The sequence below is a fragment of the Mycobacterium sp. 852002-30065_SCH5024008 genome (assembly GCF_001665645.1).
Taxonomy (GTDB): Bacteria; Actinomycetota; Actinomycetes; order Mycobacteriales; family Mycobacteriaceae; genus Mycobacterium; species Mycobacterium paraffinicum.
This window is the reverse complement of record NZ_LZSZ01000063.1, coordinates 115,344-158,813: the sequence shown is the minus strand read 5'-3', so window position 1 is coordinate 158,813 and position 43,470 is coordinate 115,344. Positions and strand designations below refer to the sequence as shown.

Here is a 43,470-nt window from a genome sequence, read left to right as displayed (position 1 = left end):
CAAGCCGGCGCCCGGCCCGCCGCCGCCGGCACCCGCGGGCTTCGACCCCAACCTGCCGCCGCCTCCGGGCCCGGAGGCGCCGCCGCCTCCGCCGGTCCACGCGTACAGCGTGAACTGGGACGCCATCGCGCAGTGCGAGTCGGGTGGCAACTGGGCGATCAGCACCGGTAACGGCTTCTCCGGCGGCCTGCAGTTCACCCCGAGCACCTGGCACGCCAACGGCGGGTCGGGTTCCCCCTCCGGCGCGAGCCGTGAGGAGCAGATCCGGGTGGCCGAGAACGTGCTGCACTCGCAGGGCATCGGCGCGTGGCCGGTCTGCGGGCGTCGCGGCTGACGATCTACAACGCAGTATTAAGTAGTGCCGGGCCACAGGCCCGGCACTACTTATCTGCGGGTCGGGTAGCGTCGGGCCCGTGACCGCAACGCCGCGCGAATTCGACATCGTGTTGTACGGGGCGACCGGCTTCGTCGGGAAGTTGACCGCCGAATACCTGGCCCGGTCCGCGCCTGGCACGCGGGTGGCGCTGGCCGGCAGATCCACCGACCGCTTGCGGGCCGTCCGCGACACGCTGGGTGAGTCCGCTCAGGCCTGGCCGCTTGTCGCCGCCGACGCATCGTCGCCGTCGACGTTGAATGAGATGGCGGCCCGCACCCAGGTCGTCATCACCACGGTCGGCCCCTATACGCGCTATGGGCTGCCGCTGGTGGCCGCGTGCGCGGCGGCGGGCACCGACTACGCCGACCTGACCGGCGAGGCGATGTTCGTCCGCGAGAGCATCGACCTGTACCACAAACAGGCCGCCGACACCGGCGCCCGCATCGTGCATGCCTGCGGATTCGATTCCGTCCCTTCGGACCTCAGTGTCTATGCGCTGTACCGGGCGGCGCGAGACGACGGCGCCGGAGAGCTCGTCGACACCGACCTCGTGGTCCGGTCCTTCTCGGGTGGGGTATCCGGCGGAACCGTCGCGTCGATGTTGGAGGTGCTGGACACGGCGTCCCGCGATCCTGACGCCCGCCGCCAACTCGCCGACCCGTACACGCTGAGTACCGACCGCAGCGCCGAACCGGAGATCGGGCTCCAGCCCGACCTGCCGTGGCGGCGTGGTCGCCAGATCGCGCCGGAACTGACGGGCCTGTGGACGTCGGGGTTCGTGATGGCCCCCTACAACACCCGTATCGTGCGGCGCAGCAACGCATTACTTGACTGGGCATATGGCCGCCGGTTCCGCTACACCGAGAGCATGAGCCTGGGGTCGTCGCCGCTGGCCCCGCTGGCATCGGCCGCGGTGGGCGGCGTCGCCAACGCCACCTTCGGATTGGGCAGCCGCTATTTTCGGCTGCTGCCCCGCCGGCTGGTGGAGCGCATCGTCCCCAAACCCGGGACCGGCCCCAGCGCGGCGGCGCGCGAGCGTGGCTACTACAAGATCGAGACCTACGCCACCACGACCACCGGCGCCCGCTACGTGGCGCGCATGGAGCAGCGCGGAGACCCCGGCTACAAGGCGACTTCGGTGCTGTTGGGGGAGTGCGCCCTTGCGCTCGCACTCGACCGCGACAAGCTGCCGAACCTGCACGGCGTCCTCACCCCCGCGGCCGCGATGGGTGACGCGCTGCTGGCCAGGTTTCCCGCCGCCGGTGTGACGTTGCAGGTCGACCCGCTCTCCGAGTGACCCGGCTCACCTGCGATTTGGGTACTTACAGCGGGGTAAACGGCGCTCCCTAGAATTGACGGGTGACCGCCAGCCGCAGCCCCGCCACCGACCTGCCCAAGTCGTGGGATCCCGCTGCCGCCGAAAGCGCGATCTACCAGAAGTGGCTCGATGCGGGCTACTTCGAGGCCGACCCGACGAGCGCCAAACCCGGATACTCGATCGTGCTGCCGCCGCCGAACGTAACCGGCAGCCTGCACATGGGCCACGCGCTGGAACACACCATGATGGATGCCCTGACTCGTCGCAAACGGATGCAGGGCTATGAGGTGCTGTGGCAGCCGGGCATGGACCACGCCGGCATCGCGACGCAGAGCGTGGTCGAAAAGCAGCTTGCGATCGACGGCAAGACCAAAGAGGACTTCGGCCGCGAGCTGTTCGTCGAAAAGGTCTGGGACTGGAAGCGCGAGTCCGGCGGTGCGATCAGCGGCCAGATGCGCCGGCTCGGCGACGGGGTGGCCTGGAGCCGCGACCGGTTCACCATGGACGAGGGCCTGTCGCGGGCGGTGCGCACCATCTTCAAGCGGCTCTACGACGCCGGCCTGATCTACCGCGCCGAGCGGCTGGTCAACTGGTCGCCCGTGCTCGAAACCGCGCTCTCCGACATCGAAGTCAACTACGAAGACGTCGAGGGCGAGCTGGTGTCGTTCCGCTACGGCTCGCTCGACGACTCCCAACCCCACATCGTGGTCGCGACAACGCGGGTCGAGACGATGCTCGGCGACACCGCCATCGCGGTTCATCCCGAGGACGAGCGGTACCGCTATCTGGTCGGCACCACCCTGCCGCACCCCTTCGTCGACCGGCAGCTCCTCATTGTCGCCGACGAACACGTGGACCCCGAATTCGGCACTGGCGCGGTCAAAGTCACGCCCGCCCACGATCCGAACGACTTCGAAATCGGCCTGCGGCACCAACTGCCGATGCTCTCGATCATGGACACCAAGGGCCGGATCGCCGACACCGGAACGCAATTCGACGGCATGGACCGATTCGAGGCCCGGGTCGCGGTGCGCGAGGCGCTGGCCGCCGAAGGCCGTGTCGTCGCGGAGAAGCGCCCATACCTGCACAGCGTCGGGCATTCGGAACGCAGTGGTGAGCCGATCGAGCCTCGGCTGTCGCTGCAATGGTGGGTCCGGGTGGAATCGCTGGCCAAGGCCGCCGGCGATGCGGTTCGCAACGGGGACACCGTGATTCACCCCGCCAGCCTGGAGCCACGCTGGTTCGCCTGGGTCGACGACATGCACGACTGGTGCATCTCGCGGCAGCTGTGGTGGGGCCATCGCATCCCGATCTGGTACGGCCCCAACGGGGAGCAGGTGTGCGTCGGCGCCGACGAGACGGCGCCGGAGGGCTGGGAGCAAGACCCCGACGTGCTGGACACGTGGTTCTCCTCGGCCCTGTGGCCGTTCTCCACGCTGGGCTGGCCGGAGCAGACCCCCGAGCTGGAAAAGTTCTATCCGACAAGCGTCTTGGTCACCGGATACGACATCCTGTTCTTCTGGGTGGCCCGCATGATGATGTTCGGCACCTTCGTCGGCGGCGACGACACCATCACGCTCGACGGTCGCCGCGGCCCACAGGTGCCGTTCACCGATGTGTTCCTGCATGGGCTGATCCGTGACGAATTCGGCCGCAAGATGAGTAAGTCCAAGGGCAACGTCATCGACCCGCTGGACTGGCTGGACACGTTCGGGGCCGACGCGCTGAGGTTCACCCTGGCCCGCGGCGCCAGCCCCGGCGGCGACCTGGCTGTCGGCGAGGACGCCGTCCGAGCGTCGCGGAATTTCTGTACCAAGCTGTTCAACGCCACCCGCTACGCGTTGCTCAATGGGGCGCAAGTAGCACCGTTGCCTGCGCAGGACGAGCTGACCGATGCCGACCGCTGGATCCTGGGACGGCTGGAAGAGGTTCGCGCCGAAGTCGATTCGGCCCTCGACGGGTACGAGTTCAGCCGCGCCTGCGAGGCGCTCTACCACTTCGCGTGGGACGAATTCTGCGACTGGTACGTCGAATTGGCCAAAACCCAGCTGGCCGAGGGGAACGCACACACCACCGCCGTGCTGGCCGCCGTGCTGGACACTCTGCTGCGGTTGCTGCACCCCGTCATCCCGTTCCTCACCGAGGCGTTGTGGCAGGCCCTGACCAACCAGGAGTCGCTGGTGATCGCCGACTGGCCGGAATCGTCGGGGATCGACCTGGATCCGGTTGCCACCCAACGGATCAGCGACATGCAGAGGCTGGTCACCGAGGTTCGCCGGTTCCGCAGCGATCAAGGCCTGGCCGATCGGCAGAAAGTGCCGGCCCGGCTCAACGGGATGGACAGCGCCGATTTGAGCACCCAGGTGGCCGCGGTGACATCGCTGGCCTGGCTCACCGCGCCGGGCGATGCGTTCGAGCCGTCGGTGTCGCTGGAGGTGCGGCTCGGTCCGGGCATGAACAGCACGGTCGTCGTCGAGCTCGACACCTCGGGCACCATCGATGTCGCCGCCGAGCGGCGCCGCCTGGAGAAAGACCTCGCCGCCGCGCAAAAGGAATTGGCCTCGACGACAGCCAAATTGGCCAACGAGGACTTTCTGGCCAAGGCCCCGCAGAAGGTCGTCGACAAGATCCGCGACCGCCAGCGGGTGGCGCAGGAGGAGACCGACCGGATCAACGCGCGGCTGGCCGGGCTGTGATGAGTGTTCGATGACCGAGCCCCCCGACTGGCCCGAGCGCGGCGAAGCCACCAGCCTGGCTCCCACCCCGGACGAGATCGCCTCCCTGTTGCAGGTCGAACACCTGCTGGACCAACGTTGGCCGGAGACGAAGATCGAGCCGAGTCTGACCCGGATCAGCGCGCTGATGGACTTGCTGGGCTCACCGCAACTGGCCTATCCGTCGATCCACATCGCGGGCACCAACGGCAAGACCTCGGTGGCGCGCATGGTCGACGCGCTGGTGACCGCGCTGCACGGTCGTACCGGGCGAACCACCAGCCCGCACCTGCAGTCGGCGGTTGAGCGGATCGCGATCGACGGTCGGCCGATCAGCCCGGCGCAGTACGTCGCGACGTATCGGGAGATCGAGCCCTTCGTGCAGATGATCGACGCGCAGTCGCACGCCGCCGGCGGCCCGGCGATGAGCAAGTTCGAGGTGCTGACCGCCATGGCGTTCGCCGCGTTCGCCGACGCGCCCGTCGACGTCGCGGTCATCGAGGTCGGCATGGGCGGGCGGTGGGACGCCACCAACGTCATCAACGCCCCGGTGGCGGTCATCACCCCGGTCGGCATCGACCACGTCGAATACCTCGGTGACGACCTCGCTGGCATCGCCGCCGAGAAGGCAGGCATCATCACGAAGGCTCCAGAAGGCGCACCCGACACCGTCGCCGTCATCGCGCGCCAGGCGCCCGAAGCGATGGAAGTGCTGCTGGCCCAAACCGTGCGGGCCGACGCCGCGGTGGCCCGCGAGGATTCGGAGTTCGCGGTTTTGGAGCGTCGGGTCGCGATCGGCGGGCAGGTGCTGCAGCTGCAGGGCCTCGGCGGGGTGTATTCCGACCTCTACCTTCCGCTACACGGCGAACACCAGGCGCACAACGCGGCGGTGGCACTGGCGGCGGTGGAAGCGTTCTTCGGCGCCGGGTCGCAGCGGCAACTCGATGTCGAGGCGGTGCGGGCCGGGTTCGCCGCGGTCACCAGCCCTGGCCGGCTGGAACGCATGCGCAGCGCGCCCACCGTCTTCGTCGACGCCGCGCACAACCCGGCCGGTGCGGCCGCACTGGCGCAGGCCTTGAGCGACGAATTCGACTTCCGCTACCTGGTCGGTGTGCTCAGCGTGCTGGCCGACAAGGACGTGAACGGCATCCTCGCGGCGCTCGAGCCGGTTCTGGATGCCGTCGTCGTGACCCACAACGGGTCGCCGCGGGCACTGGACGTCGAGTCGCTGGCGCTGGCGGCGGGCGAGCGGTTCGGGCCCGATCGGGTGTTTTCCGCTGAGAACCTGCGCGACGCCATCGACGCCGCAACCGCCCTGGTCGACGACGCGACGGTGGACGGGGAACCCGAAGCCTTCTCCGGCGCGGGAATCGTTATCACCGGGTCGGTCGTCACCGCCGGGGCGGCACGGACCCTGTTCGGTCGGGATCCGGAATGACCGACCAGAACCGGGCGGACCCCTGGAAGAGCTTCGGCGCGGTGATGGCCGCCACGCTCCTCCTGGAAGCGATCGTGGTGCTGCTGGCGATTCCGGTGGTCAGCGCCGTCGGCGGTGGACTGACGCCGGTGTCGCTGGGCTATCTGATCGGTGTAGCCGCGCTGCTCATCCTGCTGGGCGGGGTGCAGCGCAAACCCTGGGCCATTTGGGTGAACCTGGGTGTCCAAGTCCTCCTGCTCGCCGGCTTTTGCGTGTACCCCGGCGTCGGGATCATCGGGGTGCTGTTCACGGGATTGTGGGCGTTGATCGCGTACTTCCGGGCCGAGGTACGGCGCCGCCAGCGGTAGGGGGCAGCCCCCAAAGGCCCCCGCCGCACTCGCCGCCCGACCGATCGTCGCCCGGTTCTGTACGCTGTGCGCCGTGACCGAACGGACCCTGGTACTGATCAAGCCGGACGGCGTCGAGCGGCAGCTGGTAGGGGAAATCATCGGCCGCATCGAGCGGAAGGGCCTGATCCTCGCTGCGCTGGAGCTCCGGCGCGTCAGCGAAGACCTGGCCGCCGAGCATTACGCCGAGCACGAGGGCAAGCCGTTCTTCGGCTCGCTGCTGGAGTTCATCACCTCGGGCCCGGTGGTGGCGGCGATCGTCGAGGGACCGCGGGCGATCGCCGCGTTTCGGCAGCTCGCGGGCGGAACTGACCCGGTGGAGAAGGCCACACCCGGCACGATCCGGGGCGATTTCGGGCTGGAGACGCAGTTCAACCTCGTGCATGGGTCCGATTCGACCGAGTCCGCAAAGCGCGAAATCGCGCTCTGGTTTCCCGACGCGTAGCCCCCGGCTAACGGAGCCGCGCCGCGCCGCTGACGGCCCGTTCGCTCACGGGTTTGTGGGACTCGCCGAGTGATGTGGGATACTGACGGAGGGTGAACGTCGCCGGACCGGCTTCGGACACCCGAATGAAGACTTAGACAAGCGCGATCATCGCCACCCGGCGTTGGTGCGCGGCATGTCAGGCCATCATTCAGCACGGCGCCGAGTGCATTCCCCGCGAACCGCTCGGGGCGAGACCATCACAAGCCCGGGGGAAGTTAGCCGGGCCCATAGCGAAGCCCTCGCGTGGCCGCGTCGCAAGGACGCGCCCGGGGGCTTGAGGAGAATACGTGGTAGACGGTGCACCATCCGCAGAGTCATCCGAAGAGCCGACCCGGCACGACGAACTGCCGGACCGCCTGAGAGTCCATTCGCTGGCCCGAACGCTGGGAACGACCAGTAAGCGGGTGCTGGATGCGCTCAGCGCCCTGGACGGACGGATACGCAGCGCGCACTCCACCGTGGACCGTGATGACGCGGTCCGGGTACGCGATCTGCTGGCCGCCCAGCCCGAGGGGGGCGCCGAGGACGCCGAAGCCGGCGGCGAGAAGGTCCAAGCCGCGGCCGAGGAACCCGAATCCCGGCTGATGTTGGAGACGGCGGTCGAGCGGCCGCATTACATGCCGCTGTTCGTCGCGCCGCAGCCGGTAAGTGCTGAGGAAGACGACGGCAACGCCGACGACGATGCCGACTCCGACGATTCCGACGCCGACGACGAAGACGACGAGCAGGCCGATCGACCGGCCAACCGGCGGCGCCGCCGGGGCCGTCGCGGGCGCGGCCGCGGCCGGGGTGAGCAGGGCGGACCCGACAACCAGAACGACTCGGGCGACGACGACGAGCCGCAACAGCGGGGCCAGAAGGCGGGAGAGGCCGACTCCTCCGACGCCGACGCCGAGGACGACGACGGCGAAGACGACGAATCCGATGAATCCGACACCGGTGACGACGGTTCGGCGGAGGGCGGCAATCGCCGCCGCCGCAGGCGCCGGCGACGCAAGTCGGGCTCGGGCGACGACGGTGATGAAAACGCATCTCCGGACGATCCGCCCAACACGGTGGTGCACGAGCGGCCGTCCCGCGGCGGGAAGAACGGCGGCAATGGCGGAAATGGCTCGTCAAACGCCGAGATCAAGGGCATCGACGGGTCCACCCGGCTGGAGGCCAAGCGACAGCGGCGCCGAGACGGCCGCGACGCCGGACGGCGTCGTCCGCCGGTACTGAGCGAGGCGGAGTTCCTGGCGCGCCGCGAGGCCGTCGAACGGATCATGGTCGTGCGCGACAGGGTCCGCACCGAGCCGCCGCATCAGGGGGCGCGCTACACCCAGATCGCCGTGCTCGAGGACGGCATCGTCGTCGAGCACTTCGTGACCTCGGCCGCGTCCGCCTCGCTGGTGGGCAACATCTACCTCGGGATCGTGCAGAACGTCCTGCCGTCGATGGAGGCGGCGTTCGTCGACATCGGCCGCGGCCGCAACGGCGTGCTCTACGCCGGCGAGGTCAACTGGGAAGCCGCCGGCCTGGGCGGGTCCGACCGCAAGATCGAACAGGCGCTCAAACCGGGCGATTACGTTGTGGTACAGGTCAGCAAGGACCCCGTCGGGCACAAGGGCGCCCGGCTGACCACCCAGGTGTCGCTGGCCGGCCGGTACCTGGTCTACGTGCCGGGCGCGTCGTCGACCGGGATCAGCCGCAAGCTGCCCGACACCGAACGGCAGCGGCTGAAAGAAATCCTGCGCGAAGTGGTGCCGTCCGATGCCGGGGTGATCATCCGTACCGCATCCGAGGGCGTCAAAGAGGACGACATCCGCAACGACGTCACCCGGCTGCAGGAGCGCTGGAAGCAAATCGAGGCCAAGGCGGCCGAGATCACCGAGAAGGCCGCCGGCGCGGCGGTGGCGCTCTATGAAGAGCCCGACGTGCTGGTCAAGGTCATCCGTGACCTGTTCAACGAGGACTTCGCCGGCCTCATCGTCTCCGGCGACGAGGCGTGGACGACGATCACCGACTATGTGAATTCCGTTGCGCCCGACCTGGTTTCAAAGCTGAACAAGTACGAACCGCCCAGCGGCGCCGACGGTCAGCCGGGGCCCGACGTCTTCGCGGTGCATCGCATCGACGAGCAACTCGCCAAGGCGATGGAGCGCAAGGTCTGGCTGCCCTCGGGCGGCACGCTGGTGATCGACCGGACCGAGGCCATGACGGTGGTCGATGTCAACACCGGCAAGTTCACCGGGTCCGGCGGCAACCTCGAGCAGACGGTCACCAAGAACAACCTGGAGGCGGCCGAGGAGATCGTCCGCCAGCTCCGGCTTCGTGACATCGGCGGCATCGTGGTCATCGACTTCATCGACATGGTCCTCGAGTCCAACCGCGACTTGGTGTTGCGGCGGCTCACCGAAGCGCTGGCCCGCGACCGCACCCGCCATCAGGTATCCGAGGTGACGTCGCTCGGCCTGGTCCAGCTGACCCGCAAGCGCTTGGGTACCGGGCTGATCGAGGCCTTCTCGACGTCGTGCACCCACTGCGGCGGCCGGGGGATCGTGCTGCACACCGACCCGGTGGACTCAGCCCCCTCGAACGGGCGCAAGTCGGAGTCCGGTGGTCGGCGCGGCAGGCGCTCCAAGAAGAAGGGGGCCGAGGAGCCGGTGGTGGCCAAGGTGCCCGCGCACGCTCCCGGCGAGCACCCGATGTTCAAGGCGATGGCCGCCGGCGGGTCCGCGCAGGGCGAGCGTGACGACGAAGAATCCGACGAGTCCGCCGAGGAAGCGACCGACGACTTCGACGAGCGGAAGCAACGGGACGTGGCCGACGAGGAGGACACCGACCAAGAGGACTTCGAGGAGTCTGACGAAGACACTGACGAAGACACCGACGACTCTGAGGACGATCTCGACGACGATGACGAGGATCTCGACGACGAGGAGGACCTTGACGAGGACGACGAGGACCTCGAGATGGACGACGACGACTTGGACGTCGAGGACGATTCCGACTCGGATGACTCCGATTCCGACGAGGATTCCGAAAGGTCCGTCAACGGCGGACCGGGCTTCGGACGTCCGCGGCGGCGCCGCGCGGCGGGCAGACCGGCGGGCCCGCCCATCAACGCGGACTGACCTGGACCAGTTTGACCCTGTAGCCGCTGGTCAAGTACCCTAGGACAGTTGTCGTCAGGCCGGGTGGACTTTGGCCGGCGACAGCGGGACTCCCGGGCAGCCGGCGCAGACCCGCAACCCAGACCCACTTAGCTTTGTCCGAGCGCACCGCCGGTGGCTCGCGCGCGAAGAGCCGAAGAAGCGGCTGAGCACAGGAAAGAAGGCAGGAGCAACGATGGCGACCTACGCAATCGTCAAGACGGGCGGCAAGCAGTACAAGGTCGCCGTCGGGGACGTGGTCAAGGTCGAGAAGCTCGACTCCGACCCGGGCGCGAACGTGTCGCTCCCCGTCACGCTGGTCGTGGACGGCGCGAAGGTGACCACCGACGCCGCCGCGCTGGCCAAGGTGGCGGTGACCGGCGAGGTGCTCGAGCACACCAAGGGCCCCAAGATCCGTATCCACAAGTTCAGGAACAAGACCGGCTACCACAAGCGTCAGGGGCACCGTCAGCAGCTGACGGTCCTGAAGGTCACCGGAATCAAGTAGCGGGAGGCGACAGACATGGCACACAAGAAGGGCGCTTCCAGCTCGCGCAACGGCCGGGATTCCGCCGCTCAGCGGCTCGGCGTGAAGCGGTTCGGCGGCCAGATCGTCAAGGCGGGCGAGATCATCGTTCGCCAGCGTGGCACGAAGTTCCATCCCGGCCTGAACGTCGGACGTGGCGGCGACGACACGTTGTTCGCCAAGGCCGCCGGAGCCGTCGAGTTCGGTATCAAGCGCGGCCGCAAAACCGTCAGCATCACGCCCCAGGTCTAGGCCTCACGAGCCGGGGGCACCGCCCCGGGCGGGGAACGTTGCGGCGGCTTCGCGAGGTATTCGCCCTGGCGTGACATTCGAAGGGCTGGTATTCGATGCCTCGATTTGTCGATCGGGTCGTCATCCATGCGCGCGCGGGTTCCGGCGGTAACGGCTGCGCGTCGGTCCATCGCGAGAAATTCAAGCCGCTGGGCGGTCCCGACGGCGGCAATGGCGGCCGCGGCGGCAGCATCGTGTTCGTCGTCGACCCGCAAGTCCACACCTTGCTGGACTTCCACTTCCATCCGCACGTCACCGCGCCGTCGGGCAAACAGGGGATGGGCAACAACCGCGACGGTGCGGCCGGCGCGGACATGGAAGTCAAAGTTCCCGACGGCACCGTGGTCTTGGACGAAAACGGCCGGCTGCTGGCAGATCTGGTGGGTGCGGGCACCCGATTCGAAGCCGCGGCCGGTGGCCGTGGCGGCCTGGGCAACGCCGCACTCGCGTCGCGTGCCCGCAAGGCCCCCGGCTTCGCGCTGCTCGGTGAGCAGGGCGAAGCGCGGGACCTGACGCTCGAGCTCAAGACCGTCGCCGACGCCGGCCTCATCGGTTTTCCGTCGGCGGGGAAATCGTCACTGGTGTCGGCGATCTCGGCAGCCAAACCGAAGATCGCGGACTATCCGTTCACCACGCTGGTGCCCAACCTCGGTGTGGTGTCGGCGGGCGAGCACACCTTCACCGTCGCCGATGTGCCGGGCCTGATTCCCGGCGCATCGCAGGGCCGTGGCCTCGGCCTTGATTTCCTTCGGCACATCGAGCGCTGCGCCGTGCTGGTGCACGTCGTCGACTGCGCCACCGCCGAGCCGGGCCGCGACCCGATGTCCGACATCGACGCGTTGGAAGCCGAACTCGCCGCATATACGCCTACCCTGCAAGGCGATTCGACCCTGGGCGATCTCGCCGAGCGGCCACGGGCGGTGGTTCTCAACAAGATCGACGTGCCCGAGGCGCGGGAACTCGCCGAATTCGTCCGCGACGACATCGCCGAACGCGGCTGGCCGGTGTTCCTGGTGTCGACGGTGTCGCGGGAAGGCCTGCAGCCGTTGATTTTCGGGCTGTGGCGAATGATCTCGGAATACAACGCCGCCCGCCCGCAGGTCGTGCCGCGTCGGCCGGTCATCCGGCCGGTTCCCGTCGACGACAGCGGCTTCACCGTCGAGCCGGACGGCGAGGGCGGCTTCGTGGTCACGGGCGCCCGGCCCCAGCGTTGGGTCCGGCAGACCAACTTCGACAACGACGAAGCCGTGGGCTACCTCGCCGACCGCCTGGCCCGGTTGGGCGTCGAGGATGAACTGCTGCGGCTGGGCGCGCAACCCGGGTGCGCCGTGACCATCGGGGACATGACATTCGACTGGGAGCCGCAAACGCCTGCGGGACAACATGTTGCGATGTCTGGGAGAGGCACCGATGTGCGGCTGGAACGCAGCGAGCGCACCGGGGCCGCGGAGCGCAAGGCCGCCCGCCGTCAGCGCCGCGAACGCGGTGACGAGTCGTGACCACGCACCGCGAAGCCATCCGGACCGCGCGCAGCCTGGTGGTCAAGGTCGGGACCAACGCGCTGACCACACCGTCCGGGGTGTTCGACGCGGGCCGGCTGGCCGGGCTGGCCGACGCCATCGAAACGCGCATGAAGGCGGGCACCGACGTCGTCATCGTCTCTTCGGGCGCCATCGCCGCCGGCATCGAACCGCTCGGATTAACCCGTCGCCCCAAGGATTTGGCGACCAAGCAGGCCGCGGCCAGCGTCGGGCAGGTCGCGCTGGTGAACGCGTGGAGTGCGGCGTTCGCGCGGTATGGCCGCACGGTGGGACAGGTGCTGCTGACCGCGCACGATATCTCCATGCGGGCCCAGCACACGAACGCCCAGCGCACCCTGGACCGGCTGCGGGCCCTGCACGCGGTGGCGATCGTCAACGAGAACGACACGGTGGCCACCAACGAGATTCGGTTCGGCGACAACGACCGGCTTTCGGCGCTGGTCGCTCACCTGGTCGGAGCCGAGGCCCTGGTGCTGCTCTCCGACATCGACGGTCTGTACGACTCCGATCCCCGAAAAACCCAGGGCGCCCGATTCATTGCGGAAGTCTCCGGCGCCGCGGATCTGACCGGCGTGGTTGCCGGGCCGGGCAGCGACTTGGGTACCGGGGGGATGGTGTCCAAGATGTCGTCGGCCTCGCTGGCCGCCGACGCGGGAGTGCCGGTCCTGCTCGCCGCCGCGGCCGACGCCGCGACCGCCCTGACCGATGCCTCGGTCGGCACGGTGTTTGCCGCCCGGCCCGTTCGGATGTCGGCCCGCCGGTTCTGGGTGCGGTATGCCGCCGAGGCGGCCGGCGCGCTGACCCTGGACGAGGGCGCGGTGCGTGCGGTGGTATCCCAGCGTCGCTCGTTGCTTGCGGCCGGCATCACCGCGGTGTCGGGCCGGTTCTACGCCGGAGACGTCGTCGAACTGCGCGGCCCGGACGCGGCCATGGTGGCCCGCGGCGTGGTGGCCTATGACGCGACCGAACTGGCGAGCATGATCGGCCGGTCAACCTCCGAGTTGCCGGGGGAGTTGCGCAGGCCCGCGGTGCATGCCGACGACCTGGTGGCGGTTTAAGGCGGCTAGCTGAAGGGGTTGCTGTTGTCCTGCCACGCCGCTGATTCGGGACGCGGCCCGTAACGCAGGGCGTAGTCCTCGTGCATCTTCGCTTGCTTCTTGTTCTTGAGCACGTCGACCAGGTTCGGGTTCAGGCCATGCTGCGCCAGCCGGTGCCGACGCCAGACCTTGTTCAACGCAAGCGAGATCAGCAGGGCCCAGGTGTAGAGCGGCACCGTCATCTCGGTGTGCACGTACAGCGAAGCGGGCAGCAGCCAGAAGGGCGCGAGAACCAACAGGGGTGGGATGGCCCACCGGATCATGTGCCGGCGCACGGCTCCCTTGCCCGCCAGATCGTTGGCGACCCACTCGCGCATCGAGCTGGGCAGGCACCGACCGTACGAGTAGGCGATGTGCTGCCAGAAGTTGGGTTTGGTGCGGGTCTTGGATTCGGTCACAGTGACTCCTATAGGCGGCGGGTTAGGACTGCAATGCGCCCGCTGCCAAGGCGGCCGCGTTGATGCGGGTCAGCACCTGGTGTAGGTGCTGAAGTTCGGCGAGGTCGACACCCAGACGCGCGACCACGGCGGGTGGAATTTTCAGCGCACGGCGCCGCAAGGCGGTGCCGCTGTCGGTGAGTTTGACGTCAGTGGAGCGCTCGTCGACGGTGCTTCGCGTACGGGTGATGAGGCCGAGCGCCTCCAAGCGCTTGAGCATCGGCGACAGCGTGGCCGGATCCATCTGCAACGTGGTCGCGATCTCCTTGACCGACAGCGCTTTTCGCTGTCCCGTTGCTGCCCGCTGGTGATCCCAGAGCGTCAGCATCACCAGGTACTGCGGGTGAGTCAGCCCCAACGGCTCCAGCAATGGCCGGTAGACCGCCAAAACGGCGCGGTTGGTCACGCCCAGCGCGAAGCAAACCTGCTGTTCGAGGGAAAGCGGGTCGATCTCCGGTGCGATCAGCGGCGCCATATTTATATGGTAGTCCAATAATTAGTGTCCTAACTATGTTGTTCTCGTCACAGACGGCCACCGGCTCCCCGGCGCCTCAGCGCACCGAGGCGGCCTTGAGATACAGTGCACCCCAGACGATCTCGGTCAACGTGGCGGCCATTTCCGCGTCATAGTCGTGCGGGTTCACCGGGAGGTTCTGCTGGCAGGCCCGCTCGACCATCCAGGTCAGTGCGTTGGCAGTGGTGGCCGCGGACAATTCCGGCCGGATCGAGCCATCGGCCTGCCCCTCCTCGATGACCCGGGTCATCCGCCCGGTGACCGCGGTCAACAGGTTGCGGTAGGTCGCCGCGACCAGCGGGTCATAACCGGCCATCTCGTTGAGCGCGACCAGCACCGGCTGGTGCCGCCGATAGCTGGCGATGATGCCGTCCATCGCGGCGCGGACGTCGCCCGGATCGTGCCGCCCGGCCACGCTCCACCAGCGATCCGCGCTGTCGGCGAGGTCGGCGAACACCTGGTTGGCCAGGCGGCGCAGCAGGTGCCCTTTGTCCTCGAAGTAGATGTAGAAGCTCGCGCGGGAAATTCCGGCCGCGCCAGACAGCCGGTCCACGCTGAGCTCGGTGAAGCTGGCGCCGTCGCGCATCAGCCGCTCAGTGGCGTCCAGCAGCCGGCGCTCGATCTGCTCGCGCCGCTGCTGACGTTCCTGTTCGCGGTTGGCCTGCGGCTTCCGGGTGACCGATGGCATCTTCCCAGCATAGAGCGCCGTTTGACGTCTTGACTAGACACTATGTCTAGGAATAGTGTCGCAGGGAGTCTGTGACCGACGTCATACGCAACGGAGGGATCACCAATGACCGTGATGACCGGGGTGTCGGGCACCGGGAAGCCCGGACGTGCCTACGACCCCATCGACCTGTCCTCGCGGGCGTTCTGGTCGACCACCGCGGCCGATCGCGAGCGTTCGTTCGCGGTGCTGCGGGCCGAACGCCCGGTGAGCTGGCACCCCCCGGTCGAAGACGCCCTGATGTCCGATCCCGACGATCCCGGCTACTGGGCGGTCACCCGGCGCGCGGACATCGTCTCGGTCAGCCGCAACAACGAGGTGTTCCTGTCCGGCAAAGGCGTGATTTTCGAGAACGTTCCCGTGGAACTGCTCGAGGCGTCGCAATCCTTCCTCGCGATGGACCCACCGCGGCACACCAAGCTGCGCAAGCTGGTCAGCGCGGCGTTCACCCCTCGGCAGGTCCGCCGCATCGAGGACTCGATCAAGGCGAACGCCAAGACCATCGTCGAAGAACTCCGGGCCGCCGGCAGCGGCGTCGATTTCGTCGAGCAGTGTTCCAAGCAGCTGCCCATCCGCACACTCTCGGACATGGTGGGGATCGAAGAATCCGAGCGCGAGCACGTGGCACGGGCCGCCGATGCGCTGGTGTCATGGGCCGACCCCATTTACCTCGGCGGGCGCAATCCGCTGGAGGTCCTGGTCGAGAATCAGATGTATCTGCACCAGGTTGCCGGCGCGCTGGCCGCGGAACGCCGCGAGCGGCCCGGCGACGACCTGTTCAGCGGCCTGGTGAACGCGGAGGTGGACGGCGACAGGCTTTCCGACGCCGACGTGGCCGCGTTCTTCGTGCTGCTCGCCGTGGCCGCCAACGACACCACCCGCCAGACCACCAGCCATGCGATGAAGGCGCTCACGGACTTTCCCGATCAGCGCGCCTGGCTCCTCGAGGATTTCGACAACCGGATTCCCATGGCGGTCGAGGAGTTCATCCGGTGGGCATCACCGGTGATGACCTTCCGGCGCACGGCGGCAACGGATGTCGAGCTGGGCGGCCAGACCATCCGGGCGGGGGAGAAGGTGGTGATGTTCTATCCGTCCGGGAACTGGGACACCGAGGCTTTCGACCACCCGGAGCGTTTCGACCTGAGCCGCAACCCCAACCCGCACGTCGGCTTCGGCGGCGGCGGGGTGCACTTCTGTCTCGGCGCGCATGTGGCCCGGGCGCAGCTGCGGGCCATCTTCGGCGAGTTGTTGCGGCAGCTGCCGGACATTCAGACGGGTGAGCCCACATACGTGGCGGGCAACTTCATTCACGCCGTGCGCAGCATGCCGTGCACGTTCTAACCCGCTGCTATCGGCGATAATTCGTCAGCCAGCAGCGTCAGCAGCTCCGAGCAGCCGCCGTCGACCTTGACGGTGGCCAGGTCATCCCCGCGGGTGCGGCCCCGGTTGATGATGGCGATAGGCCTGCCCAGCGCGGCGGCGTGACGCACGAATCGGTAGCCGGAGAACACAGTCAGCGACGAGCCGGTGACCAGCAGTGCATCGGCCTCGTCTACCAATGAATATGCTTGGTCGACAACCTCTTTGGCGACGCTTTCGCCGAAGTAGACGATGTCCGGCTTGAGCATTCCGCCACAGCACGGGCAGTCCAGGTAGCGGAACGACGTGGTATCGGCGACGACGGCATCGGCGTCGGGGGCCACCGCGAGGCCGCCGACCGCTTCGGCGCGCTCGGCGAATCCCGGGTTGAGCGTTTCCAGTTGTTCGGCCAGCGCGGCGCGGCTCATGGTGTATCCGCAGCCCAGGCAGACCACCCGCGCGTAGGTGCCGTGGAGATTGACGACGTTTTCGCTGCCGGCCTTGGTGTGCAGCAGGTCGACGTTCTGGGTGACTACCCCGGTCACCACCGAAGCGCGCTCGAGCGCGGCCAACGCCCGGTGACCGGCGTTGGGCATGGTGTCGTCCATGTGTCGCCAGCCGACGTGGTTGCGCGCCCAATACCGCTGCCGGAACGCCGGATCCGAGGTGAAGTGGCGGATCGTCATGGGATTGCTGGGCGGCGAATCAGGACCCCGGTAATCGGGAATGCCGGAATCGGTGGACAGCCCCGCCCCCGTCAGCACCGCCAGCCGGCGGCCGGCCAGCAACGCGACCAGTTCCGGCGATTCTGCGCGTCGGGTGGTCACCCCGTCCAGCGTACGGCCACCGAGGTGGCTAACCGAGGCACTCCGCGGCGGTGGTGAGCTCCGCGGACATGTTCTTCTCCATCATCTTCAGCGCCGCCGCCCCCAGCTCGGCGTCGATGCCGGCGACGGCGTCGGTCGGAATCACGACGGGAAAGTGGCGCACGTAGGCGTCAAGCGCGGTGTAGAGGATGCACTGCTCGGTGACCTGTCCCGCGATGACCAACCGCTTGGTCTCCAGGCGGTTCAGCAGGTACGCCAGCGCGGTCGCATAGAAGGCGCTGTGCCGGACCTTGGTCATCACCCGGCACTCCCCGGCCGGCACGATCGGCTTCACCAGATCGGGCCGCGCGCCGTCGAGCGCGGAGCTGACAATGTCGGAGAACTGGGCCGCGAAATCGCCGTAGTTGTCGTTGACGTATACCAGGTCCACGTCGTCGGATTCGCGTGCGCGCCGGACCAAATCGGCCAGCGGGTCGATGACGTTGGCGACATTGGGTATTAGTTCTTCAGCATCGGGATGCTGATAGGTGTTCATCATGTCGACCACGACCACGGCAGTATCGCTCATGATGGAGGGGATACCCGGCGGCCACGGGTTGACACAGGTCAGGCGACAATGGAAGGGCGATGGACTTTTACAACGCTTACAGTCAGGGCTTTGTCCGGGTCGCCGCGTGCACGCATCACACCACGCTCGGCGATCCGGCGGCCAACGCGGAGTCGGTCTTGCGGTTGGCGCAGGCTTGTCACGACGACGGCGCCGCGCTGGCCGTGTTCCCGGAGCTGACGTTGTCCGGGTATTCCATCGAGGACATCGTGATGCAGGACCTATTGCTCGATGACGTCGCAGCCGCCATCGAGAGCATCGTCGGGTCCTCGATCGATCTGCTGCCGGTTCTGGTCGTCGGTGCCCCACTGCGCTACCGCCATCGCATCTACAACACCGCGGTGGTCATCCACCGGGGCACGGTGCTCGGGGTGGTGCCGAAGTCGTACCTGCCCACCTACCGGGAGTTCTACGAGAGCCGCCAGATCGCGGCTGGAGACGACGAGCGCGGCACCATCCGGATCTGTGACGCCGACGTCCCGTTCGGCCCGGACCTGCTGTTCGCCGCATCGGATGTCCCCGATTTCGTGCTGCACGTCGAAATCTGCGAGGACATGTTCGTGCCGATTCCGCCCAGCGCGGAAGCGGCGCTGGCGGGCGCCACGGTGCTGGCGAACCTGTCCGGCAGTCCGATCACGATCGGCCGCGCAGAGGACCGCTGCCTGTTGGCCCGTTCGGCGTCGGCGCGGTGCCTGGCCGCCTACGTCTACGCCGCCGCGGGCGAGGGCGAGTCGACCACCGACCTGGCCTGGGACGGTCAGACCATGGTGTGGGAGAACGGTGAGCTGCTGGCCTCATCCGAGCGCTTCCCGAAAGGGGAGCGGCGCAGCATCGCCGACGTCGACATCGACCTGCTGCGGGCGGAACGGCTGCGCATGGGGACCTTCGACGACAACCGGCGCCACCACCGCGGGTCGGCCGAGTCGTTCCGGCACATCGACTTCCGGCTGGACCCGCCCGACGGCGATATTGGATTGCGCCGCGACATCGAGCGCTTCCCCTTCGTCCCCGCCGATCCGCAACGCCTGGAACAGGATTGCTACGAGGCCTACAACATCCAGGTTTCCGGGCTGGAGCAGCGGCTACGCGCGCTGAACTACCCGAAGATCGTCATCGGGATTTCCGGTGGCCTGGACTCGACCCACGCGTTGATTGTCGCCGCACGGGCGATGGACCGCGAAGAGCGGCCGCGCAGCGACATTTTGGCGTTCACGCTGCCCGGGTTCGCGACGGGCGATCGCACCAAACGCAATGCGATCGAGCTGTGCCGCGCGCTCGGGGTCACCTTCTCCGAAATCGACATCACCGAGACCGCAATGGTCATGTTCAAGGAGATCGACCATCCGTTCGGGCGCGGGGAGAAGGTTTACGACGTCACCTTCGAGAACGTGCAGGCGGGCCTGCGCACCGACTACCTGTTCCGGCTGGCCAACCAGCGCGGCGGCATCGTGCTCGGCACCGGTGACCTTTCCGAAATCGGGCTGGGCTGGTCGACCTACGGGGTGGGCGACCAGATGTCGCACTACAACGTTAATGGCGGCGTCCCGAAGACGCTCATCCAGCACCTGATCCGCTGGGTCATCTCGTCCGGCCAGTTCGAGTCCGACGTCACCGACGTGCTGCAGTCGGTGCTGGACACCGAGATCTCCCCGGAGCTCGTACCGAAAGGTGAAGAGGAAGAACTGCAGAGCAGCGAGGACAAGGTCGGACCGTATGCCCTGCAGGACTTCTCGCTGTTCCACGTGCTGCGCTACGGGTTCCGGCCGTCGAAGATCGCGTTCCTGGCATGGCACGCGTGGAGCAACCCCGAGCGGGGGAACTGGCCCCCGGGATACCCCGCCGACAAGCGACCGGTTTACTCGCTCAAAGAGATTCGGCATTGGCTCGGGGTCTTCGTGCAGCGGTTCTACTCGTTCAGCCAGTTCAAGCGCTCGGCATTGCCCAACGGCCCCAAGGTGTCGCACGGTGGTGCGCTGTCACCGCGCGGTGATTGGCGTGCCCCGTCGGACATGTCCGCGCGCATCTGGCTCGACGAGATCGAGCGGCAAATTCCCGAGGAGTAGCACGCTCCGAGCCCGCCCGGGATCGCCGGACGGGCCCCGAGCGTCCGCTCACGCCCTCGCGCGGCGCCAGCCCTGGTACTGCAGCTCCGCGAACACCAGCGTGTAGGCGCCCGCCGCCAGATTCAACGCGACGCCGGCCGAGGTCAGCGGGAAGACATCCGCGAGCACCAGAACGACGGAGGCCACCGTGTAGGCCACATTGGCGATGATGACGCCCATACCGGCGCGCAGTACCGATCGCATACTGGCGAGCCCGAACACGAGCACGCCGTAGCCGATCAAGAACGCGGCCATGGTGTATTCGAACGCCTTCGTGGTGCCCGAGAGCTCGGCGAGCCGGCCGGCCAACGGGATACCGGCCAGGCCGACCAGCCCGCTGATGGCGGCGTCGGCGCGCATGGCGAGGCGAAGCAGGCCGTCCCGGGTGCCCGTGCGGTCGATGGTGGTGGCGGACATTGATGTTCCTTTCGTCGATGGCTGACAACGATCGCCACTGACGCTGCTCGCAAACCACTGCCAGATCGACGCCAGACGCTGCCAACCACTGCCAACCGCAGGTCAGGCTGGTTATTCGAGCGCCGTGTCGATCGCTCGGGCATCCGGTGCGCAGTTGCCGGCGCCCGGCACCAGCGTCGCCAGCGCGCCCGCTGCGCAGGCGCGCCGCAACGCGCGCAGCCGCTGGGCAGGCGAACCGGGATGGGGCGGCCAGCTGCCGGCCAGCACTCCGGCGAACACGTCGCCGGCCCCGGTGGTGTCAATCGCGGCCACCGGGGGAGCGGGCACCAGGAATTCGCCGTCGACGCCGATGTACCGGGCGCCGCGCGCACCCAGCGTGGTCACCAGGTGACTGGGCCGCCACGGCCACTCGTCGGCCTCGGCTTCGTTGGCGATCACCACATCGGCCGCCGCCGCCAGCTCGGCCAGCGAGTCCCGGTCCCGGCCGGTCGGCGATGCATTGACAATGACGACCGCCCCGGCCGAACGGGCCTGCTGCGCCGCGGCCACCGCCGCCCGCACCGGAATTTCCAGCTGCGTCAATAACACATCGCAGCCGGCGATGACGCTTCGGACGGCCGTGGCATCCAGCGCCAGCCGACCGTTGGCGCCCGGCGCGACCACGATGGTGTTCTCGGCGTTGGCGTCAACGACGACGATCGCCGTGCCGCTCGGTCCGGGCGTTTCGGCGGTAGCGTCCAGGCCGACGCCGTTGTCCAGCAGGTGAGCGCGCAATTGCCCGCCGGCCGGGTCATCGCCGATCGCGCCGACGAATTGCACCCGTGCGCCGGCACGCGCCGCCGCCACCGCCTGATTACCGCCCTTACCGCCCGGCGCGTAGGTCAACGACGAGGCCAGCACCGTCTCGCCGGGGCGGGGAAGGGCATCGACGCGCATCGACAGGTCCATATTCACGCTGCCGACCACACAGACTCGTGCCATCACGTTGACCTTAGTCGTTCCAAGAGCCAAACCATCTGCGGTGCAGAGGGTTTGGCGCGTGCGTCAGCACGCGCACTCCTCACCACGCCACGCCCCGAAACCCTCCCGGACCGCAACGCCTGCGATGACGAGTCCGACGACCGGGTCCAGCCACCAGCCTGCCGGCCACACGGCGATGACGGCCAGCGTAAGAAGCACCGCGGCGGATTGCGCGGCGCACAAATAGTTTTGTGTGCCCTCCCCGGCGGTGGCCCGCGAGTCCAGGCGCCTGGCGAGCCGTTGCTTGGCCCAGCCGAGTAGCGGCATCAGGACCAGCGCTGCGGCGGTCAAGGCCATCCCGATCCATGTCGTCTCGGGGTGGGCCCCGGCGAGCAGGCTACGGACCGATTCGACGGCGATGTAGGGCGCAATGAGCCAGAACGAGGCGGCCACGCCGTGTTGCGCCCGGCGCTCCGAGGTCTCCGAGAGCGTGCGCGAACCCGTGAACCGCCACAGGACGATCACGCTCGCCAAGCCCTCGACCGCGCTGCCCAGCGCCCAGCCGATCAGCGAGACAGATCCGGCGGCGAACCCTTGCCACAGGCCGAGCGCGCCCTCGGCGCACATCCACAGCAGGCTCGACCACGCGAGCCATCGCGCGAAGCGCGCAGCCCGTACCCATTCGGCGTCGCGCTCCGGGCGTTGGATGGTTGTCACGTCGGTCGCCCCGCAACCGCAACCCTCCGCGCACCCATCGCTCATAGCGCCAAGGATAAGTGGGCTCCATTAGCTGAATGAAGGGGCGGCCAGCGTCAGCGTCGAATGCTTTGGCGCAATCGCCCATATCTTGAGACACGCGCGCTAGTGTGCTGCGTGAGCGATGCTGCGTGTCCGAGGAAGGGCGAAGTCGAGTGACATCGAGCGAGCTACAAGACGCTGAACCGGCTTCCAAGACCACACCGGAACATGCCGCGGGGCAGGCTCCGGCCGAAATGCCTGTGGCAGAGCAAGGCCAGGCCCGCAAGCGCCATAAGTTCCGCCGCCGTCGGCTTTTCCGGCTCGGCCTGCAATCCAAGCTTTTGCTGACACTGCTCGTCTGCAGCATCCTGTCCATCGGGGTGATCGCCTTCATCGGGGCGTCGTCGGGCCGCAACGCGCTGCGCCAAGTCGAGTCCGAGCGACTCACCGAACTGCGCGAGTCCCAGGCGCGGCAGGTGCAGTCGCTTTTCAAAGAGGTGACGAATTCCCTGATCGTCTACAGCGGCGGCTTCAGCATTGTCGAGGCGACGACGGCTTTCACCGACGGCTTCGCGCAGTTGTCCAACGCGACGATCACGCCGCCCCAGCAGCAGGCGCTCGTCAACTACTACGACAACAACATGATCAAACCGATCAAGCAGATGACCGGCGAGGAACTCGATCGCAACGCAATATTCCCGAGTTCCAACGCGCAGAAGTACCTTCAGGCGAATTACACCGCGCCGAACCCATCGATCGCCGAGGCGAGGAAGGTTGAGGACGCCGGCGACGGCAGCGCGTGGTCGGCGGCCAGCGCCCGTTACAGCTTCTACATGCGCAACATCGTCACCCGGTTCGAATACCCCGATGCGCTGTTGCTGGACATGCAGGGCAATGTCGTCTATTCGGTGAACAAGGGACCCGACCTCGGCACCAACATTCTCACCGGCCCGTACCGGGAATCCAATCTGCGCGAGGCATACCAGAAAGCGTTGCGCTCCAACGATGTCGAGTTCGTCTGGATCACCGACTTCCAGCCCTACCAACCGCAGCTCGACACCCCCACCGCGTGGGTGGTATCCCCGGTGGGAATGAACGGCAAATTGAACGGCGTCATGGCCCTGCCGCTGCCGATCTCGAAGATCAACAAGATCATGACCGCCGACAAGCACTGGGAGGCCGCCGGTATGGGGCCGGCAACGGAGACGTATCTGGCCGGCCCCGACAACCTGATGCGTTCCGACTCAAGGCTTTTCCTGGAGGACCCGGCCGAATACAAGCGCGAGGCCGTGGCATCGGGCACCCCGTCCGATGTCGTGGACGAAGCGATCCGGCTAGGTGGTACGACGCTGGTACAGCCGGTCCCGACCGCGGGCCTGCGCGCCGCCCAACGCGGACAGACCGGGGTCGTGAGCGCCACCGATTACCTGGGCAACAGGGAGTTGGAGGCCTACGCCCCGCTGACCGTGCCGAACTCCGATCTGCACTGGTCGATTCTGGCGACGCGGGACAACTCCGATGCCTTTGCGCGGCTGGGCAGGTTCAGCAGGACGCTGGTGCTGACGGTGGCAATCATGATCTTCGCCATCTGCGTGGCCTCGATGGTATTGGCCCAGTTGATGTTACGGCCGATCCGCCGGCTGCAGGCCGGTACGCAGAAGATCAGCTCCGGCGACTACGAGGTCAACATCCCGGTAAAGACACGCGACGAAATCGGAGAGCTGACTTCGGCTTTCAATGAGATGAGCCGCAATCTCGCGATCAAGGAGGAGTTACTCAACGAGCAGCGCCGGGAGAACGACCGCTTGTTGTTGGCGCTCATGCCCGAGTCTGTCGTCCAGCGGTATCGCGAGGGTCAGGAGACCATCGCAGAGGAACACCAGGACGTGGCCATCATCTTCGCCGAGATCGTCGGGCTCGACGAGGTTTCCGTGGATGTATCCGGCGACGAGTTGGTCGGGATCGTCGACGAACTGTTCCGGCAGTTCGATTCGGCAGCCGAATCGCTCGGCGTCGAACGGATCCGCACGTTCCACAACGGCTATCTCGCCAGCTGTGGGGTGGTCACGCCACGGCTGGACAGCATCCACCGCAGCGTCGACTTCGCCGTCGAAATACGCCACATCATCGAACGATTCAACAACCAAACCGGTCATGAGCTGCGGCTCCGAGTGGGCATCAACACCGGCAACGTCATCAGCGGACTGGTCGGCCGCTCGGGGCTCGTCTACGACATGTGGGGTGCCGCAGTAAGTCTGGCCTACCAAATGCAGAGTGGCGCAAATCAATCGGGGATTTACGTCACTTCGCAAATATATGAGGCGATGCGTGACGTGCGGCAGTTCACGCCGGCCGGCACCATCTCGGTCGGCGGAACCGACCAGGTGATCTACCGGTTGTCGGAGCGATCATGAACTTGTTCGGATCATCGTGGTTCTACTGGGCCATCGGCGTCGCGCTCGGATTCCCGGTCGTTTTGATTCTGCTGACCGAGGTGCACCGCGCGCTGGTCCGGCGAAACAGCCATTTGGCCAGGCAGGCAAGCCTGCTGCGGAACTACCTGCTGCCACTGGGCGCGCTGTTACTGCTGCTCGTCAAGGCTTCGCAGGTGTCGGCCGGAGATGGTTCGGTACGGATCCTCACCACAGTGTTCGGCCTGCTGGTGCTGGTGCTGGTGCTGTCGGCCCTGAACGCCACCGTGTTCGAGGGCGCGCCCGAAGAAAGCTGGCGCAAACGATTGCCCGCCATCTTCATCGACGTCGCCCGCTTCGGAGTGATAGGCGTCGGCCTGGCGCTGATGCTGTCGTTCATCTGGGGCGTTCGGATCGGTGGGTTGTTCACCGCGCTGGGCATCACGTCGGTGGTCATCGGCCTGATGCTGCAGAACTCCGTCGGCCAGATCGTGTCCGGCTTGTTCATGCTGTTCGAGCAGCCGTTCCGGATCAACGATTGGCTGGACACCGGAACGGCACGGGGCCGCGTCGTCGAAGTCAACTGGCGCTCCGTACACATCGACACCGGCAGCGGCATCCGCATCATGCCCAACTCGATGCTGGCCGGCACCTCGTTCACGAATCTCAGTCGCCCGTCCCGCGCGTACGACTGCGCGATCACCACCAAATTCGCGGCCGGCGATTCGCCGGACAAGGTGTGCGCGATGCTGAGCCGCGCCGCCGCCGCACTGCCGGCCCGCAAACCCGAAACCGTGCCAACCACGGTCGCTCTGGGTGGGGCCCAGTACCGTACGACCATCAGGCTGATGTCGCCTGCCGACGCCGAAACCACCGAAGCGACCTTCCTGCGCTGGGTTTGGTACGCCGCCCGGCGGGCGCGCCTGCGGCTCGACGGTGCCGACGACAACTACTCCACCAAGCAGCGTGTGGAGAAAGCGTTGCGCACGGTGGTGGCGCCGGCGTTGCGGCTGAGTCACACCGACCAGCAATCGTTGGTGCCATACGCGAAGCTCGTCCGCTACGGTGCCGACGAAATCATGGAGTCCGCCGGCCAGGTGTCGTCCGGGATGACCTTCTTGGTCGCCGGCCGGGTGCGGTTGACCGCGACGACCGAAGACGGGGCGGTGGTGCCGGTCAGCGTCCTCGACGAGGGATCGTTCCTCGGCCTGACCGCGCTGACCCGTCAGCCCAACCTCGCCGGCGCCTACGCACTGGACGAGGTGACGGCGCTGCAGATCGATCGTGAGCACCTCGAGCATCTGGTGCTGCGTAAGCCATTGCTGCTCCAAGACTTAGGCCGATTGATCGACGAGCGGCAAGCCAAGGTTCGGCAGGTGACGCGCCGCGAGCGGGTCGGGCCGGCCGGCGTCGAGGCACAACGGTCGGCGAAACAGCTGGGCTGACCCCGCGCGCGGCCGAATCTCGATCGCGGGCACGTTACGCGCGGAGCGGATGCCGTAATACCCGGGCCGCCTCACCTGGCCGGTTAAGGCCCGATACCCTGGTTCAATGAGTCTGCAAGCACCATCGCTTCCTGACTTGCGCCGGGAGGTCCACAACGCCGCTCGTCGCGCCCGGGTCGCCTCCCGCGTCCTGGCATTGCTGCCGACGGTCGCCAAGGACCAGGCGCTGCGGTCGGCGGCCGACGCGATAGCGGCCCACACCGAATTGATCCTGTCGGCCAATGCCGAAGACCTCAGCGCCGCCGAAGCCTCCGGCACCCCGACCGCGATGCTCGACCGGTTGGCGCTGGACCCCATACGTGTCGAGGGAATCGCCGCCGGCCTGCGTCAGGTCGCCGGGCTGCCCGACCCGGTCGGCGAGGTGCTGCGCGGCTACACCCTGCCCAACGGTTTGCATCTGCGGCAGCAGCGCGTGCCGCTCGGCGTCGTCGGCATGATCTACGAAGGTCGGCCCAACGTCACCGTCGACGCCTTCGGTCTGGCGCTCAAGTCGGGCAACGCCGTGTTGCTGCGCGGAAGTTCCTCGGCCGCGCGGTCCAACCAGGCGCTGGTGCAGGTGCTGCGCGCTTCGCTGGTCAGCGAGGACCTGCCCGCCGATGCGGTGCAACTGCTTTCGGCCGCCGATCGCTCCACGGTTACGCACCTGATCCAGGCCCGCGGCCTGGTCGACGTGGTGATTCCACGCGGGGGAGCCAGCCTGATCAACGCGGTGGTCCGCGACGCGCAGGTGCCCACCATCGAGACCGGCGTGGGCAACTGTCACGTGTACGTCCACGAGGGCGCCGACCTGGACGTGGCGGAACGGATCCTGCTGAACTCCAAGACCCGTCGGCCCAGTGTCTGCAACGCCGCCGAGACGCTGTTGGTCGATGCCGCCATCGCCAAGAAGGCGCTGCCCCGGTTGGTGGCCGCCCTGGAGGACGCCGGCGTGACCGTGCACGGCGGGTTCTCGGCGGACGCAGAGGAGGACGACCTGCGCCGTGAGTACCTGTCGATGGACATCGCGGTCGCGGTGGTCGACGGCATCGACGCCGCGATCGCGCACATCAACGAGTACGGCACTGGGCACACCGAGGCCATCGTCACTAGCAATATGGCTGCGGCGCAACGGTTTAGCGACGGCGTCGACGCCGCCGCGGTGATGATCAACGCATCGACAGCGTTCACCGACGGTGAGCAGTTCGGTTTCGGCGCCGAAATCGGCATCTCTACCCAGAAATTGCATGCGCGCGGCCCCATGGGGCTGCCGGAATTGACCTCGACCAAGTGGATCGCGTGGGGTGACGGGCAAATCCGCCCCGCCTGACCGCGACGAAAAGTGCTTTAGGAGAACCGAGATAGTGAGCGTGCCCGCCCGGCCCAAGCCGCTGTTCGCCGACATCGACGACGTCTCGCGACGGTTGGCCGAGACCGGTTACCTGCCCGACACCGCCACCGCGACCGCGGTGTTCCTCGCCGACCGGCTGGGCAAGCCGCTGCTGGTGGAGGGCCCCGCCGGTGTGGGCAAGACCGAGCTGGCCCGCGCCGTCGCCCAGGCGACCGGTTCCGGACTGGTCCGCCTGCAGTGCTACGAGGGGGTGGACGAGGCTCGCGCCCTCTACGAGTGGAATCACGCCAAGCAGATCCTGCGCATCCAGGCCGGCTCGGGAGACTGGGACCAGACCAAGGACGACGTGTTCAGCGAGGAGTTCCTGCTGCAGCGTCCGCTGCTGACCGCCATCCGGCGCACCGAGCCCACGGTGCTGCTGATCGACGAAACCGACAAGGCCGACATCGAAATCGAGGGCTTGCTGCTCGAGGTGCTGTCCGACTTCGCGGTGACCGTGCCCGAGCTGGGCACGATCACCGCCGAGCGGACACCGTTCGTGGTGCTGACCTCCAACGCCACCCGCGAACTGTCGGAGGCCCTCAAGCGTCGCTGCCTGTTCTTGCACATTGACTTTCCGAGTCCCGAATTGGAACGCCGCATCCTGTTGTCGCGGGTGCCCGAGTTGCCCCAGCATCTTGCCGACGAACTGGTGCGCATCATCGGCGTGCTGCGGGGCATGCAACTTAAGAAACTGCCGTCCGTGGCCGAGACGATCGACTGGGGCCGGACGCTGCTCGCGCTGGGCCTGGACACCATCGACGACTCCGTCGTTGCCGCCACCCTGGGCGTGGTTCTCAAGCATCAGTCCGACCAGCAGCGCGCAACCGGCGAGCTCCGGTTGAACTAGGGACGCACCGATGGCCCCCCGCCGCATCCGACCCACCCGGCCGCTCGCCCCGCACGGGCTGCCCGGCCACCTGGTTGGCTTCGTGGAAGCTCTTCGTGCGGTGGGCATTTCGGTGGGTCCGTCCGAGACCGTGGATGCCGGGCGGGTGATGGCCACCCTCGGCTTGGGTGATCGTGAGGTGTTACGCGAGGGCATCGCCTGCGCCGTGTTGCGCCGTCCCGAACACCGCGAGACCTACGACGCCATGTTCGACCTGTGGTTCCCCGCGGCGTTGGGCACGCGCGCGGTGGTGACCGACGAGGAGGCCGACGCGTCGTCGGACGACTCCTTGCCGCCCGACGACGTCGAGGCGATGCGCCAGATGCTGCTGGATCTACTCAACGAGAACCCCGAGCTCGCCGACATGGACCAGCGGCTGGTCGCGATGATCGCGCGCATCGTGGAGGCCTACGGCAAATACAGCTCCAGCCGCGGCCCGTCGTTCTCGTCGTACCAGGCGCTCAAGGCGATGGCCCTAGACGAGTTGGAGGGCAAGCTGCTGGCGGGGCTGCTCGCCCCGTACGGTGACGAACCCACGCCCACCCAGGAACAGATCGCCAAAGCGATGGCGGCGCAGCGGATCACGCAACTGCGCAAGATGGTCGACGCCGAGACCAAGCGGCGCACCGCCGAACAGCTCGGCCGCGACCACGTCCAGATGTACGGCATCCCACAGCTTTCCGAGAACGTCGAGTTCCTGCGCGCCTCCGGCGAACAGCTGCGCCAGATGCAAAGGGTGGTGGCGCCGCTGGCCCGGACCCTGGCCACCCGGCTCGCGGCCCGGCGGCGACGCAGCCGCGCCGGCGTGATCGACCTGCGCAAGACGCTGCGCAAGTCGATGTCCACCGGCGGCGTGCCGATCGACGTCGTGCTGGCCAAACCCCGCCCGGCGCGCCCGGAGCTGGTGGTGCTGTGCGACGTCTCCGGCTCCGTCGCCGGGTTCAGCCACTTCACCCTCCTGCTGGTACACGCACTGCGCCAACAGTTCTCGCGGGTCAGGGTGTTCGCCTTCATCGACACCACCGACGAGGTGACCCACATGTTCGGGCCCGAAGCCGACCTGGCCGTGGCGATTCAGCGGATCACCCGGGAGGCCGGCGTGTACAGCCGCGACGGGCATTCCGACTACGGCAACGCCTTCGCATCGTTCGTGCAGGCGTTCCCCAACGTCTTGTCACCGCGCAGCTCGCTGCTGGTGCTCGGTGACGGCCGCACCAACTACCGCAATCCGGAGACCGAGCTGCTGGCCCACATGGTGACCGCCAGCCGGCACGCGCACTGGCTGAACCCCGAACCCAAGCACCTATGGGGCAGCGGCGACTCGGCGGTGCCGCGCTACCAAGAGGTCATCGCGATGCATGAATGCCGGTCGGCCAAGCAGCTCGCCGCCGTGATCGACCAGCTGCTGCCGGTCTGAGGGCGTTCTTCGTCCCCGCGTCACCCTGGCGTGACGCTCAAGCGCCGGAGTTGCGCCGGCGTGACGCTCGCGGGCGGCGCCCCGGGATGCGGGCCAGCCCGCGGGCTGAGGAATCGGGCCGGATCGCCGCCTCAAGTAAGCTGGCAAATCGTGCAAAAGCAGCTGCGCAGGCTGGGTGTGATGGGTGGGACGTTCGATCCCATCCATTACGGGCACCTGGTTGCCGCGAGTGAGGTCGCCGACCTGTTCGACCTCGACGAAGTGGTGTTCGTACCCAGCGGTCAGCCCTGGCAGAAGGACCGGCACGTTTCCGCTGCCGAGGACCGATACCTGATGACGGTGATCGCCACCGCGTCCAACCCCCGCTTCTCGGTGAGCCGGGTCGACGTCGACCGCGCAGGGCCCACCTACACCAAGGACACACTGCGGGATCTGCACGCCCTCAACCCCGACTCGCAGCTGTACTTCATCACCGGTGCCGACGCGCTCGCTTCCATCCTGTCCTGGCAGGGCTGGGAGGAGCTGTTCGAGCTGGCGCGGTTCGTCGGCGTCAGCCGGCCCGGCTACGAGCTGCGGCGCGAACACATCACCGGCGTGCTCGGCGAGCTGGCGGAGGACGTGCTGACGCTCGTTGAGATCCCGGCGCTGGCGATCTCGTCGACCGACTGCCGACTGCGCGCCGAGCAGCATCGGCCCCTGTGGTACCTGATGCCCGACGGCGTCGTGCAGTACGTCTCCAAGCGCCGGCTCTATCGCGGCGAACAATCGAAGGACACCGTGAGCCGATCAACCCTGCCCGCCGGGAACAACACATGACCGCCACCCAGGAGGCGATCGACATGGCGACCGTGGCCGCCGGCGCGGCCGCATCGAAGCTGGCCGACGATGTCGTCGTGATCGACGTGTCCGGCCAACTCGTCATCACCGACTGCTTCGTCATCGCCTCGGCGTCCAACGAGCGGCAGGTCAATGCCATAGTCGACGAGGTCGAGGAGAAGATGCGCAGGGCGGGCTACAAGCCGGCGCGCCGGGAGGGCACCCGGGAGGGCCGCTGGACGCTGCTGGACTACCGCGACATCGTCGTGCACATCCAGCACCAGGATGACCGCGACTTCTACGCCCTGGACCGGTTGTGGGGCGACTGCCCGGTCGTGCCCGTGGACCTGGCCGCGGTTCCCGACGAGTCGACGGGCACGCAATGACGATTCGTCGCCTGATCATGTTGCGGCACGGGCAAACCGAGTTCAACGCCGGCAGCCGCATGCAGGGGCAGCTGGATTCCCAACTCAGCGAACTCGGGCGGGCGCAAGCGATCGCCGCCGCCGAGGTGCTCGGCAAGCTACAGCCGTTGCTCATCGTGTCGTCGGATCTGCATCGCGCCTACGACACGGCGATCCGGCTCGGGGAGCGGACCGGCCAGCCGATCCGGGTGGATCCGCGGTTGAGGGAAACCCATCTCGGCGACTGGCAGGGACTGACGCACACCGAGGTCGACACGCAGGCCCCCGGGGCCCGCCTGGCCTGGCGCGAAGACGCCACCTGGGCGCCCCATGGTGGCGAAAGCCGGGCCGACGTCGCCGCCCGCAGCGTGCCGTTGGTGACCGAACTGGTCTCCGGCGAGCCGGAATGGGGCGGCCCCCAGCACGCCGATCGGCCAGTGGTGCTGGTGGCCCACGGCGGGCTGATCGCCGCGCTGTCGGCCGCGCTGCTCAAGCTTCCGGTCGCCAACTGGCCGACGTTGGGCGGCATGGGCAATGCCAGCTGGGTGCAGCTTTCCGGCCATTCCGACGACTCCGGGGCGGGTTTCGACAGCATCCGCTGGCGTCTCGACGTGTGGAACGCTTCGGCGCAGGTGTCCAACGATGTCCTCTGATGCACGGCCCACCCTGCTGATCTTCGCCGACTCGCTGGCCTACTACGGGCCGACCGGCGGCCTGCCCGCAGACGATCCGCGCATCTGGCCCAATATCGTTGCCGCACAATTGGGTTGGGACGTCGAACTCATCGGTCGCATCGGCTGGACCTGCCGCGACATCTGGTGGGCGGCGACCCAGGACCCGCGCGCCTGGGCCGCGCTGCCCAGGGCCGGCGCGGTCATTTTCGCGACCGGCGGAATGGATTCGCTGCCGTCGGTGCTGCCGACCGCGCTGCGCGAACTGATCCGCTACGTGCGCCCGCCGCGAGTGCGGCGCTGGGTCCGCGACGGCTACGGCTGGCTGCAGCCCAGGGTCTCGCCGGTGGCCCGGTCCGCGCTGCCCGCGCACCTCAGCGCCGACTACCTCGAACAGACCCGCAACGCAATCGATTTCAACCGCCCGGGCATCCCGATCGTGGCCTCGCTGCCGTCCGTGCATATCGCCGACACCTACGGCAGGGCCCACCATGGCCGCCCGGCGACCGCCGCGGCGATCACCGAGTGGGCACAAACCCACGACGTTCCCCTGGTGGACCTCAAAGCGGCTGTCGCCGAGCACATCATGAGTGGGCGCGGAAATCCCGACGGCATTCACTGGAATTTCGAAGCACACCAGGCGGTTGCCGAGCTGATGCTGAAGGCCCTGGCCGAAGCCGGCGTTCCGACCGACAAGCCACGCGGGTAGCTCGATGCCCGTCCTGGTGGTGACCGATGCGTCGGCGCGCTTGCCGGCCGACTTGCTGGAGCAGTGGGCGATACGGGTTGTGCCGCTGCACATTCTGCTCGACGGTGTCGATTTGCGCGACGGCGTGGACCAGATCCCCGAAGACGTCTACAAGCGTCACGCCACCACCGCGGCGGCCACACCGGCCGAACTGGCCGACGCCTACCAGCAGGCGCTGGCCGACAGCGGCGGGGACGGCGTGGTGGCGGTGCACATTTCGTCCGCACTGTCGGGAACCTGCGGCGCCGCCGAGCGGACCGCTGCCGACCTGGACACCCACGTGCGGGTCGTCGACTCGAAGTCGACCGCCATGGGCACGGGCTTTATTGCGTTGGCCGCCGCGCGGGCGGCGGCCGCCGGCGGCGACCTCGACGCCGTCGCCGCCGCGGCGGATGCGGCCGCACGGCATAGCCATGCGTTCATGGTGGTACACCGGCTCGACAACCTGCGCCGCAGTGGACGGATCGGCGGCGCCAAGGCATGGCTGGGCACGGCGCTGGCGCTCAAGCCGCTGCTTCGCATCGACGACGACGGCAAACTCGTTCTGGCCCAACGGGTACGCACCGTCACCCACGCGACGGAGGCGATGATCGACCGGGTCTGCCAAGTCGCCGGCGACAGTCCGGCCGCGCTGGCGGTGCATCACGTCGCCAACCCGGACGGCGCCAAGGAAGTGGCGGCGGAGCTGGCGCGCAGACTACCGGCCTGCGAGCCGGCGATCATCACCCCGTTGGGGCCGGTGCTGGCGTTGCATGTCGGCGCGGGAGCCGTCGCGGTCGTCGTGCAGCTGCCGACTTAAGCGGGCACCGGGCGCCGGGCGTTGTCGCCGCGGGGGTGTACCACTTGCGGCCACCAGAACCACCGCCCCAGCAGCGTCGCGATCGACGGCATCAGCAGCGTGCGCACGATCAGGGTGTCGAGCAGCAGACCGATGCACACCGTCGACCCGAATTGGCCAAGCACCCGCAAGTCGCTGCCGAGCATCGAGGCCATGGTGAAGGCGAACACCAGGCCCGCGGCCGTCACCACCCCACCGGTGCCCGCCATCGACCGGATGATTCCGGTCTTGAGCCCGGCATGGATTTCTTCTTTGAATCGCGAGACCAGCAGCAGGTTGTAGTCGGATCCGACGGCCAGCAGGATGATGACGGACAGCGCCATCACGATCCAGTGGATTCTGATGCCGAACAGGTCCTGCCAAATGAGCACGGACAGGCCGAATGATGCGGCGATCGAGCTGGCCGCGGTGCCGACGATCACCAGCGCGGCCACCACGCTGCGAGTGAGCAGGAGCATGATCATGAAGATCAGCGTCAGGGCCGACACCACGGCGATCATCAGGTCGTACTTCTCGCCGTCGGCCATGTCGCGGAACGTCGGGGCCGTGCCGCCGAGATAGACCTTGGCGTCCTGCAAAGACGACTGCTTGAGTCCCTCCTGCGCGGCGGTGCGCTCGGCGTCGACTCGCGAAATGCCTTCCGGCGTCATCGGATCGCTCTGGTGGGTGATGAAGAATCGCGCCGACTTACCGTCCGGCGACAAGAACATCCGAAGGCCCGTCTGAAAATCGGGGTTATCGAAAGCCTCCGGCGGGAGGTAGAAGAAGTCGTCGTTCTTCGATGCGTCGAAGCTCTGCCCCATCACGATCGCCGTGTTGCTCATCGCCTCCATCTGATCGATCATCGCCTTGAACGTCTGATACAGGGTGAGCGTGATGCCCCTGGTGGTCTTCAGCGTGGTGATCAGCGCGGGAAACAGCGCATTCAGGTCGTGGGTGGCTTTGGCGGTGTGCGCGATGTCCGCGGTGAGGTAATGGAACTGCTCGGCGAGTTGGTCGAACCCGTCGAACGTGTCGAAGAGGGACCGTAACCCGATGCATACCGGGATGTCGTAGCAGTGCCTCTCCCAGTAGAAGTAGGACCGCACCGGCCGGAAGGTGTCGTCGAAATCCGCGATGTGATCACGCAAGGAATCGGTGATCTGCGACGTTACGGCCGTGGTCTTTGCGCTGTCGTCTGCGGCGTTGGCCAGGTCTTGCGACACCTCGTACTGGCGCTGCGTGGTGTCGATCTGGGTCTGCAGGTCGTCGGCCATCCTGAGGATGTCGGCGATGCGCTCCTTGAGGAAACCCATGTTCTGCATCGTCGTCTGGCTTTGGATGCTGTTCTGGAACGGTATCGAGCTGTGCTGAATCGGAATGCCCAGCGGCCTGGTGATGTCCTGAACCATGGCGATCCCGACCGTGCGCATCTCGTTCTTGGCCACCCGGTCCAGCACCAGCATGTCGGCCGGGTTTCGCATGTCATGGTCGGCCTCCACCATCAACATGTCGGGGTTCATCCGGGCCAGCGAGAAATGGCGGTCGGCGGCCGCCTGTCCGAGATTGGACGGGGCGGAGGTCGGTAGGTAGTAGCGGTCGTTGTAGCTCGTCTTGTAGCTCGGCAAGGCGACCATGCCGACCAAGACGACCGCGGCGCTGACGGCCAAAACCGGTGCGGGCCAACGCACCACCGCGGTGCCCACCCGCCGCCAGAGCCGCCCGCGCTTGGCCGCCCGCTTGGACTCGAAGAGGTGAAAGCGACTGCCCACGAAGACAACCGCGGGACCCAGCGTCAGTCCGGCCAGCACCACCACCAGCATGCCGATAGCCACGGGGGCGCCCATGGTGTTGAACCAGGGCAGCCGCGTGAAGCTCAGGCAGTACGTCGCCCCGGCGATGGTCAGCCCGGACCCCAGCACCACCGGGGCCACCCCTTTGAAGGTGGTGTAGTACGCGGTTTCTCGATCCTCGCCTGCGCGCAACGCTTCTTGATAGCGGCCGACGAGGAAGATGCCGTAGTCGGTGCCGGCCGCGATCGCCAGCATGGTGAGGATGTTGGCGGCGAAGGTGGTGAGCCCGAATGCGTTGTGGTACGCGAGAACCGCGACCACGCCCCGTGAACAGGCCAGCGCCACGAAGGTCATGAACAACTGGACCAGCGTGGTGACGATGGACCGATAGACCAGCAGCAACATGATCGCGATGGCACCCAAGGTGAACAGCGTGATCTTGGCCAGGCTGGCGTTACCGATGATGTGCATGTCGTCGGACAACGCGGCGGGACCGGTGACGTAGGCCTTCACGCCCGGTGGTGCCTTGTTCTCGTCGATCACCTTGCGCACGGCGTCCACGGACTCGTTGGCCAGCGTGGTGCCCTGGTTGCCGGCCAGGTTGATCATCACGTACGCGCCCTTGGCGTCGGCGCTCTGCGCGCCCGCGGCGGTCAGCCGATCGCCCCAGAAGTCCTGGATGTGCTGGATGTGCTGGGGATCCTTGCGCAGGTCCCGAATCAGCTTGTCGTAGTACTGGTGCGCGTCCGGGCCGAGGGGCTGCTGGCCCTCCAGCACGATCATGACCGTGCTGTTGGAATCGAACTCGCGGAAGTTATGGCCCAGCCGCATCATCGCCTTCATCGACGGCGCGTCCAGCGGTGTCATAGGCGCCGAATGGGCCTCGCCGACTTTTTCCAGCGTGGGGACGATGACGTTCACCAGGACCGTGACGAACACCCAGCCCAGGATGATCGGCACCGCGAAGATGCGGATCGTATGGGGCAGGTACGGGCGGTGGCCGCGCTCGGCCTTCGCTTGCGCCGGTGTCGTGATCGGTCCGGTGTTCTCGGTGTCCGCGGTGCCCAGATGGCCCCTGCCCGTGCCGTCGCTCATGCGGACTTCACCAGGCAGAAGGTCTGCGCGTTGTGGCCATCGGAGCTCCGCTGTTCGCGGACGACGCCGTCGACGGTGATCTTGCAGCTGATCTCACCGCTGTCGCTCTGCGCCATGATGTTGGCGCTCACCGAGGGCAAGGTGGTCGAGATGGTGGCCGACCACGGCAGAGGCGCCGCGTTGACCTGGTGGGTGTTGGCGTTCTCGTCCCAGTAGTTGATGTTGGCGGTGGCCCCGGGTGGCCCCGTGATGTCGTACACCACGACCTTCGGGTTGAACTGCACGATTTCGATCCCCTTGCCGGCGTTCGCGTTGAGATCCTGCGAGCCGAAAATCTTGTGGAGCCGCGACACGATCAATGCCGAAAGGGCCAAGACCACCACCAAAAGCAGCGGTATCCATGCCCGTTTGAGCACGCGGGTTACGGTGCCGGTACGTGGACCCGAGTCTGGACTAGCCACCACCTACCGCCTTCCGCATTACCGCCACCCCGGCGCTGCCGCAAAGCTCACCTACGTCGCCGACGACACCGATGTCCCTCGACAATTTGCTCAGCTAAGCACTCTAAACCTTAGTGCACGCAAGCGTTCCTCCGGGGCCTCCGATGTGGCGAACCGCATATGGCTCCGGGCGCTTACCGGGCCACCCGGCCGGTGACCGGCGGCAAATCGGCAAGCGTCACGATTCCGGGCTCGGCAGCCACCACAGCCGGGACCGCGTTGGTCACCGGCATCGCCGTGTAGATCATTCCCAATCCCATGAACCCGGGTTCCGTCCAATCCTTCGGCGGCAGGCAATGCAGGACGGTCCGCATGTTGGGCAGCCCGTACACCTGAATGACGTGGCCGTGCTCCAGTGGCTTGGGCGGCTCCACGTGATTGCCCATGGTCCAGTTGAACCCGACGCTGACCACGTTGCGGTCGCCCTGCCAGCCGCGGTGGTAGCCATAGACACTGCCGACCGTTCCCGCGGGGATTTTCATGAAGCCCAGATCCGAGTCCCCGGTGGCCGCGGTGAAGGTCACGTCGAAGGTCATCCGGTCCAGCTTGGCCCCGATCGCGTCGGCCATCATGGCCGCCGATTCGGCGAAGACCTCGCTTTCGCGCCGCACGCTTTCCGCCAGCCCCGGCGTACCGGGATCCTGCGAGAAGCCCATCGCCGTCTGCGTTTCCGCTGATTCGTAGGTCGAGCAATCCACCGACTCGGTGATCCGGATTTCGTCGACGCGTTCGCACGCGCCGCTGAGCACCATGCCGACCATGTTCGTCATGCCCGGGTGCGCCCCGCTGCCGAAGATCGTCGAACCGCCTCGTTTGCAGGCATCCACGATGCGTTCGCGGTCCTCGGGTGTCTGCTTGCCTCCGGTGATCCAGGCCGCGCTGGAGCACACGTTGACACCCGCTTCCAGCAAGCGCACCAACTCATCGATGTTGGGCCACAACGGGTTATAGCAGCACGCGTCGGCACCCGAGGCGAGCAGCGCGTCGATGTCGTTCGTCGCGCGCACGCCGGTCGGTTCCGGCCAGCCGGCCAGTTCGGCGGCATCCACGCCGACCTTGTCCGCCCCGTGCGCGTACACCCCGACCAATTCCATGTCCGGCCTGCCGATGATGGCGTGCAGCGAACGCCGCCCGATGTTCCCGGTCGTCCACTGGATGACGCGCAGCGGGCGGTCTGTCGGGGGCTTGCTCATCGCGTCTCCTTTGACGTGGGCGAATCTGGGTCATTATCGCCGACGTGCGCCCGGGCGTGTCTACACCCTCAAGGTCAGCGGTTGCCCTGGTTCAACGCAGCCATGGCGCTCGACATCAGCTGCGAAAAGGGATCGCCGCCCCCGCCGAAGGTGGCCTGACTGGCCGGTGCAATCACGGCCGCGGGGTCGAAGCCCCGCACCGGATCCACTTGAAGCGGAGCGGTAAGCGGGTCGTCGTTGCGCGAGTATCCCGCATTCACCATCGGAGTCAGTTCCGCGTCGAGCTGATTCAGCACGTCTTCCGGCACGCCGAGGTAGCCCAAGGGCAGTACCAGCGGGAGGTGTCTTTCGGGAATCAGATACGTCGTTGTCTTCGCGCCCCTGGAGTTGACGGTCGTCCTGATGTTCTGCGGCGGCACCATGCTCGGGTCGGTGAACGCGACCGCGGTATGACCGGTCGCTTCGCCCACGAGGGTGTTGGCCAGCGCTAACAGGTTGTCCGGCCGGTCGGGAAAGTCGGCGATCATGTCGTATGCAGCGACGAAAGCCTTGGTGTCGTATTGGCTCTCCACCGGGGGCGGTATTCGGTAGTCGAGCGCAGGAACGACGGAGCCAACCGGAAAGAAGGAGGTCAGGAAACTCTCGCCGAAGGCGTGTCGCCCGACCGGGTTGCCAAATGTGCTGAAGACCAATTGGTTTGGTGGGGGAGCGTTCGGATCACTCGCGAGCCTGGCCTGCTCGGCGTCAAGCACGAGCGAACCCTCGGACAACCCGATCGCGGCGCCGGGCCCACCCCTGCGGATCGCCGCATCCAGGTTCTCGGCCCCGACGGCGACCGACTCGCCGATGCTGGGCCCGTCCACGCCCACACCCGGGAAGGCTTCATCCAGCCGGCCTATCCCCGGAAAGAGCCGTTCGAGCACGTGGCCCTGGACCTGCCCCGCCGGGTAGTCGACGATTTCTCGCTTCAGGCCGGGAAACCAGCCGGCACCCAGGCGCCTGCCGTACTCGTCGTAGGGAATACCCGGAACGTGAGCGCCGCCCAAGGCGTACGCCGTCCCGTCGCCGGGCTCGTCATCGGCCGTCGCGATCCCGAGGCCGAAATATCCTGTGACGCCGAGGGTTACCACGGCGGTAACTCCTGCGAGTACTTTCTGCATCGCCACTTCCCGCCTGCCCGACTTGGTCTCGTAGTGTCGCATATCGCTCGTGGGCCTCGCTAACCCCAGCTGACGGGTACTAATCCGCACGCCCGGCCGGTGAGCGGGATCGCGACCATTGCGCTCCCGGTCGTGATGGCCACCAGCTCGCCCGCCCGACCAGCGTAGCCAAGGCGGGCACCGTTATGGTGCGGACCAGGAAGGTGTCGAGCAAGATTCCGATCCCGATCACGAAGCCGCCCTGAACCACGGTGCCGATGCTGGAAAACACCAGCCCCCACATCGAGGCGGCGAAGATCAAACCCGCCGCGGTGATCACACCCCCGGTCGAACTCAACGCGCGAATGACGCCGTAACGCATGCTGTGCGGGGACTCGTCACGCATTCGCGAGACGAAAAGCATATTGTAATCGGCTCCGACGGCGACCAATACCACGAAGGCCAATGGCGGCACGCTCCAATGCAATTGCTGGCCCAGTAGGAATTGAAACGTCAGGACGCCGATACCCACCGCCGACAAATACGAAATGACGACGGAAGCGACCAGATACAGCGGTGCGACGACCGCGCGCAGCAGTGCGATCAGCGTCATCAGGACGACGATGATGGTGACGACAATGATGAACTTGATGTCGTGCTCATAAAAGTCTCGCGTGTCCCGCAGCGTAACGGGATATCCGACCATCGATATCGAGGCATCCGCCAATGAGGTATTCGGTTGGGCTCCCCGGGCGGTATCGCTGATCGCACTGACCTGATCCATCGCCTCGGCGCTGAACGGGTTGAGTTTCGTCTGAACCAAATACCGCACCGAGTGCCCGTCGGGCGAAATGAACGCCTTAGCGGCCTTCTTGAACTCCTCCATGTGCAGCAGCTGCGCCGGAACGTTGAACCCCGCCATCGACGGTTCCGCCGCGTCACGTTTCAGCGTGAGGAGGAACGCCGACGCCTCGCCGAGCCCCGTACCCATTTGTCTGATCTGGTCGACGAGTTGGTCCACCCCATCGGCCACTTGCCGGCTTCCGCTGGCGAACCGGTCAGCGCCTTGTTGCAGGTGGTTCAGGTCGGCCTGCAGGCCACCGGGCTGGTCCAGCCCCATGGCATGCAGCGCCTTAACGAAGTTGGCGAGTGCACCACGCAGGTGATCCACCGACGCGTTGAGGGTCTGCCGATCTTGGAACGCCTGGAGCTGTCCCGCCAGATCATTGATCTGGTCGAGGCTTCCGTCACCACGGGCATTGACCACGCGCTCGAATTGGGCGCGGGTGGCGCTGCAGGAGGGATCGGCATCGCAAACCTGGTTGCCCTCGAGCGCCGCCAGCACCGGGGCCACCCAGGCGAACATGTCCTTGACGGCCGCAAAGTTGACGCCGATGGTATGGCCGAGGGAATTGATGCTGCTGACGAGCTTGGCGGCGGTGACGACTTCCTTGACCAACTTGTCGCCGCCGTACTGGGTTTTCATCGAAGTGAAAGCCTCGGTCAGGCCTTGCATCCCGGCAACCATCTGGTTGACCTGGCCCCGCACATCGCCGAGGTTGTCGGCCAGGGTGTTGGCCCCGGCGAGCAGTCGGTTGAGATCATCGGCGTGGTCGCTGATCAGGGCCGAACCGGCGCCCAGGCGAGCGCCGATAGCGCCCGCCTGGTAGGTGGCCCTGAACTGTTCCGGCACCGCGCCCGCGGGCCGGGTCACGCCGCTGACCGCAGCGATGTTCGGCAGTTGGCTGACTCGGTCGGCCATCTGCTCCAGATCCGCGAGCGCCCGCGGCGTACGCAGGTCGTGCGGTGACTGGACGAGGATGTATTCCGGAATGGACTGATTGACCGGGAAGTGGCGATCCAGCGCGGCATACCCGAGCGAACTCGGTGCTGAGGACCGCAGGGCCTTGCGGTCGTCGTAGTTGTAACGCACCAAACCCGCACAGCTGGCGAGAATGATCAGCACTAGCACGCTGGCAACCAGATGAAACCTGGGCCGGCGCACGATGCGTATCCCCGAACGTCGCCAGAACCGGGCGGTCAGTTCGCGTGGGGGCTTGACCCAGCCGCGCGGCCCGGCCACTACCAAGATGGCGGGCAGCAAGGTCATCGCCGCGAGGAAGGCGACACCGATCCCGATGGCCGACGAGATACCCACCGTGGAGAACACACCCATCCGGGCGAAACTTATTCCGAGAAAAGTGATTCCGACCGTGGCCGCGGATGCGGCGATCACATTTCCGATCGAGGTGAGCGCCCGCCGCACGGCTTCGTCGAAGTCCGCTCCGCGCCGAAGATAGTCGTGGTAGCGGCTGATGAGGAAGACCGCGTAGTCGGTTCCCGCGCCGGCGATGATGGCGCTCAAGAAGACGATGGACTGGTTCGAAACGCCTAGGCCGCCGATTTGCGAGATTCCGGCGACGACGGCCTGCGCGATCACCATCGACGCCCCGATCGCGAGCAGCGGCAGCAGCATGGTGAGCGGGTTGCGGTAGACCACCAGCAGGACGACGAGCACCAGGGCGGCGATCGCCAGTTCAATCGGAAGGCGATCCCGCTCGCCCGCCACGGTGAGGTCGCTGACGGTGGCCGCGGGTCCGGTCAGGTTCGCTGTCAACGGGGATCCGGCGACGTTGTGCTTGACGATGTCGGCAACGCGGAGGTAAGCGGCGTAGGACTTTGGTGTGCCCAATTCGCCGGCGAGGCCAACCGGCAGCACCCAGGATTTGCGGTCCTTACTGGTCAAAACCGGACGCAAGGGCGGCGTGCTGACGAAATCCTGCAGCATCAGCACGTCGCGCCGGTCGTCGTGCAGGGCGCTCACCAGCTTGTGGTAGGTGGCTTCGTCGGCAGGCCCAAGCCCTTTCTCATCGCTGAGGACCACCAGCATGAGGTTCTCGGCGCCCGATTCGTGAAACGCTTCGGTCATCTTCCGGGCGGCCACGCTCGACGGCGCGCCGCTCGGCAGCATCGCGAGTGGGTGCTTCTGCGCCATCTCGTTCAGGGGCGGGAACGTCAGCGGCAGTGCGACCGCGATCAGGACCCAGAACCCTATGACGACCCCGGGCCAACGCACCACAAAATCCGCTAGCCGTCGCACATCGACCTCGCTACGCACCCGGCCGCGTGAAAAGGCCGAGTCCGGAGAAAATCAGTAGGCATCGTACTGTTCCCCGCTAGGCAACGCGCCCCCAATGCCCGCTATCAGCGACCCGCATACACACGGACTTCATCGCCGCGACATACCGGGCGACTGATTTTCGGGCAACCGCGTTGTCTGGAAACATTATCGCCATTACGGTGCCTTCCTCGTACCGGAAGGTATAGATCGTTAGCTGATACGAATATCTTCCGTCGGAGTAGATCCCAATGTTGTTGGTGTAGCCCATCTCAGCTGCCGCGAGCACGGCGTTCATCGGAGCGGCATCCCCATGCAAAAAATTTGTCACCGGAAAGTTCGGGCGGGGCCTGCTCAGCCACGGCGCCAATTCCAGCACGCGGTAATAGGGGACCTTCGCCATGTTCAGACTCGAGTCAAAGGAACTCTGCGCCGCCCAGGCCGCGTCACAAAAGGACACAGCGGCAATCGGCACGATGATCGGAACCAAGCCGGTAAACCAACCCTGGGTCATGAAGTTGTCCGAAGTTTTTCGAGTATCTCTGGGGGTGAGTCCGTAATAGGTGGCGGCACCGGTGAATTCGTGTTCCACCTGCGCGAGGCAGGCGAACAAGCCGCCGACGAAGCGCGCACCCGCCGCCGAGCAGGCCGCTTCGAATCTCGCGGTTTGTTGCGCGTCCATCAAGGTGTCCGTGATCATCTCACTCTTGCTGGGCTCCAACGGATTTCCCAGCGGCAAAGGGAACTCCGGCAGGCTTCCATCGTTGTTCTCGGCGAAGTCAATCCACGCGCGTACCTGCGGCGAATCCACGGTCAAGTCTGACGTGTACCGCCGCTCTTCGGCGCAGAAATCGGCAAAGCTGCCGGCGGCGGGCAGCGCAAGGGGCCCGGCGCCACCCGTCAACGCCGTGTACATCGCGTGGGACTCCACCATCGTGATGCCGATCAGCGCCGCGTCCCCGTGGACGTGGTCAATGCTCGCGTAGAAGGTGAAGTGATTCTCGTTTTGGACAATCCCGAAGCTGAAGCACTCCCAGTGCAGCGGATCGGGTGTGGCCACCACATGGTCGTGCAAGTCGTCAACGGCCATTTCGCCGTGGTCGGTGGGCGCGAATTCGATATCGGCGGGATCCTCGATGGTATGCCGAATGATGTCGCCCGCGTCGGTGTGCTCAAACCAGCTGCGGTACGTGTCATGCCGGCGCAAATATGCATTGAGCGCCTCATTCATGGCGGAAATGTCGCACTGGCCGGGGACTTCGCAGGTCGCGATGATTTGCCGTGAATAGTCGAGTCCCGAGGTCGTTTGCCGGTGATAACCCCGAAGATGCTGGCTCTGCATGTAGCTGACGGGCACCGCACTGACCGGCGCTTGCCGGGCCCTATCCCGGGCCGTGGGCGTCGGGTGCCAGGAGATGACAACACCTGGGCTCGGCGACCAATCACGGATTGAGCCGATGGTGATCTTCCCGATGCGCAATGTCTTCTCCTCGTTCCGGAGGGCTGCAGTTCCGGCCGGCCGGTGGCGAGATCAAGATAGCTTCTTCGGCACCCACCGTCCCCGACATGCCGGGCTGGACGTGCTCGGC

Annotated in this window: 37 protein-coding genes; 23 read left to right on the top strand and 14 right to left on the bottom strand. The window is 66.8% G+C overall.

Annotated elements, in window-relative coordinates; genetic code table 11:
* The 11 genes from A5781_RS07660 to proB all read left to right on the top strand — a co-directional run.
* Positions 1-334, top strand: a 334-nt coding sequence (locus A5781_RS07660; protein WP_231990660.1) for a transglycosylase family protein, incomplete at its 5' end; no start/stop codon positions are given.
* A gap of 79 nt (positions 335-413) precedes the next feature.
* Positions 414-1,673 carry a trans-acting enoyl reductase family protein gene (locus A5781_RS07655; RefSeq protein WP_067203428.1) on the top strand — a complete coding sequence of 420 codons (1,260 nt, stop codon included), beginning with the start codon at positions 414-416 and terminating at the stop codon, positions 1,671-1,673.
* Between the two features lie 62 nt (positions 1,674-1,735).
* Complete coding sequence (locus A5781_RS07650) at positions 1,736-4,390, top strand: valine--tRNA ligase (protein WP_067203425.1); 2,655 nt, start codon at positions 1,736-1,738, stop codon at positions 4,388-4,390.
* A gap of 10 nt (positions 4,391-4,400) precedes the next feature.
* Positions 4,401-5,846 carry a folylpolyglutamate synthase/dihydrofolate synthase family protein gene (locus tag A5781_RS07645; protein WP_067203422.1) on the top strand — a complete coding sequence of 482 codons (1,446 nt, stop codon included), beginning with the start codon at positions 4,401-4,403 and terminating at the stop codon, positions 5,844-5,846.
* A complete protein-coding gene (locus A5781_RS07640) occupies positions 5,843-6,193 on the top strand; it encodes a DUF4233 domain-containing protein (protein ID WP_067203420.1) in 351 nt (116 codons plus the stop codon). Before A5781_RS07645 ends, A5781_RS07640 begins: the two co-directional genes overlap by 4 nt.
* A gap of 73 nt (positions 6,194-6,266) precedes the next feature.
* A complete protein-coding gene (gene ndk, locus A5781_RS07635; RefSeq protein WP_067203418.1) occupies positions 6,267-6,677 on the top strand; it encodes a nucleoside-diphosphate kinase in 411 nt (136 codons plus the stop codon).
* 329 nt (positions 6,678-7,006) lie between these two features.
* Entirely contained in the window at positions 7,007-9,835 is a 2,829-nt protein-coding gene (locus A5781_RS07630) for an Rne/Rng family ribonuclease (protein WP_067203416.1), read from the top strand.
* Positions 9,836-10,049: 214 nt separating this feature from the next.
* A complete protein-coding gene (rplU, locus tag A5781_RS07625; RefSeq protein ID WP_007169506.1) occupies positions 10,050-10,361 on the top strand; it encodes a 50S ribosomal protein L21 in 312 nt (103 codons plus the stop codon).
* A gap of 15 nt (positions 10,362-10,376) precedes the next feature.
* Positions 10,377-10,631, top strand: a complete 255-nt coding sequence (rpmA, locus tag A5781_RS07620) for a 50S ribosomal protein L27 (RefSeq protein ID WP_046186480.1) — start codon at positions 10,377-10,379, stop codon at positions 10,629-10,631.
* Positions 10,632-10,726: 95 nt separating this feature from the next.
* On the top strand, positions 10,727-12,169 hold the full coding sequence (gene obgE / locus A5781_RS07615) for a GTPase ObgE (protein WP_067203414.1): 1,443 nt from the start codon (positions 10,727-10,729) through the stop codon (positions 12,167-12,169).
* The gene (gene proB / locus A5781_RS07610; RefSeq protein ID WP_067203412.1) at positions 12,166-13,269 is read left to right on the top strand and encodes a glutamate 5-kinase; all 1,104 of its coding nucleotides are present in this window, start codon (positions 12,166-12,168) and stop codon (positions 13,267-13,269) included. Before obgE ends, proB begins: the two co-directional genes overlap by 4 nt.
* Before the next feature lie 5 nt (positions 13,270-13,274).
* Here proB and A5781_RS07605 read toward each other — a convergent pair whose 3' ends face one another.
* The 3 genes from A5781_RS07605 to A5781_RS07595 all read right to left on the bottom strand — a co-directional run bounded on the left by A5781_RS07605 (position 13,275) and on the right by A5781_RS07595 (position 14,947).
* The gene (locus tag A5781_RS07605) at positions 13,275-13,706 is read right to left on the bottom strand and encodes a DUF5313 domain-containing protein (RefSeq protein WP_067203409.1); all 432 of its coding nucleotides are present in this window, start codon (positions 13,704-13,706) and stop codon (positions 13,275-13,277) included.
* A 22-nt stretch (positions 13,707-13,728) separates the two neighbouring features.
* The gene (locus tag A5781_RS07600) at positions 13,729-14,220 is read right to left on the bottom strand and encodes a MarR family winged helix-turn-helix transcriptional regulator (RefSeq protein ID WP_067203406.1); all 492 of its coding nucleotides are present in this window, start codon (positions 14,218-14,220) and stop codon (positions 13,729-13,731) included.
* Between the two features lie 76 nt (positions 14,221-14,296).
* Positions 14,297-14,947, bottom strand: a complete 651-nt coding sequence (locus A5781_RS07595; protein WP_067203402.1) for a TetR/AcrR family transcriptional regulator — start codon at positions 14,945-14,947, stop codon at positions 14,297-14,299.
* Between the two features lie 105 nt (positions 14,948-15,052).
* Between A5781_RS07595 and A5781_RS07590 the strand changes: the two genes are divergently transcribed.
* Positions 15,053-16,330, top strand: coding sequence for a cytochrome P450 (locus tag A5781_RS07590; protein ID WP_067203399.1), 1,278 nt, complete (start codon positions 15,053-15,055; stop codon positions 16,328-16,330).
* Here the strand turns inward: A5781_RS07590 and A5781_RS07585 are convergent.
* On the bottom strand, positions 16,327-17,175 hold the full coding sequence (locus A5781_RS07585) for an NAD-dependent protein deacetylase (protein WP_067203397.1): 849 nt from the start codon (positions 17,173-17,175) through the stop codon (positions 16,327-16,329). The two genes, A5781_RS07590 and A5781_RS07585, sit on opposite strands and share 4 nt — an antisense overlap.
* A 28-nt stretch (positions 17,176-17,203) precedes the next feature.
* Positions 17,204-17,743, bottom strand: coding sequence for a cysteine hydrolase family protein (locus tag A5781_RS07580; protein WP_067203394.1), 540 nt, complete (start codon positions 17,741-17,743; stop codon positions 17,204-17,206).
* Between the two features lie 59 nt (positions 17,744-17,802).
* Here A5781_RS07580 and A5781_RS07575 point away from each other — a divergent pair, with 59 nt between their 5' ends.
* Entirely contained in the window at positions 17,803-19,845 is a 2,043-nt protein-coding gene (locus tag A5781_RS07575; protein WP_067203392.1) for an NAD(+) synthase, read from the top strand.
* 48 nt (positions 19,846-19,893) lie between these two features.
* On the opposite strand, the gene A5781_RS07570 is transcribed toward A5781_RS07575, so the two are convergent.
* From A5781_RS07570 to A5781_RS07560, 3 genes are all read right to left on the bottom strand, one after another.
* Entirely contained in the window at positions 19,894-20,301 is a 408-nt protein-coding gene (locus A5781_RS07570) for a hypothetical protein (RefSeq protein ID WP_067203389.1), read from the bottom strand.
* 111 nt (positions 20,302-20,412) lie between these two features.
* Positions 20,413-21,282 carry a ribokinase gene (locus A5781_RS07565; RefSeq protein WP_067203387.1) on the bottom strand — a complete coding sequence of 290 codons (870 nt, stop codon included), beginning with the start codon at positions 21,280-21,282 and terminating at the stop codon, positions 20,413-20,415.
* Between the two features lie 63 nt (positions 21,283-21,345).
* A complete protein-coding gene (locus tag A5781_RS07560) occupies positions 21,346-22,023 on the bottom strand; it encodes a cation transporter (protein WP_082939249.1) in 678 nt (225 codons plus the stop codon).
* Positions 22,024-22,172: 149 nt separating this feature from the next.
* On the opposite strand from A5781_RS07560, the gene A5781_RS07555 reads away from it, so the two are divergent.
* From A5781_RS07555 to A5781_RS07510, 10 genes are all read left to right on the top strand, one after another.
* A complete protein-coding gene (locus tag A5781_RS07555; RefSeq protein WP_082939248.1) occupies positions 22,173-24,413 on the top strand; it encodes an adenylate/guanylate cyclase domain-containing protein in 2,241 nt (746 codons plus the stop codon).
* Positions 24,410-25,855 (top strand): mechanosensitive ion channel domain-containing protein, encoded by a 1,446-nt coding sequence (locus A5781_RS07550; RefSeq protein WP_067203381.1) that lies wholly within the window; start codon positions 24,410-24,412, stop codon positions 25,853-25,855. Before A5781_RS07555 ends, A5781_RS07550 begins: the two co-directional genes overlap by 4 nt.
* Before the next feature lie 106 nt (positions 25,856-25,961).
* A complete protein-coding gene (locus A5781_RS07545; protein ID WP_067203380.1) occupies positions 25,962-27,221 on the top strand; it encodes a glutamate-5-semialdehyde dehydrogenase in 1,260 nt (419 codons plus the stop codon).
* A gap of 34 nt (positions 27,222-27,255) precedes the next feature.
* The gene (locus A5781_RS07540) at positions 27,256-28,131 is read left to right on the top strand and encodes a MoxR family ATPase (RefSeq protein WP_067203379.1); all 876 of its coding nucleotides are present in this window, start codon (positions 27,256-27,258) and stop codon (positions 28,129-28,131) included.
* A gap of 10 nt (positions 28,132-28,141) precedes the next feature.
* Positions 28,142-29,587: a VWA domain-containing protein gene (locus A5781_RS07535; protein ID WP_067203377.1), complete on the top strand. Its 1,446-nt coding sequence runs from the start codon at positions 28,142-28,144 to the stop codon at positions 29,585-29,587.
* A 162-nt stretch (positions 29,588-29,749) separates the two neighbouring features.
* A complete protein-coding gene (nadD, locus tag A5781_RS07530) occupies positions 29,750-30,403 on the top strand; it encodes a nicotinate-nucleotide adenylyltransferase (RefSeq protein ID WP_255360806.1) in 654 nt (217 codons plus the stop codon).
* Positions 30,400-30,789 carry a ribosome silencing factor gene (rsfS, locus tag A5781_RS07525; protein ID WP_067203374.1) on the top strand — a complete coding sequence of 130 codons (390 nt, stop codon included), beginning with the start codon at positions 30,400-30,402 and terminating at the stop codon, positions 30,787-30,789. Before nadD ends, rsfS begins: the two co-directional genes overlap by 4 nt.
* Entirely contained in the window at positions 30,786-31,460 is a 675-nt protein-coding gene (gene gpgP, locus A5781_RS07520; RefSeq protein WP_067203372.1) for a glucosyl-3-phosphoglycerate phosphatase, read from the top strand. The genes rsfS and gpgP overlap by 4 nt, the downstream gene beginning before the upstream one ends.
* Positions 31,450-32,187 carry a diglucosylglycerate octanoyltransferase gene (octT, locus tag A5781_RS07515; protein ID WP_067203370.1) on the top strand — a complete coding sequence of 246 codons (738 nt, stop codon included), beginning with the start codon at positions 31,450-31,452 and terminating at the stop codon, positions 32,185-32,187. The genes gpgP and octT overlap by 11 nt, the downstream gene beginning before the upstream one ends.
* A 4-nt stretch (positions 32,188-32,191) precedes the next feature.
* Positions 32,192-33,025, top strand: coding sequence for a DegV family protein (locus tag A5781_RS07510; protein WP_067203368.1), 834 nt, complete (start codon positions 32,192-32,194; stop codon positions 33,023-33,025).
* Here A5781_RS07510 and A5781_RS07505 read toward each other — a convergent pair.
* From A5781_RS07505 to A5781_RS07480, 6 genes are all read right to left on the bottom strand, one after another.
* Positions 33,022-35,931, bottom strand: a complete 2,910-nt coding sequence (locus tag A5781_RS07505; RefSeq protein ID WP_067203366.1) for an RND family transporter — start codon at positions 35,929-35,931, stop codon at positions 33,022-33,024. The genes A5781_RS07510 and A5781_RS07505 overlap by 4 nt on opposite strands.
* Positions 35,928-36,395, bottom strand: a complete 468-nt coding sequence (locus A5781_RS07500) for an MmpS family transport accessory protein (protein WP_197503717.1) — start codon at positions 36,393-36,395, stop codon at positions 35,928-35,930. Before A5781_RS07500 ends, A5781_RS07505 begins: the two co-directional genes overlap by 4 nt.
* Positions 36,396-36,565: 170 nt before the next feature.
* Positions 36,566-37,624: a dihydrodipicolinate reductase gene (locus A5781_RS07495; RefSeq protein ID WP_067203361.1), complete on the bottom strand. Its 1,059-nt coding sequence runs from the start codon at positions 37,622-37,624 to the stop codon at positions 36,566-36,568.
* Positions 37,625-37,698: 74 nt separating this feature from the next.
* A complete protein-coding gene (pe, locus tag A5781_RS07490) occupies positions 37,699-38,784 on the bottom strand; it encodes an acyltransferase PE (protein ID WP_067203462.1) in 1,086 nt (361 codons plus the stop codon).
* Positions 38,785-38,863: 79 nt separating this feature from the next.
* Complete coding sequence (locus tag A5781_RS07485) at positions 38,864-41,863, bottom strand: RND family transporter (protein ID WP_067203460.1); 3,000 nt, start codon at positions 41,861-41,863, stop codon at positions 38,864-38,866.
* A gap of 76 nt (positions 41,864-41,939) precedes the next feature.
* Entirely contained in the window at positions 41,940-43,361 is a 1,422-nt protein-coding gene (locus A5781_RS07480; RefSeq protein ID WP_067203358.1) for a condensation domain-containing protein, read from the bottom strand.
* Positions 43,362-43,470: the final 109 nt, after the last annotated feature.

Bases quoted from the DNA above. Each gene is read 5' to 3' on its own strand.
- A5781_RS07565 (WP_067203387.1), bottom strand. From the start codon at position 21,282: ATGGCACGAGTCTGTGTGGTCGGCAGCGTGAATATGGACCTGTCGATG.
- A5781_RS07550 (WP_067203381.1), top strand. From the start codon at position 24,410: ATGAACTTGTTCGGATCATCGTGGTTCTACTGGGCCATCGGCGTCGCG.
- A5781_RS07545 (WP_067203380.1), top strand. From the start codon at position 25,962: ATGAGTCTGCAAGCACCATCGCTTCCTGACTTGCGCCGGGAGGTCCAC.
- A5781_RS07560 (WP_082939249.1), bottom strand. From the start codon at position 22,023: ATGAGCGATGGGTGCGCGGAGGGTTGCGGTTGCGGGGCGACCGACGTG.
- A5781_RS07575 (WP_067203392.1), top strand. From the start codon at position 17,803: ATGGACTTTTACAACGCTTACAGTCAGGGCTTTGTCCGGGTCGCCGCG.
- A5781_RS07600 (WP_067203406.1), bottom strand. From the start codon at position 14,220: ATGGCGCCGCTGATCGCACCGGAGATCGACCCGCTTTCCCTCGAACAG.
- gpgP (WP_067203372.1), top strand. From the start codon at position 30,786: ATGACGATTCGTCGCCTGATCATGTTGCGGCACGGGCAAACCGAGTTC.
- A5781_RS07640 (WP_067203420.1), top strand. From the start codon at position 5,843: ATGACCGACCAGAACCGGGCGGACCCCTGGAAGAGCTTCGGCGCGGTG.
- A5781_RS07505 (WP_067203366.1), bottom strand. From the start codon at position 35,931: ATGAGCGACGGCACGGGCAGGGGCCATCTGGGCACCGCGGACACCGAG.
- A5781_RS07590 (WP_067203399.1), top strand. From the start codon at position 15,053: ATGACCGTGATGACCGGGGTGTCGGGCACCGGGAAGCCCGGACGTGCC.
- pe (WP_067203462.1), bottom strand. From the start codon at position 38,784: ATGCAGAAAGTACTCGCAGGAGTTACCGCCGTGGTAACCCTCGGCGTC.
- A5781_RS07645 (WP_067203422.1), top strand. From the start codon at position 4,401: ATGACCGAGCCCCCCGACTGGCCCGAGCGCGGCGAAGCCACCAGCCTG.
- A5781_RS07495 (WP_067203361.1), bottom strand. From the start codon at position 37,624: ATGAGCAAGCCCCCGACAGACCGCCCGCTGCGCGTCATCCAGTGGACG.
- rsfS (WP_067203374.1), top strand. From the start codon at position 30,400: ATGACCGCCACCCAGGAGGCGATCGACATGGCGACCGTGGCCGCCGGC.
- obgE (WP_067203414.1), top strand. From the start codon at position 10,727: ATGCCTCGATTTGTCGATCGGGTCGTCATCCATGCGCGCGCGGGTTCC.
- A5781_RS07580 (WP_067203394.1), bottom strand. From the start codon at position 17,743: ATGAGCGATACTGCCGTGGTCGTGGTCGACATGATGAACACCTATCAG.
- A5781_RS07595 (WP_067203402.1), bottom strand. From the start codon at position 14,947: ATGCCATCGGTCACCCGGAAGCCGCAGGCCAACCGCGAACAGGAACGT.
- octT (WP_067203370.1), top strand. From the start codon at position 31,450: ATGTCCTCTGATGCACGGCCCACCCTGCTGATCTTCGCCGACTCGCTG.
- rplU (WP_007169506.1), top strand. From the start codon at position 10,050: ATGGCGACCTACGCAATCGTCAAGACGGGCGGCAAGCAGTACAAGGTC.
- A5781_RS07535 (WP_067203377.1), top strand. From the start codon at position 28,142: ATGGCCCCCCGCCGCATCCGACCCACCCGGCCGCTCGCCCCGCACGGG.
- rpmA (WP_046186480.1), top strand. From the start codon at position 10,377: ATGGCACACAAGAAGGGCGCTTCCAGCTCGCGCAACGGCCGGGATTCC.
- A5781_RS07510 (WP_067203368.1), top strand. From the start codon at position 32,192: ATGCCCGTCCTGGTGGTGACCGATGCGTCGGCGCGCTTGCCGGCCGAC.
- A5781_RS07570 (WP_067203389.1), bottom strand. From the start codon at position 20,301: ATGTCCGCCACCACCATCGACCGCACGGGCACCCGGGACGGCCTGCTT.